Origin of the sequence: Micromonospora sp. WMMB482, from assembly GCF_019038635.1 — a bacterium.
Classification (GTDB): Bacteria; Actinomycetota; Actinomycetes; order Mycobacteriales; family Micromonosporaceae; genus Micromonospora; species Micromonospora marina.
The window spans coordinates 1-43,655 of sequence record NZ_JAHOPD010000003.1; the positions used below are offsets into that span (position 1 = coordinate 1).

Annotated in this window: 29 protein-coding genes and 4 pseudogenes; 23 read left to right on the plus strand and 10 right to left on the minus strand. The window is 69.6% G+C overall.

What is annotated here, in order from left to right:
• Nucleotides 1-658: 658 nt before the first annotated feature.
• Entirely contained in the window at nucleotides 659-826 is a 168-nt protein-coding gene (locus KSK32_RS00080) for an SCO4848 family membrane protein (protein ID WP_254186866.1), read from the minus strand.
• Nucleotides 827-947: 121 nt separating this feature from the next.
• Here KSK32_RS00080 and KSK32_RS00085 point away from each other — a divergent pair, with 121 nt between their 5' ends.
• The 4 genes and pseudogenes from KSK32_RS00085 to KSK32_RS00100 all read left to right on the plus strand — a co-directional run bounded on the left by KSK32_RS00085 (nucleotide 948) and on the right by KSK32_RS00100 (nucleotide 5,310).
• Nucleotides 948-1,391, plus strand: a complete 444-nt coding sequence (locus KSK32_RS00085; protein WP_216927906.1) for a PRC-barrel domain-containing protein — start codon at nucleotides 948-950, stop codon at nucleotides 1,389-1,391.
• A gap of 267 nt (nucleotides 1,392-1,658) precedes the next feature.
• A pseudogene (trpS, locus tag KSK32_RS00090) lies at nucleotides 1,659-2,723 on the plus strand (tryptophan--tRNA ligase).
• Nucleotides 2,724-2,995: 272 nt separating this feature from the next.
• A pseudogene (gene argS, locus KSK32_RS00095) lies at nucleotides 2,996-4,718 on the plus strand (arginine--tRNA ligase).
• 70 nt (nucleotides 4,719-4,788) lie between these two features.
• A complete protein-coding gene (locus tag KSK32_RS00100; RefSeq protein ID WP_216927907.1) occupies nucleotides 4,789-5,310 on the plus strand; it encodes an alpha/beta hydrolase in 522 nt (173 codons plus the stop codon).
• Nucleotides 5,311-5,734: 424 nt separating this feature from the next.
• Here KSK32_RS00100 and KSK32_RS00110 read toward each other — a convergent pair.
• A pseudogene (locus KSK32_RS00110) lies at nucleotides 5,735-7,275 on the minus strand (non-reducing end alpha-L-arabinofuranosidase family hydrolase).
• Nucleotides 7,276-7,758: 483 nt separating this feature from the next.
• On the opposite strand from KSK32_RS00110, the gene KSK32_RS00115 reads away from it, so the two are divergent.
• The 5 genes from KSK32_RS00115 (at nucleotide 7,759) to fxsT (ending at nucleotide 16,297) form a co-directional block, all read left to right on the plus strand.
• Nucleotides 7,759-7,932, plus strand: coding sequence for a hypothetical protein (locus KSK32_RS00115; protein ID WP_167361554.1), 174 nt, complete (start codon nucleotides 7,759-7,761; stop codon nucleotides 7,930-7,932).
• A 6-nt stretch (nucleotides 7,933-7,938) separates the two neighbouring features.
• On the plus strand, nucleotides 7,939-10,245 hold the full coding sequence (locus KSK32_RS00120) for an FxsB family cyclophane-forming radical SAM/SPASM peptide maturase (RefSeq protein ID WP_216927908.1): 2,307 nt from the start codon (nucleotides 7,939-7,941) through the stop codon (nucleotides 10,243-10,245).
• On the plus strand, nucleotides 10,242-11,081 hold the full coding sequence (locus KSK32_RS00125) for an AAC(3) family N-acetyltransferase (protein ID WP_216927928.1): 840 nt from the start codon (nucleotides 10,242-10,244) through the stop codon (nucleotides 11,079-11,081). Before KSK32_RS00120 ends, KSK32_RS00125 begins: the two co-directional genes overlap by 4 nt.
• A gap of 93 nt (nucleotides 11,082-11,174) precedes the next feature.
• On the plus strand, nucleotides 11,175-12,365 hold the full coding sequence (locus tag KSK32_RS00130) for a TIR-like protein FxsC (RefSeq protein WP_216927909.1): 1,191 nt from the start codon (nucleotides 11,175-11,177) through the stop codon (nucleotides 12,363-12,365).
• Entirely contained in the window at nucleotides 12,362-16,297 is a 3,936-nt protein-coding gene (fxsT, locus tag KSK32_RS00135; protein ID WP_216927910.1) for an FxSxx-COOH system tetratricopeptide repeat protein, read from the plus strand. Before KSK32_RS00130 ends, fxsT begins: the two co-directional genes overlap by 4 nt.
• Here fxsT and KSK32_RS00140 read toward each other — a convergent pair.
• Both KSK32_RS00140 and KSK32_RS00145 read right to left on the minus strand, forming a co-directional pair.
• Complete coding sequence (locus KSK32_RS00140; protein WP_216927911.1) at nucleotides 16,275-17,195, minus strand: alpha/beta fold hydrolase; 921 nt, start codon at nucleotides 17,193-17,195, stop codon at nucleotides 16,275-16,277. The genes fxsT and KSK32_RS00140 overlap by 23 nt on opposite strands.
• A 41-nt stretch (nucleotides 17,196-17,236) precedes the next feature.
• Nucleotides 17,237-20,731: an NACHT domain-containing NTPase gene (locus KSK32_RS00145; protein ID WP_216927912.1), complete on the minus strand. Its 3,495-nt coding sequence runs from the start codon at nucleotides 20,729-20,731 to the stop codon at nucleotides 17,237-17,239.
• Between the two features lie 166 nt (nucleotides 20,732-20,897).
• Between KSK32_RS00145 and KSK32_RS00150 the strand changes: the two genes are divergently transcribed.
• The 6 genes from KSK32_RS00150 (at nucleotide 20,898) to KSK32_RS00175 (ending at nucleotide 25,262) form a co-directional block, all read left to right on the plus strand.
• A complete protein-coding gene (locus KSK32_RS00150; RefSeq protein WP_216927913.1) occupies nucleotides 20,898-21,506 on the plus strand; it encodes a class I SAM-dependent methyltransferase in 609 nt (202 codons plus the stop codon).
• Nucleotides 21,507-21,578: 72 nt separating this feature from the next.
• Complete coding sequence (locus KSK32_RS00155; protein ID WP_216927914.1) at nucleotides 21,579-22,109, plus strand: hypothetical protein; 531 nt, start codon at nucleotides 21,579-21,581, stop codon at nucleotides 22,107-22,109.
• A gap of 48 nt (nucleotides 22,110-22,157) precedes the next feature.
• Nucleotides 22,158-22,499, plus strand: a complete 342-nt coding sequence (locus KSK32_RS00160) for a DUF1330 domain-containing protein (protein WP_216927915.1) — start codon at nucleotides 22,158-22,160, stop codon at nucleotides 22,497-22,499.
• Between the two features lie 47 nt (nucleotides 22,500-22,546).
• Nucleotides 22,547-23,539, plus strand: a complete 993-nt coding sequence (locus tag KSK32_RS00165) for a P1 family peptidase (RefSeq protein WP_216927929.1) — start codon at nucleotides 22,547-22,549, stop codon at nucleotides 23,537-23,539.
• An 80-nt stretch (nucleotides 23,540-23,619) separates the two neighbouring features.
• Nucleotides 23,620-24,363, plus strand: a complete 744-nt coding sequence (locus KSK32_RS00170) for an EcsC family protein (protein WP_216927916.1) — start codon at nucleotides 23,620-23,622, stop codon at nucleotides 24,361-24,363.
• Between the two features lie 188 nt (nucleotides 24,364-24,551).
• Nucleotides 24,552-25,262 (plus strand): excalibur calcium-binding domain-containing protein, encoded by a 711-nt coding sequence (locus KSK32_RS00175; RefSeq protein ID WP_289256092.1) that lies wholly within the window; start codon nucleotides 24,552-24,554, stop codon nucleotides 25,260-25,262.
• A gap of 40 nt (nucleotides 25,263-25,302) precedes the next feature.
• Here KSK32_RS00175 and KSK32_RS00180 read toward each other — a convergent pair whose 3' ends face one another.
• Nucleotides 25,303-25,680: a helix-turn-helix domain-containing protein gene (locus tag KSK32_RS00180; RefSeq protein ID WP_216927917.1), complete on the minus strand. Its 378-nt coding sequence runs from the start codon at nucleotides 25,678-25,680 to the stop codon at nucleotides 25,303-25,305.
• A gap of 78 nt (nucleotides 25,681-25,758) precedes the next feature.
• Between KSK32_RS00180 and KSK32_RS00185 the strand changes: the two genes are divergently transcribed.
• Entirely contained in the window at nucleotides 25,759-26,169 is a 411-nt protein-coding gene (locus tag KSK32_RS00185) for a RidA family protein (RefSeq protein ID WP_216927918.1), read from the plus strand.
• Between the two features lie 88 nt (nucleotides 26,170-26,257).
• On the opposite strand, the gene KSK32_RS00190 is transcribed toward KSK32_RS00185, so the two are convergent.
• Nucleotides 26,258-26,698, minus strand: coding sequence for an aldo/keto reductase (locus tag KSK32_RS00190; protein ID WP_289256096.1), 441 nt, complete (start codon nucleotides 26,696-26,698; stop codon nucleotides 26,258-26,260).
• 379 nt (nucleotides 26,699-27,077) lie between these two features.
• Here KSK32_RS00190 and KSK32_RS00195 point away from each other — a divergent pair, with 379 nt between their 5' ends.
• On the plus strand, nucleotides 27,078-28,343 hold the full coding sequence (locus tag KSK32_RS00195; protein WP_216927931.1) for an IS701 family transposase: 1,266 nt from the start codon (nucleotides 27,078-27,080) through the stop codon (nucleotides 28,341-28,343).
• 303 nt (nucleotides 28,344-28,646) lie between these two features.
• Here the strand turns inward: KSK32_RS00195 and KSK32_RS00200 are convergent, their stop codons facing one another.
• Nucleotides 28,647-31,124: a Nuclease sbcCD subunit C gene (locus tag KSK32_RS00200; protein WP_216927920.1), complete on the minus strand. Its 2,478-nt coding sequence runs from the start codon at nucleotides 31,122-31,124 to the stop codon at nucleotides 28,647-28,649.
• Nucleotides 31,125-31,281: 157 nt separating this feature from the next.
• On the opposite strand from KSK32_RS00200, the gene KSK32_RS00205 reads away from it, so the two are divergent.
• Entirely contained in the window at nucleotides 31,282-31,557 is a 276-nt protein-coding gene (locus KSK32_RS00205; protein WP_216927921.1) for a transposase, read from the plus strand.
• Nucleotides 31,554-32,282: an IS3 family transposase gene (locus tag KSK32_RS00210; RefSeq protein WP_216927922.1), complete on the plus strand. Its 729-nt coding sequence runs from the start codon at nucleotides 31,554-31,556 to the stop codon at nucleotides 32,280-32,282. The genes KSK32_RS00205 and KSK32_RS00210 overlap by 4 nt, the downstream gene beginning before the upstream one ends.
• Here KSK32_RS00210 and KSK32_RS00215 read toward each other — a convergent pair.
• On the minus strand, nucleotides 32,179-33,579 hold the full coding sequence (locus KSK32_RS00215; RefSeq protein WP_216927923.1) for an IS30 family transposase: 1,401 nt from the start codon (nucleotides 33,577-33,579) through the stop codon (nucleotides 32,179-32,181). The genes KSK32_RS00210 and KSK32_RS00215 overlap by 104 nt on opposite strands.
• Nucleotides 33,580-33,599: 20 nt before the next feature.
• On the opposite strand from KSK32_RS00215, the gene KSK32_RS00220 reads away from it, so the two are divergent.
• The 3 genes and pseudogenes from KSK32_RS00220 to KSK32_RS34790 all read left to right on the plus strand — a co-directional run.
• A complete protein-coding gene (locus tag KSK32_RS00220; RefSeq protein WP_216927924.1) occupies nucleotides 33,600-33,920 on the plus strand; it encodes an integrase core domain-containing protein in 321 nt (106 codons plus the stop codon).
• On the plus strand, nucleotides 33,904-34,206 hold the full coding sequence (locus tag KSK32_RS00225; RefSeq protein ID WP_254186869.1) for a transposase: 303 nt from the start codon (nucleotides 33,904-33,906) through the stop codon (nucleotides 34,204-34,206). The genes KSK32_RS00220 and KSK32_RS00225 overlap by 17 nt, the downstream gene beginning before the upstream one ends.
• Nucleotides 34,207-34,219: 13 nt before the next feature.
• Nucleotides 34,220-34,377, plus strand: a pseudogene (locus KSK32_RS34790) (ISAs1 family transposase); the annotation flags it as partial.
• A gap of 127 nt (nucleotides 34,378-34,504) precedes the next feature.
• Here the strand turns inward: KSK32_RS34790 and KSK32_RS00230 are convergent.
• Together KSK32_RS00230 and KSK32_RS34125 are read right to left on the minus strand one after the other, a co-directional pair.
• Complete coding sequence (locus tag KSK32_RS00230) at nucleotides 34,505-34,966, minus strand: hypothetical protein (protein ID WP_216927925.1); 462 nt, start codon at nucleotides 34,964-34,966, stop codon at nucleotides 34,505-34,507.
• Nucleotides 34,938-41,405, minus strand: a complete 6,468-nt coding sequence (locus tag KSK32_RS34125; protein ID WP_216927926.1) for an RHS repeat-associated core domain-containing protein — start codon at nucleotides 41,403-41,405, stop codon at nucleotides 34,938-34,940. The genes KSK32_RS00230 and KSK32_RS34125 overlap by 29 nt, the downstream gene beginning before the upstream one ends.
• Nucleotides 41,406-41,672: 267 nt before the next feature.
• On the opposite strand from KSK32_RS34125, the gene KSK32_RS00240 reads away from it, so the two are divergent.
• Nucleotides 41,673-43,655: DNRLRE domain-containing protein (locus KSK32_RS00240; protein WP_216927927.1), on the plus strand; the 1,983-nt coding region annotated here is incomplete at its 3' end.

A 43,655-nucleotide genomic window follows, 5' to 3' on the forward strand; every position in this document is an offset into this window, starting at 1 on the left:
CCACAGTCCGGGGTATAAAACAATTGGCACTGGCTTTACAAGCACCCTGTTGAGTTCTCAAAGACAACCACACACCAACCGCAAGCCCCACAACCGTGGAACCCGACCGGGGCATCTCGTTCACTCACCCGCCGCTCTCGCGCCGGGCACTTTTACTACGTTACCTCACCGTCTCTGCTGTGTCAAACCGTGTGTCCCGGTCTGTCATGCTTCGTACGGGTTGGCGCGCTGAGCACGCGCAGCAGTCACCCGTTGCGCTTGATCATCGGATTTGGCAGACCGGCCGCTGCGGTTTCCCGCTAGCTCGCCCGGTGCCCTGCCGGTCGACAACCTTACCCGGTCGGTTCCGCTCCGCCAAATCCGCCCTGCGGCGTTTCGGCGGGCCTCGCCCGGACCGCGTCCTTCCCAAGGCCAAAGCCTTGGTCGGACCCGGCGCCAGCCCTGTTCGGCGCTCCCGGGCTTTCGTCCCGTTTGCCCCGTTCCGCGCTGGCAGAGAGAAAGTACGCGTCCCCAGGTTTGATCGTCAAATCGACGGGTAGCGGTGCGCGTCACACCCGCGGAGAGGGCCGGGCGGGTCAGGGGGTGGGGCGGCGGGAAGCGCGGTAGGCCCTGATGCCCAGGACTCCCACGGTGGTGCCGATCGCCAGGGACGCGGCGATCAGCAGTGCGTGCACCCACAGGAAGCCGGTCGGGCTGCCTCGCCCACCGCGCCGGCCGACCAGGCGCGCTCGTCGTTCCAGATGGCGACCGCGAACCTCGGCCAGATCGCCCACGTCCAGACGCCGACGGCGACCAGGAACAGCGACCAACCACGAGACAGGACCATGGTCGGCCAGTATGCCAGCGCACCGTCCGCCCAGGTCAGGACCGCGGTCCGCGCGGCACGCGTTTCCGTTCCCGCCCGCGGGGCACTGTCCTGTCGAGCCGACTCGACGGAGGTGCCACCGATGCAGCCGTTCAACCCGTGGACCTGGCGGGATCCGTCCGCCCTGGCCGGTGGGTACGACCAGACCCGGCCCGCAGACGTGCCGCAGCAGCGGACCGACGACGCGGACGACGGGCCCGGACGCCCCGGCCCGGGTACGCCGCTCGACCTCACCGGCTACCGGGTGGAGGCGACGGACGGGCGGATCGGCTCCATCGACGAAGCGAACGAGGACGCGGACGCGCGGTACCTGGTGGTGGACACCGGTCCGTGGATCTTCGGCAAGAAGGTGCTGCTGCCGGCCGGCACGGTGGCGCAGGTCGACCACCTGGACCGCGTCGTGCACGTGGACCGCACCCGGGAGCAGGTGAAGGAGTCGCCGGCGTTCGACCCGGACCACTTCGCGCACCCCGAGTACCGGGAGCGGGTCGGCAGCTACTACACGGAGAGCTATCGACAGCAGTGAGCACGGCAGGAGGCAGCGGCGCGGTTCGGTGAGCGGTTACCGTGTGAGTCATGGTCCGGCCGCGCAGCTGCCTCCCGGAGGCCCGTAGCGGTCTAACGGGCCACGCTGTCGACGGCCGGGAGCAGATCCTCGACGTACTCCGTGCCGGCGGACTCCGTTTCCGCGCCGGCGGGCGATGGCGGCGCTCGTTCTGACGAGCCCGCACCACCGACCTGGGCGACCCGGGTCGCGTTTCCCCGCCAGCGAAGGCACGAAAGGCGTACGACCATGTCCTCTGCACGCATGCTCACCGGCGACCGCCCGACCGGGCGGCTGCACCTCGGCCACTACGTGGGCAGCATCGCCAACCGGGTGCGGCTGCACCAGCGCTACGAGAGCTTCTTCATCATCGCCGACCTGCACATGCTCACCACGCGTAACAGCCGCGCGGACATCGAGCAGGTGGCGCACAACGCCCGCGAGATGGTCACCGACATCCTCGCCGCCGGGGTGGAGCCGGAACGGGCGACGTTCTATCTCCAGTCCGCGATCCCGAGGTCGGTGACCTGAACACGCTGTTCCAGAACCTCATCACGGTGCCCCGGCTGGAACGGGTGCCGTCGCTGAAGGAGATGACCCGGGACGCCGGCAAGGACGAGATGCCGTACGGCCTGCTCGGCTATCCGGTCCTCCAAGCCGCCGACATCCTCTGCGTGAAGGGGCAGGTCGTGCCGGTCGGGAAGGACAACGCGGCGCACGTCGAGGTCACCCGGGAGATCGCCCGGCGGTTCAACCACCTCTACGGCGAGGTCTTCCCGGTGCCCGAGATGCTCATGTCGGCCACACCCACGCTGGTCGGCACCGACGGGGCCGGGAAGATGAGCAAGAGCAAGGGGAACGCGATCGCGCTCTCCGACGACGCGGCGACGGTGCGCCGCAAGGTGATGGGGATGTACACCGACCCGAACCGGGTCCGCGCCGACGTCCCCGGCACCGTGGAGGGGAACCCGGTCTTCGAGTTCCACGACGCCTTCAACCCGGACCGGGCGCAGGTGGCGGAGTTCAAGGCCCGCTACCGGCCGGCCAGGCGGGCCGGTCGGCGACCTGGAGGTCAAGGAGACACTGGCGACGGCGCTCAACCGGTTCCTGGACCCGATCCGGGAGCGCCGGGCCCGCTTCGAGGCGCAGCCCGGACTGGTCGACGAACTGATCGTCACCGGCACCGAGCGGACCCGCGAGCAGGTGCGCCGCACGCTCGTCGAGGTCCGCCGGGCGATGGGCCTGAGCAGCGCGTACACCCAGGTGCGACGCCGGGCCGAGCGCTACCGCAAGGCCGTCGCCACCTCGGCCTGACCACAGCCGGTCCGGGGTACGCGCTTGCGCCGACCCCGGACCGGCCGGTTACGCGCTGGCGGCATGGCCAGCTCGCACGCGTACCCGATGACGTCCTCCGACGTCCGGCTCGGCGCGCTGCGACGCCGGCGGTCCCGCGACCGCCTGCGCTGAGCCTTCCCCTCCTGCGACCGGCGGATCGAGCCGCCGGTCGTCATCGATCGCCCTCGCTCCGCCGTCGCGTTCCCGTCAGGTGATCCGCGCGGCGGATCCACAGCGAGATCGGCGTACTCATGGATCTTGAAAAGTTGCTCAGCGACCGGCTGGCGCCGGCGTTCGCGGCGGTGGCCGGCGTGCCGGTGGACCCGGCCGTGCGGCGTTCGCAGCACGCGGACTTCCAGTCCGACGCGGCACTGGGGCTGGCCCGGCGGCTCGGCCGCCCGCCGCGGGAGATCGCCGCGGAGGTACGGGAGCGCGCGGCGCTGGCCGACCTCTGCGCGGCGGTCGAGGTGTCCGGGCCTGGTTTCCTGAACCTCACGGTGGCCGGGCACGCGCTCGGCGGGCTGGTGTCCGCGATGGCCGCCGACCCGCGGCTCGGCGTGCCGGTGGCGGCCGAGCCGGAGACGGTGGTGGTCGACTACTCGGGGCCGAACGTGGCGAAGGAGATGCACGTCGGGCACCTGCGGTCGACGGTGATCGGGGACGCGGCGGCGCGGACGCTGGAGTGGCTGGGGCACCGGGTGCTGCGCGCGAATCACCTCGGCGACTGGGGCACACCGTTCGGCATGCTGATCGAGCACCTGCTCGACCTGGGCGAGGCCGGGCGGCCCAGGAGCTGTCGATGGGTGACCTGGACGGGTTCTACAAGGCGGCGCGGTCGAAGTTCGACGACGACGAGGCGTTCCGGGAGCGGGCGCGGCGCGGCAGCGGGTGGTGGCGTTGCAGGGCGGCGACCCGGCGACGCTGCGGCTGTGGCGGCTGCTGGTGACACAGTCGGAGAGCTACTTCCTGACCGTGTACGACCTGCTCGACGTGACGCTGACCGGCGACGACTTCCGGGGCGAGAGCAGCTACCACGACCAGCTCGCGCCGACGGTCGGGGAACTGGACCGGCTCGGGCTGCTGCGGCGCAGCGACGGCGCGGACTGCGTGTTCCCGCCCGGTTCGGTGGGTCGCGACGGGGAGCCGCTGCCGCTGATCGTGCGCAAGTCCGACGGCGGGTACGGCTACCCGGCCACGGATCTGGCCGCGCTGCGGCACCGGACCGGCGCGCTCGGCGCGACCCGGCTGCTCTACGTGGTCGGGCTGCCGCAGCGGCGGCACTTCGAGATGGTGTTCGCGGTCGCCGCGCAGGCCGGCTGGCTGGCCGCACCGGTGCGGGCCGAGCACGTCGGGTTCGGCTCGATCCTCGGCCCGGACGGGCGGATGCTGCGCAGCCGGGCCGGCGGGTCGGTGAAGCTGGTCGAGTTGCTCACCGAGGCGGTGGGGCGGGCCACCGCGCTGGCCCGGGAGCGCAACCCGGAGCTGGGCGAGGCGGAGGCCGCCGAGGTGGGACGCGCGGTCGGCGTCGGCGCGATCAAGTACGCCGACCTGTCCGGCGACCGGCACAAGGACTACGTGCTGGACTGGGAGCGGATGCTGTCGCTGGACGGGAACACCGCGCCGTACCTCCAGTACGCGTACTCCCGGGTCCGGTCGATCTTCCGGCGGGCCGGCGCGGCGGCGCGGCCGGACGCGGAGGTCTCGCTCGCCGAGCCGGCCGAGCGGGCGCTCGCCATGGAGCTGGCCGGCTTCGCCGCGGTGGTCGAGGAGGTGGCGGGCGGCCTGGAGTTCCACCGGCTGACCGCCTACCTGCACCGGCTCGCGGTCGCGTTCAGTGCGTTCTACGAGCGCTGCCCGGTGCTGCGGGCGGAGGGGCCGGTCCGGGAGAGCCGGCTCGTGCTGTGCGAGCTGACCGGGCGGGTCCTGCGGCAGGGCCTGGACCTGCTCGGCATCCGTACCCCCGAGCGGCTGTGAGGCCGAGGGGTCACCGGAAGCCCGTGCGGCGGCTAGCGTGACGCATCGATCGAACGAGAGGGAGGCGACCATGGCGGATCGGCGCGCGGTACTCGCTCCGGGACGTGGCTACGACACCCGGGGCCCGCTCTTCGTCTACATCGGTGAGGCGTTGCGCCGGCTCGGCTTCGACGTGCACGAGGTCACCTGGCGGTCGATCGGGGATCTGCGCCTCGACAGCGCGCCGGAGTGGGTCGCCGAGCAGCTGGACCCGGTCCTCGACGCCGGGGTGGATCTGCTCGTGGGCAAGTCGCTCGGCAGTTTCGCCGCGCCGCTGGCAGCCGACCGGGGCATCCCGGCGGTCTGGCTGACGCCGCTGCTGACCGACCCCGCGGTACGGGAGCCGCTGGGCCGGGCCACCGCGCCGTTCCTGCTGGCCGGCGGCACCGCCGACCGGGTCTGGGACGGTGCGGTGGCGCGCCGGCTGACCCCGTACGTGGTGGAGGTCGTCGACGCCGACCACTCGATGATGGTGCCCGGCCCGCTGGCGGCCTCGGCCGAGGCGCTCGGCCGGGTCTGCACGGCGGTGGAGGAGTTCGCCGCCGGCCGCTGACGGTCAGCGGCGACTCCGCCGGGTCCACACCACCGCCACCACTGCCGCGATGAGCGGCAGCAGGCAGCAGAGCGCCAGGACGGACAGGTGCCACGGCTTGATCGCTCCCATGGCGGGAATGATAGACGGCTCTCGCTAGGTTGACGGCCGGTGGCCCTGCCGTCCAGCCACAGCGTGTCGCTGTCGTCGCGGTGGGAGCCCGTGGAGCCGACGTGCTTGGCGCTGATCTCCGGCCCGTTCTTGATCACGTGGACGAGGGCCATCGCGTGTCCCCGGCCGAGGCCGTACTCGTCCCGGTCGGGGCGTCCCGATCAACGACGGACCGCGCCACCATCGTTGCCTCCAGGGCAACGATCGGGCGAGACGCCGGAGAGCCCGGCCCGCGTGGTCGCGGGCCGGGCTCTCCGGATCTCGGGGTACGCGCTCAGCGCTGGAGGGTGAGGAGTCCGGGGCGGTAGGGCAGGAGGCCGTAGTCGCCGCCGGAGTTGGGGGAGCGGCCCTGGTAGAGCAGTTGGAGGTTGCAGGGGTCGACGGTGAAGGTCTGGTCGGCGGTGGTGCGGATCAGTTCGCCGTGGCTGATGTCGTTGGTCCAGGTCGCGCCGCTGTTGGCCTTGCCGGCGAACGGGTTGGACTCGGTGGCCGCCTGCGGGGTCCACGTACCGCCCAGGCTGGTGGCGGTGAAGGACCGGAAGTAGCGGCCCTGGGAGCCGATCGCCTCGACGATCATCAGGTAGCGGGTCTGGCCCTGCAGTTTGTAGACCTGCACGGCCTCGAACAGGTTGTTCGTCGAATCGCTCATGATCGTGGTGTAGTTCGACCCGAAGCTGCCCGGGAAGTTCCCGATCGGCATGCTGGAGCGGTAGATCTTGCCGTTGTCACCGGCGAAGAACAGGTACATGTTCTGGTCGTCGGCGATCAGCGTCTGGTCGATCGGACCGGTACCGGAACCGGAGATGCTGCCGGTGAACAACGGCTGCGCCGACGACCACCCGTTCGGGTTCGTCGGGTTCGTCGAGGTGCGGTACGAGAACGCGGTCGGTCCCCACTGGTAGGCCAGCACCCAGATGCTACGCGGCGCGAAGTAGAACAACGTCGGCGCCACCGTGCCCGAGGACATCGCGTTCTGCGACGCGGAGGCCATCTGCGACCAGTTCGAGAACAGGCCGAAGTTCATCGACCCCCACGACGACCCGTAGTCGTGCGTCGTCGCGTACACCAGATGCTGCCCGTTGTACGGCACCACGGTGAAGTCCTTCAACGACACCCACCCGACCGCGGCTGTGCCAACACACCCGTCGACGACCACCGGTACGACGACGGCAGATTGCACGTACCACCCGGCGGCGGCGTGGTCGGAGGCGGTGTGGTGGGGTTGCCGCCGCCACCGTCGACGCGCACGAGCTGCCACTGCTGGTTGGCGCCGTTCCAGTCGTCGTATTGGACGATGCTTCCGCCGTCGGCGGTCGAGGCGCCCTGCACCTCCACCACCTTGTTGCTGTGGCGGCTGATCAGCCGGACGTAGCCGCTGTCGGAGTCGGCCAGCCGGAACTGCTGGTTGGTCCCGTTGAGGTCGGACCACTGCACGATGCTGCCGCCGTTGGCGGTCGACCAGTTGTAGACGTCGAGCACCTTGCCGGACAGCCGGGACTTCAGCCGGTAGTAGCCGCCGCCGGAGTCGACGAACTGCCACTGCTGCTGGTTGCCGTTGTTGCGCGACCACTGCACGATCCGCGCGCCGTCGTTGGTGGCCAGGTTGTAGACGTCGAGGGCCTTGCCGCTGTTGCGGTTGACCAGGACGTACCAGGCGTTCGTGTCGACGCTCGCGGCGGCTGCGGGCGCGGACACGACCGCCACGGCGCCGGCGCCGACCAGTACCGCTGCCGCCCCCGTGGCGACGACCCGCGGCAGCCATCCGCGCCGTCGTGGCGGCGACACAGTCGATGGGGACCTGCCGAAAGCAAACATGTTCCTCCCTCAGATCAGACATGTTGTGAGCGCTAACAGTTAGTCGAAGCGCACTGATCCCACACCCGGCCTGCCACGCGACCATCCGCGCCCGCCCGGTGAGCCGCCGAAAGCACCGCCCTACGCCATCGACTGTGAGCGATAACACGCCGTTCGTCAAGTCGTAACAGTCGATGGATGGCAGGCGCCTCAAGCGGCAGGACCGTGAGAGGAGGTGCAGGAGATCGCCCCTCGGCTGACCAGGGGATCGGGGTGGACGATTTCTGGCAAAGTCTGAACTTTCGATTCGTGGTCTAGATGGGCAAAAAGGCGCATAATTGATCCCTTACGGTCGCTCCCCGGGCGACGACGACGCCGGCCGGCGAACCGTCCAAAAGGCACCCTCTCCCCACCGGTGGGTCGATGGCGCTGGATCCCTGAAGCCACTAGGTTGGCCGTCGCCGCTGTGCTCGGCCGGCGCATTCACGAACCTAAGGAACACTCATGACAACCGCACCCGTGCGCCAGGATGAGCCCCCGGTCTCGCTGGGCAGGGTCCGCGCGGAGCCGCTCGACCGGCTGTCCGCCGCGGACATCTCCCCCATCGTGCGCCGGGTGATGGCGGCTCACCTCGATCAGACCCGCATCCCGGCGGCGAAGTTCTCGTCGTTCATCTGATCCGCGATGCCTCCGGGGCCCGCCCGCGCGGCGCTCACCGAGTTCGTCCTCAAGGTGCACGCCAGGTGTGACCTGGCGTGCGACCACTGCTACGTCTACGAACACGCCGACCAGAGCTGGCGCCGCCGCCCGGTGCGGATGACGCCGGAGGTGCTCCGGGCCGCGGCCGGGCGGATCGCCGAACACGCCGCGGCCCACGACCTGCCGGACGTCACTGTCATCCTGCACGGCGGGGAACCGCTGCTGCTCGGCGCCGAGCGACTGGGCGACGTGCTCGCGGGCCTCCGGCGGGTCATCGCCCCGGTCACCCGGCTCCGGCTCGGCATGCAGACCAACGGCGTCCTGCTCACCGAGCGGCTCTGCGACCTGCTCGCCGACCACGACGTCGCGGTCGGCGTGTCGCTCGACGGCGACCGGGCCGCCAACGACCGGCACCGGCGCTTCCGGTCCGGCGCCGGCAGCTACGACCAGGTGCTGCGCGCGCTCGCCATGCTGCGCCGCCCGGCGTACCGGCGGATCTACTCCGGCCTGCTGTGCACCGTGGACGTGCGCAACGACCCGATCGCGGTGTACGAGTCCCTGCTCGCCCAGGAGCCCCCGCGGATCGACTTCCTGCTCCCGCACGCCACCTGGGACGACCCGCCGTGGCGACCGGCCGGCGGCGACACCGCGTACGCGGGCTGGCTGCGCGCCGTCTACGACCGCTGGCGGGCCGACGGACGGCCGGTCTCCGTGCGCCTCTTCGACTCGCTGCTGTCCACCGCTACGGGCGGACCCAGCGGCACCGAGTGGCTCGGTCTCGACCCGGTCGACCTGGCGGTGATCGAGACCGACGGCGAGTGGGAGCAGGCAGACTCGCTCAAGACCGCGTACGACGGCGCGCCGGCCACCGGCATGACCGTCTTCTCGCACGCGGCCGACGACGTGGCGGCCAGCCCGCTCCTGGCCCGCCGCCGCTCCGGCCGGGCCGGGCTCAGCGACGAGTGCCGGCGGTGCCCGGTGGTCGACCAGTGCGGCGGCGGACTCTTCGCCCATCGGTACGGCGCCGGGCACTTCGACCATCCGAGTGTCTACTGCGCCGATCTGAAAGAGCTGGTCGTGCACGTGAACGAGAACCCACCGGCACCCGTCCGGCTCGACGCCGGCCTGCCCGACGACTTCATCGACCGCCTCGCGGCCCTGACCGGCGACCGGGTCGCCATCGGCCGGCTCGTGGAGGCACAGATCGCCATCGTCCGCGCGCTTCTCGCCGAGGTGGCCGACCGGCTGCCGGCGGGTGGGGCCGGAGCCGACGGCTGGGCGGCGCTGACCGCCCTCGACCGCGGTGCGCCGGAGTCCGTCGCCCGGATCGCGGCCCATCCGTACGTGCGGGCCTGGGCTGTCGACTGCCTCGCCGGCACCGGCACCGGCGCCCGGCAGGGACCGGACTACCTCAGCGCGCTCGCCGTCGCCGCCGCGCTCGACACCGGCACCCCGGTACGCCTCGACGTGCCGGTGCGGTCCGGCCGCCTGCACCTGCCGACGGTGGGCACCGTCCTGCTGCCCGAGGTGGGCGACGGCACCGCACGGGTCGAGACCGGCCCGGGTTCGCTGCGGGTGACCGCCGGGGAGGTGACAGCGGTGATCCGGCCCGGAACCCCCGGCGATGCGCCGAGGTGGTGGCCGGCCCGCGTACTCGCCGCGCCGGACGTGAGCGTCCTGCTGGAGGACGGTGACCCGCACCGCGACTGCCACCGGCTGCCCGCCGGTGACCGGCTCGACGACGCCGGGGCCGCGCGCTGGGCCGAGACGTTCGCGGCGGCGTGGCAGGTGATCCGGGACGAGGTGCCGGGCCACGCCGAGGAACTGCGTACCGGTTTGCGGGCCGTGGTCCCGTTGCGGCGCAGCGGCGCGGGTGTCAGCGAGGCGTCGACCGCGCGGCAGGCGTTCGGCGGTGTCGCGGCCACGGAGACCGACGCCGGGTCACTCGCGGTGCTGCTCGTGCACGAGTTCCAGCACAGCAAGATGAACGCGCTGCTGGACGTCTGCGACCTGGTCGACGGCACCCGGCCGATCGACATCACAGTCGGCTGGCGGCCCGACCCGCGGCCCGCGGAGGCCGTCCTGCACGGCATCTACGCGCACGCGGCGGTGGCCGGCATCTGGCGGATCCGGGCCGACCGTCAGGTCGACGGCGCGCAGGCGGTCTACCGGCGGTACCGCGACTGGACGGCCGAGGCGATCGGCGCGCTGCAACGGGCGGACGCGCTCACCCCGGCCGGCTCGCGGCTGGTCCGGCAGGTCGCCCGCTCGATGTCCGGGTGGCCGTCGTGACCGCCGCGCCGACCGCGTACCGGGCCGGCACGCTCGCCGCCGACCTGCGCGCGCTCGGGCTCGGCCCCGGTGACGTGGTGCTCGTGCACTGTTCCCTGCGCACCCTCGGACCGGTCGACGGCGGCGCGGGCGCCCTGGCCAGGGCGCTGCGTACGGCCGTGGGTCCGGCCGGCACCGTCGTGGTCCCGGCGCAGACCCCCGACAACTCGGTGAGCAGCGCCGCGTACCGCGCCGCGACCGCCGGGCTGACCGACGAGGAACGTCTGGCGTACGAGGACCGGATGCCCGGCTTCGACCCGGCCGTCACACCGTCGTTCGGGGTCGGCGCGTTCGCCGAGCACGTACGCCGGCTGCCCGGTGCGGTCCGCAGCCGGCACCCGCAGACGTCGTTCAGCGCGTGGGGGCCGCGGGCGCAGGAGCTGATGCGCATCCACGACCTGGACTCCCATCTGGGAGAACGGTCCCCGCTGGCCGCCCTGGAGGCAGCCGGGGCGTGGACGCTGCTGCTCGGTGTCGGCTATGCGACATGCACCGCGCTGCACCTCGCCGAGTACCGGTTGCGCCGGCCGGCGCCGCGTCGCCCGTACCGCTGCTATGTGCTGCGCGACGGCCGCCGGGAACGGCTCGACTTCGAGGCTCCGCACCTGGATGCGGCCCCTTTTCCGGTGATCGGCGCGGAACTCGACGGGGCGGCGTTCACCCGGCACGGAACGGTCGGCGACGCGCCGGCCCGGCTGCTGCCGATATCCGACGCGGTACGCACCGCCGTCGCCTGGATGGACGCCCACATCGGACGGTGCGGGCCTGGTAACCCGAGCGCAACCTCTCTACCCTGATCGATAGGCGCCGTATCGTGTCGACCGGGGAGCAGCGCGTGATCATTGACGGTTGGAGGTCAGGCGCACTTCCCGTGGAACGGTCGTGCCGTCGTGACCTCTGAGCGGCCCGCGCTGCCGGGCCCGCCCTATTTCTTCCTCAGCTACGTCCCCCCACCGACGCACAACGACCGCACCCCGGGCGACCACTGGGTCCGCCGCTTCTACCACGATCTCAACCTGGCGATCGACGGCCGGCCCGGCGACCGGTTACGCCGGCAGGGTTTCGCCGACTTCATGGTGCGGCCGCCGGACGACCGGACGGAACGAAAACGCACAGCGCTCGCCGAGGCCGAGGTGTTCGTGCCGTTGTACTCACCGGACTACCTCAACCGCGACGACTCCCGCCGGGAACGGGAGTGGTTCCGGCAACGGCTGATCCGGGCCGGCCGCCCGCCCGACGGCGACAACATCCTGCCGGTCCTGTGGATCCCGTCGCCCGCCGCCGTGCACGCGCCGGACCAGGCCCGGGCCGTGGCGATGGCCGCCGACGTGGACGCGTACGCCGCGAACGGCATGAGCGCGCTCTGCCGGCTCCAGAAGTTCCAGCACGCCTACAAGGAGGTGCTGGGCCGACTCGCCCAGCACATCGTCGAGACCGCCGAGCAGACGCCGCTGCAACCGGCCGAGCCGCCGACCGGCCCGACCGACCTGCCGTCGTCCCCGACGAGCGAGGTGCCGTTCCGGGCGGTGGTGATCGCGCCCGAGGAACCGGCCGACCCGGGCCGGCTCAACGGGCGGTCCGACACGCACGCCGGACGGTGGCGCCCGTTCCGCGACCGGCCGCCGGTCGTCGACGACGTGACCGACGCGGTGCAGCGGCTGCGGATGCCGATCGACGTCCGCGACTTCGTGCCGGACGCCGGGCTGTTCCGGGGCTGCCCGGGCGTACTCATGATCGATCCTCGGGTGGTCGAGACGCCGGACGGTGCGGAGGCCGTCCGCGCGGCCGTCGCCTCGCTGCACCGCTGGGTGGGCGTCGTGGTGATCATCGAGGACTCGGCGCCCGGCCGCCGCTCCCACGCGGCGGTGCTGCTCGACCGGGCCATCGAGATCTTCCCGCCCGCGGCACGCCCGCTGGCGATCACCACGTACGACGACTGGCGGGCCGGGATCCACGGCCTGGTCGACCGGATGCGCCGCCGCTACCTGGAGGCGAGACCGGCCTACCCGCCGCCGGGACGGCCGATCAGCAAACCCAGGCTCTGGGAGAACCCGCCGCCCGACGAGGGAGTGGACACATGACCCGACGCGAGGGACAGGTCGTCACCTTCTACTCCTACAAGGGCGGCACCGGCCGGACGATGGCGCTGGCGAACGTCGCCTGGATCCTCGCCGCCAACGGCAAGCGCGTGCTCGCCGTCGACTGGGACCTGGAGTCCCCCGGCCTGTCGCGCTTCTTCGCGCCGTTCATCGACCGGGACGCGCTGGAGAGCACCGGCGGGGTGATCGACCTGATCCGGGAGTACGAGTGGGCGACCACCACCAAGCAGGACAAGGGCGACGACCGCTGGCACGAGCAGTACGCCCGCGTGCACAAGTACTCGTTCTCGCTGAACTGGTCCAACTTCCCCGGCGACGGGACGCTCGACTTCCTCGGCGCGGGCCAGCAGAACAACGACTACGCCGGCGCGCTCGCCGGGATGAACTGGGACGAGTTCTACGAGCGGCAGGGCGGCGGCTACTTCTTCGACGCGCTGCGCGCCGACATGAAGCGCAACTACGACTACGTGCTGATCGACAGCCGGACCGGGTTCTCCGACGTCGCCGACATCTGCACCATCCAGCTGCCGGACGTGCTGGTCACCTGCTTCACCCTCAGCGAGCAGGGCATCACCGGCGCGGCGAAGGTGGCGCGGCTGGTCGAGCACCGCTACGGGTCGCGGCGGATCCGGGTGCTGCCCGTGCCGATGCGGATCGACCCGGCGGAGAAGGTCAAGGCGGACACCGGGCGGGCGGTGGCGCGCCAGCGCTTCAGCGGCCTGCCGAGCGGGATGAGCGAGGCCGACCGGGACCGGTACTGGGCCCGGATGCAGGTGCCCTACCAGGCGTTCTACGCGTACGAGGAACTACTCGCCACGTTCGCCGACCAGCCCGGCGTCAACGGCTCGCTGCTGTCCGCGTACGAGGTGCTGGCCCGGGAGATCACCCGGGGCGAGGTGGAGTCGCTGCCGCCGATGAGCAGCGCGGTACGCGAACGGGTCAACGCCCGGTTCACCCGTACCTCCAACTCGGTGGAGAACGAGATCCTGCTCCGGCACGCCCCGTACGACCGGGTGTGGGCGGAGTGGATCGGGCACCTGCTGGTCTCGGCCGACGTCCGGGTCACCGATCCGTGGTTCGCCGAGGACGAGACGCCCCGGACGGCCCGGGAGCTGATCATCGTGTCGGAGTCCAACGCCGGCGAGGAGGCGGTGCTCGCCGCGCCGGACCGCTCGCCCGACCAGGTGCCGCTCGTCGTGTATGTCGCGGACGTGCGGCGCCTGGCGAACGTGCCCGCCGCGCACACCGTCTCGGTGGCCGGCCTGGAGGCCCGGACCGCCGCCGCGCGGATCCTGCGCCTGGTCGGCCGCGAGGGGGTGCCGGCCGACCTGGAACTGCCGACCGGTCCCCGGTTCCCCGGCCGCGACAACACGGTGTTCGAGGTGCCGGGCCGGAACAAGCGCTTCACCGGGCGGGAGGCGGACCTGCGCGAGTTGCGGACGCTGCTGCGCAGCAGCCCGAAGGTGGTGCTCTCCGGCACCGGGCCGGTGGCGTTGCAGGGCATGGGCGGCATCGGCAAGAGCCAGCTCGCGCTGGAGTACGCCCACCGCTACCGCGCCGCGTACGACATGGTGTGGTGGATCGACGCCGACCAGGTGCCGTTCATCGAGTCGGCCATCGGTGACCTCGCGCCCTACCTGGGCGTGCCGTCGTCGGAGTCGAACCGGGAGAACGCCCGGCTGGTGCTCCAGGCGCTGCGCCGCACCGACCTCCGCTGGCTGCTGATCATGGACAACGCGGACGAGGTCGAGGGCGTCCTGCCGTACGTGCCGGACGGCAAGGGCCACGTCCTGATCACGTCCCGGAACCTCCAGTGGGTGGAGCGGGCCACCACCGTCCAGGTCGACGTGTTCAAGCGCGCGGAGAGCATCCAGCACCTCACCGAGCGGGTGCCGACCATGCGCGTCGACCAGGCCGACCGGATCGCCGCCCTGCTCGGTGACCTGCCGATCGCTGTCACCGCCGCCGCGGCCTGGCTGGCCGACACCGGCCACTCGGTCGACAGCTACCTCACCGAGATCGCCAGGTTCGGGCCGGGCGCGGTGATGGAGCCGAACAGCAACGTCTCCGTCGAGGCCACCTGGGAGCTGTCACTCAACCACCTGCGGACCCGCAACCCGGCCGCCTACCGGGTGCTGCAACTCTGCTCGGTGTTCGCGCCGGAGATCTCCGCCGACCTCGTCTACAGCGACGAGTTCGCCGAGGCGCTGGTGCCGTTCCACCCGCAGGCGAAGGAGCGGCTGGTCCGGCAGCAACTGGTGCAGCAGGCGAACCGGCTCGCCCTGGTCCGGGTCGACCTGCGGGCCGAGAACCCGTCCGGCGGTGAGCGGGGCCGGGGCGGCCTGGTGCTCATGCACCGCCTGCTCCAGCACGCCGTCCGGTCCCGGATGACGGAGGCGGAACTCGACGAGGCCCGCCAGCAGGTCCACCTGGTGCTCGCCGCCGCCCGGCCGGAAGGCGAGGTCGACGACCCCGACGGCTGGCCAAGGTTCCGGGTCATCTGGCCGCACCTGGAGGCGTCCAAGGCGCCGCTGAGCCGCAAGGTGGAGGTGCGGGCCCTGATGATCGACCGGGTGCGCTACCTCCAGTTGCGCGGCGACCTGGAGACCGGCCGGCGGCTCGGGCAGGAGGTCGCGCAGACCTGGGAGCAGATGCTCGCGGAGGAGACCGACCCACGGGCGCGCGACGACCTGCGCCGGCAGTTGCTGCACCTCCAGTTCAACCTCGCCAACATCCTCGCCTTCCTCGGGCAGTTCACCGAGTCCCGGGCGCTGGACGAGGAGGTGCTGACGGCCCAGCGGGACCTGCTCGGCGAGGACCACCCGCACACGCTGATGACCGCCGGCGGGCTCGCCCGCGACCTGCGCGGCATGGGCATGTACAACGAGGCGCTGCGTCTGGACGAGATCACGTTCAACGCGTGGAAGCGGAACTTCACCGAGGAGCACCCGCGTACCCTCGCCGCGCTCAACAACCTCGCCAGCACCCAGCGCCTGATGGGCGACTTCCGGGAGGCCCGCAAGAACGACGAGATGGTGCTGGCCGGGCGCCGCGCGATCCTCGGGGAGAACCACCCGGACACGCTCGCCTCCTCCGCGTACGTCGGCATCGACATGCGCGACGCGGGCGACTTCGAGCAGTCGGTCACCCGCCTGCGCAGCGTCCACCGGGATCTGCTGCACACGGCCGGGGCCGAACACCTGATCACCCTGCGGACGCAGACGAACCTGGCGGTGTCGCTGCGCGCGGCCGGGCACGCGGTCGAGGCGGGCAAGCTCCTCGAAGCCGCGTACGAGCTGCTGAACGAGCGGTTCGGGCCGGACAACCCGGAGACGCTCACCTGCCGGCTGAGCCTGTCGATCAACCTGCTCACCGTCGACCTGTTCCAGCGCGCCAGCCGGGAACTCACCGAGGTACACCGCATCTACCAGCGCAACCTCGGCCCGGCGCACCCGCTGACCCTGGTCTGCATGGTCAACCTCGCCATGGTGGCCCGCCGCGCCGGGGACTTCGCCGAGGCGCGGCAGCTCGCCGGCCGGTCCGCCGACGCGCTCGCCGGAGTGCTCGGCAGCGGGCACCCGTACCCGCTCTCCGGCTGGATGAACCAGGGCATCTGCATCGCCGAACAGCCCGACCCGCCGGAGGGCCGGGAGGCCGCGGACCTGGAGGCGCTGAGCCTGCTGGGGCGCGCCCACGACGGGCTGGTCCGGATCCTCGGCCGCGACCACACGAACACGCTGCGCTGCCGGGCGAACCTGGTGGTGATGCAGGAGCGGGTGGAGAACGGCCGGCGGGCGGAGGTGGAGGCGGTCACCCGCGAGCTGACCTACCGGCTGGGTGAGAACCACCCGGCGGTCGAGGCCGTCCGGGAGAGCCGGTTGCAGCGGCGCATCATCGACCCGCATCCGATCTGACCGCGGCCCGCTCCACCGGGTCGGCCAGCCACGCGAGGATCTCCGGCAGCACCTCCACCGCGCCGAAGTGCGCGCTGCGCGGCTGCACGTGCAGTTGCGCGCCGGGGATCTTCTCGGCCAGCCAGCGGGTGTGGCTGGCCGGGGCGAAGTTGTCGTCGGCGCCGTGCCACAGCCGGACCGGCATCCGGATGTCCGCGAGCGTGATCCCCCAGTCGGCGCGCAACGCCAGCACGTCGTCGATCCAGCCGTGCGGCCCCTGGCGCAGCGCCTCGGCGTAGGCGTCGGTCAGCTGACGGCGGATCGGCACACCGGCCACCACCCGGCGGTCGGCCGCGGTCATCTGCTCGACCAGCACCGCCAGCAGCGAGCCCGGGTCGTCCATGGTCCGCTCGGCCCGCAGCCGCAACTGCTCGGCGAGCATCGGCACGTCGTGCTCGGCGGCGCCGTAGTCCCGGACGTTGGCGTCGGTCATGCCACCGAACCAGTCCAGCCCGGCCGCGCCGGCCGGGGCGAGACCGACCAGCACGGCGGTCCGCCGTACCCGCTCCGGCAGCAGCGCGGCGCAGGCCAGGGCGTGCGGGCCGCCGCCGGAGCGCCCCACCACCGAGAACCCGTCCAGGCCCAGGTCGTCGGCGATGGCCGCGACGTCCGCCGCAGCGTCCGCGACCCGGCGGCCGGGCAGCCGGCTGGAACCGCCGTAACCCGGCCGGTCGTACGAGATCAGCCGTACGCCGAGCCGGTGCAGCACGATGGACCGTGGTCGTGGACCGTTGCGGCTGCCGGGTGTGCCGTGCATCAGGAACACGGGCCAACCGCGTTCCTGCCCGGCGATGTCGACCGCCAGGTTCCTCCTTCCCGTCCGGACGATGTGCTCTCGGTGCCGGGGCGAGTGTGCCAATCGGGGCCTCCGAACGGGTGGTGGCGGTACGGGTGGCGTGGTCAGACCGCCTCGGCAGCCGGGATCGGGCCGGTGTGATCGGACGTGCCGGCCTGGTCGGTCTGGTCGGCGGACGGGTCGGACGCGGCGAGGACGCGCAGCGTGTCGAGGGCTGATGCCAGCGAGACCTCGGCCGGCGCCCGGTCGTGGGCCCGCAGGTAGTCCAGGAGCAGGCGACACAGGCTCGCCTCGTCGAGGAACTCGTCCGGCAGCCGGTGCGCGAGCAGGGCGTGCATCGTCCTCGGCGGGATCTTCGGCCAGGCCAGGTCGGCGTACTCGCTCAGCGCCATCAGCAGCCACAGCGCGGTGCGGTTGTCGACCCGCGCGGCGGCGAACTGCTCGGCCATCTCGGCCGACACCACGCCGTCCTCCAGCGGCAGCTCCGCGAGCCGGTCCTCGATGTCGGCGAGCACCCGGCGGACCCGGGGCACGTACCGCTGCGGCAGCCGGTGCAGCCCGTGCCGCAGGATGAGCGCGTGCAGCACCGCGTGGTCGTCGGTCGTACCGAGCGAGTCGACCAGCTCCGGGAACTCGTCGATCAGGTACGGGCACGAGATGATCAGCTCGGGCGGCGCGGTGGGCGAGTCGGGCAGCCGGCTCAGCGCCACCCGGGTCAGCCCGCACACCACCTCGCGGGGCAACTGCGCGCCGTCCTCGGCGAGGCATTCCAGCAGGACCGTGGCGCTCGTGCTGGACACCGCCTCCGGTGACTCGACGGCGCGCGCCCACAGCCGCCGGTAGCTGCGCTCGTCGTACAGGATGAGCTGGTGCAGGGACGGCACCGGCCAGCGGCGGGTGGCGAGCGAGACCAGGTCGGCGTGGAAGCGGCCGGCCTCGAAGCTGTCCGGCTGCTGGCCGCGCCACGTCCGCGCGCCCGCCTGCAACTGGCCGTAGGTGGTGATGTCGCCGAGCAGCCGCGCCTCCTCGGCGGCCACGTTCACCTTCTCGCCCCGCCCTTCGCGCCGCCGCTCGGCGACGATCCGGCCGTCGGCGTCCCGGTCGAGCCAGCTGATCATCGCGAGCTGGCCCTTCTCGTCCAGCCCCGCCCGCCACAGCCGGACCGTGGACACCCAGGTCGCCTCGTCCATCAGGTCGGTGTGGCGTACGCCGTCCGGAGACACCAGCGCGGCGAGCGCGACCAGGTTGGCGGTGTACGCGGCGAGCAGCCGCACCGGGTCGTACGGCGCGGGCCGGTAGCCGTCCACACCGGCCAGGTCGGTCCGCTGCCGGGCCTCGGCCAGCAGGCCGGCGATGGTCTCCACGATCCCACCCCGCTCCTCCGGGTGGCGGGAGCTGAGCTCGCGGGCGAAACCGATTACCGCCTCCCGCTTCACCAGCGGCTGGTGGGAGAGCAGCGCCCGGAACTGGCCGGTGTCCAGCTGATAGCCGAAGCCGGCCGGGCTGCGGGTGTGCCGGCGCAGCTCGGCCAGGCTCCGCAGCGCCCCGATGACGTACTCGGCGATCAGGAAGTCGCCGATCGTGGTGTGCAGGAACTCGTACGTGCGCCGGGCGTCCTCGCCCTGCACGTCGTCCGGGCCGTACACCACGAAGAACGCGGCCGTGACCAGCTGTTCCGGGCCGAGCACGTCGCCGAGTTCGAACCGGGAGCCGTCTCCGGGCCCGGCGCCGAAGCAGTCGAGGTCGAGGCGGAGCGCGGCCCGGTTCACCAGTTCCCGGTTGCGGTTGAACATGGCGAACGCGGTGATCGCCAGGTCGCGCCGGAGCTGGTGCTCGCGTGCCTCCCGCTCGTGGGGCGGAAGCGCGATCGGCGTCTTCTCGCTCACCTGCCGCCTGATGAACGCGGTGAGCAGGCCGGTGAACAGGTCGGACCGGGAGATGGCGGCGCCGGGACGGCGGTCGGCCCAGTGCTCGTTGTAGTAGATCGCCAGCAGCGTGAGCAGCAGCGGCTGGCGGGCCAGCTCGCCGTGTGACAGCAGTTCCCCTGCGGACAGCCGGCGGTAGCCGGGCCGGTCCGCGTTCGCCGCGTTCACGGCGGCCAGCCAGGCCGTCACCTGGGCGTCGGTCAGATCCTCCAGCCGGACCAGCACGGCGCCCTGGGGCACGCTGGCGCGGTCCATCACCAGGATCCGGGACGTGATGATCGGGATGACCGAGTAGCCCAGGTCCCACTGGGTCTCCTGGAACTCGGCCACCCGGTCGATGTACTGCGAGTGGGCCGTGCCGGTGACCTGGACGAGTTCGTCGAACCCGTCGAAGATCACCACGACCGTGGTGTGCTGGGTGGCCCGGCGCAGGTCCGCCCAGCGGATACGCTCGTCCATCACCTGCTCGATCGCGGCCTCGATCTGCTCCGTCGGCGACGTGTCCCCGGACATCCGGCGCAGCGGCACCACGATCGCGGTGAACCGGTCCGCCGGCAGCCGGGCCGCGATCACCCGGGTCAGCAGCGTCTTGCCGGCGCCCGGCTGACCGAGGAGGAGCAGCGGACGGTGCAGGCTCGCCGGGTCGGTCAGGTATTCGGAGAGGAACCCGACGAGGTCACCCCGGCGCGGCTGGTCCTCCCACCAGCGCTCCCGCTCCGGGGACGTGTGCTTGCCGTACTCGACGGCCCGGAAGTCGGGGCTGATGAACCCGCTGTCCACGTTCGGCAGGCGCAGGTGGAAGTCGACGTCCTTGATCCGCAGCAGCGGCTGCCGGAACACCGCGCCCAGCGAGCCGGTGAGCCGGTCGAGTGATTCGCGGAGCAGGTCGGAACGGTCCGCGGCCACCGGGCCGGACAACTCGGCGAGGTTGCGGTAGAGCTGCGCCAGCGCATCCAGCCGGGCCGAGACCTCGGTGGTCAGCGTCCGGTTGTCGATCAGGTTGTGCTCGATCGCCTGCCGGATCATCCGGAACCCGAACTCGGGGAGGTCCGCGGCGAGCCGGTCGAAGCGGTCCTCGTAGTGCCACATGGCCCGGCCCACCACGCGGGAGCGCATCGAGGTGAGGTCCAGCCCGCGTCGCACCGACGGCCAGGCGGCGAGGCCCTCGCAGAACGCGATGGTGGCGTCGTAGAGCTTGACGTAGGCGGCCTCGACGTCCCGCCGGGTGTCGTCCATGCCGTGCACGGAGGAGGGCAGCGGGAAGTAGCCGCCGTCGATCTCCTGCGGAAGCGTGTGGTGGCGACGCTCGGCCGGCACCATGCCGACCTTTTCCTCGTCGGTCAGTTCCAGCCGGTCGAAACCCGGCCCGACCTCGTCGCGGAAACCGTCGAAGAACGCGGAGAGGGCCAGCACGGTATGGCTGGCCTCCAGCAGCTCGTAATACGATTTTCCGCCGGTTGCCCGGATGCGCCCGGCCTGGTTTCCGGTGGCGTCCCGGACGAGCTGCATGAGCGCGTTCTTCGGGCCGAGCAGCGCGAGCGCCGTGCCGTGGGAGAGGGCGCCGGCGCCCAGGATCCCCGCGCTGACGACCTTGTCGGTCTCGGTGATGCGCGCGCTGCCCGGGGCCAGCAGTCGTAACGCATCTCGATAGCTGAGGCTCGAACGGCGCGGCATGCCGCCCCTTCCGCTGCTGGCGATCGGGATTCTTCAAGGATAGAAACTTCAGTGACGGAAAGCTATCGATTCCTCACCGGTCGGCGGCTTTGCGACGACTTTTCCATTCATTCATCTCATTCATCCGGTAAATGCGGCCAAGGCGCCCGAGCCCTATAGTCGACGGGTGGACCACACACGGGTACGGCAGGCGTACGGGGCGGTCGCGACGCTCTACATCGAACTGTTCGGCACCACCGGGCACGTGCACGCGGACGACCTCGCCCTCATCGGCCGCCACCTGACCGTCCGGACCGGCCCGGTGCTCGACCTGGGATGCGGGCCCGGTCACCTCACCGGCCACCTCCGCTCGCTGGGCGTCGACGCCACCGGGATCGACATGGTTCCCGAGTTCGTCGCGCACGCGCGGGCGACGCATCCGGACGGCCGTTACCGGCTCGGGTCAGTGGACGACCTCGACGTCCCGGACCACTCCGTCGCCGGCATCCTCGCCTGGTACTCGCTGATCCACCTCCCGCCACCGGGCCTCGACGGCGTCCTGGCGGAGTTCCGCCGCGCGATCGTGCCGGGTGGACCGCTCGTGGCCGGCATCTTCGTCGGCGATGAGGTGGGCGCCTTCGACCACAAGGTCGCCACCGCGTACCGCTGGCCGGTGGACGAGTTCTCCACGCGGCTGCGGCAGGCAGGGTTCGCCGAGGTCGAGCGCCTGACGCGCCTCGACGACGACGCCCACCGGCCGCACGCCGCCGTCGCGGCCGTCGCATCCGGGGCCTGAGCGCCCGACGTTGTCACCGGGCCGCAACCGAACGCGGATCGCGGGGTGACACGGCGCTGTCACCGTCGGAGCATGACCGCTCTCCGGGGTACGAGGACACGCCGGGCCGTCGCGGCACCGGCCGCCGCCCTGGTCGTGCTGGCCGGGCTGACCTCCTGTACGCCGGAGGTGAAGGGCGTCACCGGCCTCACAGTGGACGCTCACGGCCGGCCGCACGCGGCGCTCGCCTGGTGCGCGGACCGGCCGCCCGACCTCGTGGTGCTCACCTCCGTGGCGGAGTCCGCCTCGCCTGGTGCGCCCACGCCGGAGCGGCCGTACTGGCCGAGACGGAAGTACGACGTGCCGCGCGACGCGACCACGCCCGCCCTCGTACCCCTTGAGGGTTTCCCGCCCGGGCCGGTGGTCGAAGCGCAGGCGGCCTTCCGGGTCTCCGGCGCCACCCACGACAACAGCTTCCGCACCGAGGGCGTGGACTTCCGGATCGCCGAACTGGCCGAGCTGCGGCCGGATTCGGTCCTGGTCACCGACTTCGACGACAGCGGGGAGGTGCTGCGGACGGTCCCGCTCGACGAGTTCACGAAAATGGGCGAGAAAGCGTGCTGACCGCTGTGTCAGGATCGGCGTTCGGAGCCCGACGGCCGAAAGGACACCATGCCCGCGTACGTCATCGCCCACCTCCAGGACGCCGCACCGCACCGGGACATCGCCGAGTACGTCGAGCGACTTCCGGCCACCTTCACCCCGTACGGCGGCCGCTTCCTCGTGCACGCCACGCCGCACGAGGTGAAGGAGGGCGCCTGGCCCGGCGCCGTCGTGATGCTCGGTTTCCCGGGCATCGCCGAGGCGCGGGCCTGGTGGGACTCACCCGCCTACCAGGAGATCGCGCCGCTGCGCTCGCGGCACATCGAGGGCGACATCATCCTGGTCGAGGGCGTCCCGGAGGACTACTCCCCGGCCGGCATGGCGCAGGCGATCCGGGCGGCGGCCTCCTGAACCGGCCCGGACGGCGTGCCCGCGACCTGGGGATCGTCGTCGGATCGCTGCCCACCGGGCCGCACAACGCCATCACCGACGTCCCCGGCGTCCTGGTCGGCCACACCACCATCGACGACGGCGCCGACCTGCACACCGGCGTCACCGCGATCGTGCCGGAACAGCTCGGCGCCGGGCGGTGGACGCTGCCCGCCGCGGTGTACGCCGGCAACGGCCACGGCAAGCTCGTCGGCTCGACCCAGGTGGACGAGCTCGGCGTACTGGAGTCTCCGGTCGTGCTGACCGCCACGCTGTCGGTGTTCCGGGCGGCGGACGCGCTGCTCGGGCATCTGATGGAGCGCCGGCCGGACGGGCTGTCGTTCAACCCGCTGGTCGGTGAGACGAACGACGGGCACCTGTCGGACATCCGGCGGCGTCCGATCGCCGAGGCACACGTCCTGGCCGCTGTCGCGGGGGCGACCGGCGGTCTGCCCGCCGAGGGCTGTGTCGGGGCCGGCGCCGGCACCACCGCCCTCGGCTACAAGGCGGGCATCGGCACCTCGTCCCGCACGGTCCGAACCACCGACCATACGCGGACGGTCGGCGCGCTGGTGCAGTCCAACTTCGGTGGCGTCCTCACCGCGCTCGGCGTGCCGCTACCGGTCGACGAGCTGGTCCCGGCCGCCGACCGGACCGAACCGCCGGGCAACTCGTGCATGATCGTGGTGGCGACCGACGTACCCCTGGACGCGCGCCAGCTCCGGCGGCTCGCCCGCCGGGCGGTGTTCGCGATGGCGCGGGTCGGTGCGTCCTTCAGCAACACCAGCGGGGACTACGCGATCGCGTTCACCACGTCGGACCAGCCACCGATCCCGGACGCCGCGATCGATCCGGTGTTCGCCGGCGTGCTGGACGCGGTGGAGGAGGCGCTGCTCAACTCGCTGTTCACCGCCGTCACCACGACCGGCGTGGGCGGTCGTACCAGTCACGCGGTTCCCCACCGGGCGGCGGTCGAGCGCCTGGCGGCGGCGGGACGGCTGACGGCCCGGCCGTACGCCTGATCCACTGTCGACGGACGGCGGTGACCGACGGACGACAGTCGTGTTGACAGCGATGATCGATACGGCTGGAGTGATTCGCCATGGACGACACCGCCGAATCGCGGCTCGACAGCGAGCAGCCCGCCCCCGGGGACCACGACGACGAGAAGACGAGCCGTACCGCGTTGGCGCTGGTCAACACCGTCAACAAGGTGGTGCGCAACGGCATCGGGCCGGTGACCGGCTCGGCGGCCTGGGCCGAGTCCCGGCTGCGGGCCGTGCAGGGCGACAGGTACGACAGCTCCCTGCTCGGCAGGCGCGGCGGCACCCCCGCCGAGGACGTCGACAAGGTGATCGGACGGCTCATCAAGGAGTCGGTGATGGCCGCCGGGTCGGCCGGGTTCGTCACCGGCCTGGGCGGCTTCCTCACCCTGCCGATCACGCTGCCGGCGAACGTCGCGGGGGCACTCGTCATCAACGTCCGCCTGGCGGGAGCCATCGCCTACCTGCGTGGCTACGACCTCGACGACCCGCACACGCAGGCGATGATCCCGCTCGTCGCGGTGGGCTCGAACATCCAGTCGACGCTCAGCGCGCTCGGAGCCCAGATCGGTGTCAAGCTGACCGAGCAGGCGATCAGGAAGACGTCCATCGACCTGATCCGCAAGATCAACCAGAAGCTCGGGTTCATGCTGCTCGCCAAGTACGGCACGAAGCGGGCGGTGATCACGCTCGCGAAGGCCGTACCGTTCGTCGGCGGGATCGTCGGCGGAGGCATCGACGCGACGCTGACCGGCGCGGTCGGCCGGTCCGCCAACAAGCTGTTCACCCCGCTCACTTCCTGATCGGCGGGCGTCCCGCTCCCGGCCCTTCGTCGTCGGCCGTTCGGCGCGGGGCCGGGTCCGATCATCCGCGGCATCGATGCCGGTATTCCGGCAGCCGCCCGCCACTTCGTCGCTTGTCGCGCCGGTAAGGGCCGGTCTGTCGGCTCAACGACACTCCGGTGCGGGCACGTCGCTCCACACTGCCCGCTGTGACCGAACTCCCTCCCCCGAACCAGTGGCACGGACAGGTTCCGCCGCCCCACCAGCCCGGCATGCCGTTCGCGCCGCCGCCGCGACCGTCGTGGTGGAGCCGCCAGCCCGCGGCGATCAAGGTGCTCCTCGTCAGCGGCGTCGCGGTCCTCACCTGCTGCGGCGGGCTGCTCGGCATCGGCGTCGCCGCCGGCCCCACCACCGAACCGGACACGGCACCGGCCGTCGCCCAGGAAGTGCCGACCGTGGCGGCGCCCGCCACCACGGCCCCCGCGCCCGAGGTCAGCACCGCGTCGCCGGAGCCGTCGCCGTCACCGACCACGGCCGCGCCGACCACCGCGAAGCCCGCGTCGAAGCCGAGCCCGCGCAGGACCACGAAACCCGCCGTCTACTTCAAGAACTGCGATGCCGTACGCGCAGCCGGCAAGGCGCCGCTGCTGCGCGGCCAGCCGGGGTACCGGACCGGGCTGGACCGCGACCTCGACGGCGAGGCCTGCGAGCCGGGCGGCGGCAACGGCGACTCCGGCGGCGGAAGCACCGGAGGCGGCAGCACGGGTGGTGGCGGCAGTTCCGGCGGCGGTGGCAACGACCCGCGCTTCGGCACCTGCAAGGAGGCGAACGCCAACGGGTACGGCCCGTACCGGCAGGGCAAGGATCCCGAGTACTACTGGTACATCGACCGGGACAACGACGGCACGGTCTGCGAGTGACACCCGGCGCCGGGGCGGACCGTGCGGTGCGCCCCGGTAGTCACTCCAGCTCGGCGTCGAACGCCCGTCGGGCGTGCTCGATCTGCGCCATGTGGGCGTCGGTCCATTCGAGCAGCACGTCGATCGGCGCACGCAGCGTCTTGCCCAGCGGGGTGATCCGATACTCGACCGCGACCGGGCGCGTCGCCACCACGTGCCGTTCGATGATGCCGTTGCGTTCGAGTCGTCGCAGGGTCGCCGTGAGCGACTTCTGCGTCACCGCCGGGATCGCTCGGCGTAGTTCGTTGAAGCGGCACGGGCGCTCGCACAGCTCGTTGAGGACGCTCAGCGACCACTTGTCCAGCACCTGGTCGAGCAGCTCGCGGTGCGGTGCGTCGACACGCAGCTCGCCGTCTTGAGGGGTGGCGGTATCGCCCATGGAACCAGGTCTCCTTGAAGTGTCCTTCGTCAACTAGGTATCAATGGTAAACCTAAGTTGTCCTGCGGAGGAGAAACCATGCCTGTCACCCGCTTCAGCCCAGACGGTCTTCAGCCGAACACGCCCTACCACCACGTGGCCGTCGCCACCGGATCGCGCCACATCCACGTCAGCGGCCAGGTCGCACGACTGGACGACGGCTCCCCCGTCGCGCCCGGGGATCTGGCCGGGCAGGTCGCGCAGGTGCTGCGCAACACCGGCCGCGCCCTCACCGGCGCGGACGCCTCGTTCGAGGACGTGGTCCGGCTGACGTTCTACGTCACGGATTGGGCGCCCGAGAAGATCGGGCCGTTCATGGCCGGGATCGAGTCGGTCGTCCAGGAACTCGGCCTGCCGTGGCCGCTTCCGCCGGCGTCGCTGATCGGGGTCGACCGCCTCTTCGAGCCCGACGTGCTGGTGGAACTGGAGGCGACCGCGATCGCGCACTGATCGCGCCTTCCCGATCCAGATGGATTGCGGCGGTGGATGTTCCTCGTCCGCTTGCGGGCGGCGCTGTCCGTGACGGCCGGCGGGGTGATCAAGGATCGAGATCGAGGGTCGCCCCGGGTGAGCCCGGTGACTTCAGGCCGTGGGTCGGGACGGCAGTCCCGTGGATCGTCGTGGCGGTCGCGTCGTGTTCGTCGTCGGCCTGCTCCGGCCTGGTGGCCCCCATGACGACTGAGGCGACTCCGGGCCTACTCAGCACCCAGGCGATGGCGAGCTGCGCGAGGGACAGCCCGGACGCCTCGGCGACCGGACGCAACTCCTCGACGGCGAGGAGCACCTTCTCGCCCAGAACCCGGTTGATGAACCGGGGAGCTCGACCGCCCGACGCCGCCCGCGAACCCTCGGGCCAGGCCTGACCGGGCCGGTACTTTCCGGTGAGCACACCCTGAGCCAGCGGCTGAAAAGCGAGTTGGCCGACACCCTGGCGCGTGCAGAGCGGAAGGACCTCCGGCTCGATGACCCGCCAGAGCACCAACGTCCCACCAGACGGAACCGACGACCAGTGAACCGGGAAAGAAGAAGGCCGTGACCCCCGTTCCTGCAGGTCACGGCCTTGATCATTTGTGCGCCCGAAGGGACTCGAACCCCTAACCTTCTGATCCGTAGACCGATGCTCGTCTATGGAATTGATCGGGCCGCTCAACCGTCCGCCCCAGACCCGTCCGGTCCGCGCGAGTCCCCATAGGTACTAGTACGGCAGCCGCCGTTTGAGATTCTGCTGGTGACCTGGGGTGGACGCGGGGCGGCCACCGCGTGATCGTCTGTACGTTGTGGACATAACTTCAGATCTTGCGGTGGCCGCGTGCCACAGCCTAGCTGTTGCACGGTGGGAGCGGGTGCTGGCCGAGGTGCTGGGCTGCTTCGCGGGCCGGTTCGGGCGGGTGGAACCGCGCCGGGCGGCCGGACAGTTCGTGACCGGGCTGCTGGCTGACCTTGAGGTCAAGACGTGTTGGCAGTTGGCCGAGCAGGCCGGGCACGCCGGGCCGGATGCGATGCAGCGGTTGTTGTACCGGGCGGTGTGGGACGCCGACGCCGTCCGCGACGACCTGCGGCAGATGATCGCCGGCCGGTTCGGCGGTCCGGACGCGGTCCTGGCCGTCGACGAGACCGGCGATCTGAAGAAGGGCATCCACACGGTCGGGGTGCAGCGCCAGTACACCGGCACGGCAGGGCGGATCGAGAACAGTCAGGTCGGGGTGTTCCTGGGCTACGCCGGCGCCGACGGGCACACCCTGATCGACCGGCGGGTGTATCTGCCAGCGTCGTGGACCGACGACCGCGACCGGTGTGCTGCTGCCGGGGTGCCCGAGGACATCGAGTTCGCCACCAAGTCGGAGTTGGCCGCCGACATGATCACCGCAGCCCTTGACGCCGGGGTGCCGGCCGGGTGGGTGGCTGCGGACGAGGCTTACGGCAACAGCGCCGCCTTCCGCGCTGGCCTGCGCGAACACGAGATCGGTTACGTCCTTGCGGTGTCCCGCAGCCACCTGGTGCCGATCGACGGCAGCAAGACCCGCATCCGCGCCGACCGGATCGCCGCTGACCTGCCCGCCTCGGCGTGGCAGCGCCGCTCAGCCGGCGCCGGATCCAAGGGGCCGCGTTTCTACGACTGGGCCTGGCTCGATGACGTGTGCACCGACGCTGACCCCGACGACGGCGGCCGGCACAGCCTGCTGATCCGCCGCAACATCACCACCGGTGAGCTGGCCTTCTACCGCTGCTGGACCCCGAGACCGGCCACCCTCGTCCAGCTCGTGCGGGTCGCCGGAATCCGCTGGAGCATCGAGGAGAGCTTCCAGGCCGCCAAGAGCCAGGTCGGCCTGGACCAGCACCAGGTCCGCCGCTGGGACTCCTGGCACCGATTCACCACCCTCGCCCTGGCCGCCCTCGCCGTGCTGACAATCAGCGCCGCTGACGCCACCCACGACGAGCCCACCGACACGGGACTGATCACGCTGACCGTCAACGAGGTCCGCCGCCTGATCAACGCCTGCCTCATCCGCCCGATCACCGACCTCGCCCATCGTTTGCACTGGTCAGGCTGGCGACGACGGCATCAAGCCCGAGCCCGACGAGCCCACTACACACGCCGGCTCAACCTCGAACTTCAACCATGATCCCAAACGGCGGCTGCCGTACTAGGAGGTCCAGGCTCTGCATCAGGGCTCGTCGATCGCGGCTCGTCGCCAGACGAGGCCCGGAATCCGAGTGAGTCCCGGCACGTCCGTGCCAGTTCCCCGACGTCCGAGCAGCCACCGAGCAGCCACGGGGCAACCAACGGAGAACCAGCCTATGTCCAGAACCGCCGGCTCCACTCGCTGCGCTCATGGTGCCAGCACGGGCTTCGCGCCCATGGTCTAACGGGATGCCAACTATTCGAGCACGGTCTTCGGGGTCGCCTCGACCAGCTCTTTCGCTAGCTACGACATCGACGATGCCAGCTTGACCGTCCGGCGCTTGAAGGGCACGGGGCCACCTTCCAGGTGGTACAACGCCAGGACGTTGAGGTCGTGGCGTTCGAGGGACCCGGTCGCCTCGACGACGCCGTTCGTGGCGTCCGAGGTGAGGGTGATGATCATTTCGGCGTCGGCGGAGACGACGAGGCCAGGGCTGCGGGTGGCAAAGATGTACTGCCGGCTGCCTCGCAGGTCGCGAAGCTTCGCCACGAGGTACTCCTCGATCCACGGTGCGTGGAGTGCGTCCTCGGGCTGGTCGATGATCAGGGGTTCGTTGCCGTCGGCGAGGGCCATGATCAGGATCGCGGTGCACTTCTGGCCGTGGGCGAGCCGCTCTATCGGCACGTAGCCGTCGTTGCTGTGCTTGCGGAACTCGACGGAGAGGCCGTCGTGCAGGTCGAGGGTCTGCATCTGCAAGAAGTCCTCGATCGTGCCTTTCTCCGTCACGTGCTCGAACAGGGTCTCAATGTGCTTGCGCTCGACACCGGTGGCGGCACACACGCCGTCGACGTCCCCGGCGAGGAATGAGCGGACCAGCTTGACCGGCGTGGACTCCTGGCAGATCTGCTGAAGGATCGGGCTGCGCAGCCGGGAGCCTTTGGCGATGGCCGACAGGTCGGCCAGGTAGGCCGAGTCGTCGTTCTCAGGGAGCATCTTGATTCGGACGATGCCCCCCATCAGCTTGTTGAGCGCCTTGATCCGCTCCTCGCGTCGCCGCCGTCGTGCCTTGCGTGCGTCCAGCAGTTCGGAGATCAGCTCCTCCCGATACGCCTTGGCCGTGGTCAGGCTGGGCAGCAACTCCTCGTTCAGCTGGGTCTGCTGCGTGTTGAGCTTGGCCTTCTCCGTCTGGAGTTCGATCAGGCGGGTCCGCAGCGCGCTGAGCCCTTTGTTGTCGACGTCGATGCGGCTTACGGCCTCGGCGAGCTGGTGGTCGAACTGCTTATACCGATCGAGCCATTCCTGCCTGATGGCGGCGAGTTCCTTGTTGACGACCAGCAGGGCCTCGGACAGCTGTGCGTTGGCCGCGTCGATCGCCTCGTTCAACTGGGTGTACGCCGCCTGTGCTCGCTCGTAGAGATCTTGGTTGCCGGCGACGGCGGCCGAGCCCCGGAACTTGTCCCCGCCGGCTGTCCGGGCGGCGACCTTCAGCTCGGGTATGCCGACCAAGGTGTCGAAAAGTGCCTTCTCCGAGCTCCAGCTCGCCTGCATCTTGACGGTCTCGCCGTCGAACAGGTCGGACAGCTCCGCCAGCCGCTTCTCGACGTCCGGGAGAGTCTGCAGCTTCTGCTTGGCCTGCGCGATCTTCGATTCGAGCCCGCTGATGAGACGCCCGTTGTCGTTGAGCCGGGCCACCGCGTCCGTCTCGCGGATCTCAAACTCGGTCAGGTCGAGGGCGGAGTCGATGAGCGCCATCCGGCCGACCGGCGTCCGCGCGTACTCGATTACCTCGCTCTGCGAGAATCCGGTGATCGCGATTCGCCCGGACAGCCCGGTCAGCTGCTCGGTGTCACCGACGAACTCCGATTGTGTGGATCCGTCCTCGAAGTAGGCGCGACGGACGATGCACCGTGCCTGGCCGCGGGTGAGCACGACCTCGACGGTCGAGCCCGAGGTGAGGGCGTACTTGAGCCGGGACTCGACCTCCTTGCGCACCTGCGGGAAGTCGTCGGCGTCAGTCTGCTGGTCGAGCGCGATCCGTACCAACTCGATGAGCAGCGACTTGCCCGCGCCGGTTCCGCCGAGCAGGCAGTTCAGGTCGCCGGAGAACTCAAACTGCTGCCCATCGAGGAACCCGCCGGTCACTGTCACGGACTCGATCACCGTGTGCTCGGGCATCGCAGGTTCAACGAGGCGGATCCGCAGTGACGGGTCCGCCAATGCATGCCGCAACCCGCGCAGGTCGGGCCTCGATGCCTTGATCCAGGTCCGGCGGTTACCGATGCCGTGGAGGACATGGGCGCTGGCGCCGGACGCGGTGGTGTCGGAGCTGCGGACCACTGCCAGGTCGCGCTTGCCGTCCAGCCGTGTCCTGATCTTTTCGGCCTCCGCGATGTCGACGATCTCAATGGCGGCGATGGCCGGGTCCAGCATGGTCTGGTTGACGTGGTCAGCGACGGGAATCCGAAGCAGGCCCTTCTCGCGGTCGGCGTGCGCCGCGATCACCAGGCCGCCCCTGGCGGCAACGATCTTGGCGGTCTCGGCGAAGCCGGTGCGTAAGGCTTTGTGGAGATCTCCGTGATCGGCGCGGAGGATTCCCAGTTCGACGAGGACGTCCTCAATGAACTGGGCCGGGGTCCCCTCGTCCCAGATAGCGAGGAGATGCCCCTCGGCCGTGCTGAGTTCCACGCCCGGCAGCACCACAAGCGGCGTGCCCCGGGCAGCCTCAGCCATCGCATCACACCAGCCGGCGGTGTTGTGATCGGTGATGGCGACCGCGTGCAACCCCGCCGCGATCGCCGCGTCAACGACCTGACGAGCTTCGCTGGCCCCGTAAGTACTGAACCGCCCCGGATCTTGTAGAGACTTCCCCGCTTGGGAAGGATCGAGAGATGGCAGGAACGAAGCCGTATCCGCAGGAGTTGCGGGAGCGGGCGGGCGGATGGTCGCGGAGGTGCGGCCGAACTACGAGTCGGACTGGGCGGCGATCACGGCGGTGGCGGCCCGGTTGGGGATCGGCACGGCCGAGACGTTGCGGAAGTGGGTCCGGCAGGCGCAGGTCGATGACGGCCGGCGGCCGGGGGTGACGTCGGAGGAGTCGGCGGAGCTGAAGCGGCTGCGGCGGGAGAACGCCGAGTTGCGGCGGGCGAATGAGATCTTGAAGGCCGCGTCGGCTTTCTTCGCGGCCGAGCTCGACCGGCCTACGACACGCTCGTGAGTTTCGTCGACGAGCATCGGGACCGCTTTGGTGGAGTCGAGCCGATCTGCCGCGTGCTGCGCCGGCACGGGTTGCAGATCACCCCGAGCGGTTACTGGGCGGCAAAGAAGCGTACGCCGTCGAAGCGTCAGGTGCGCGATGCGCAGCTGACCGAACTCGTGCGGGAGATCCATGCGGGGAACTACGGCGTCTACGGAGCTCGCAAGGTCTGGCATGAGCTGCGCCGCCAAGGGCATCCGACGGCCCGGTGCACGGTCGAGCGGTTGATGCGCGACGCCGGCCTGACCGGCGTAGTGCGGGGCAAGAAGATCCGCAACACGGTCGCCGATCCCGGGCATCAGCGGGCCGCTGACCTGCTCAACCGGGACTTCACCGCCGCCCGCCCGAACAGGTGCTGGGTCGCGGACTTCACCCACGTCACGGCCTGGTCCGGCGTCGTCTACGTCGCCTTCGTCGTCGACGTCTACTCCAGGGCGATCGTGGGGTGGTCCGCGGCGACGAACAAACGCACCCCGCTGGTCCTCGCCGCCCTGGACATGGGGCTGTGGCGCCGCGACCGCACCGGCCAGCCCGTCGGGGCAGGCCTGGTCCATCACAGCGACGCGGGCAGTCAGGGCGGATTCAACCGGTCCTCGCAACACCAGCTTGTTGGAGCGATTGTAGGTGTTGATCGAGGGCTTCGGCTGGTGTCTTCCAGTCGAGGGTTTTCCGGGGTCGGCTGTTGAGGGCGTGGGCGACGGCGTTGATCTCGTCGGCGCTCCATCGGGACAGGTCGGTGCCTTTCGGGAAGTACTGCCGCAGCAGGCCGTTGGTGTTCTCGTTGGTGCCGCGTTGCCAGGGGCTGTGGGGGTCGGCGAAGAACACCGGCACGCCGGTCTCGACCGTGAAGCGTGCGTGCGCGGACAGCTCTTTGCCGCGGTCCCAGGTCAGTGACCGGCGCAGTTGTTCGGGTAGTTGGGTGATCGTCTCGGCGAGGGCTTTGCTCATCGTGATAGCCCCGTATCCGGCGAGGGCGGGGCCGTTCTTCGTCCGCGGGATCACGCCCCAGCCGGCCTCACGAGGCAGGTGGACCAGCAGCGTGAACCTCGTGGTCCGCTCGACCAGTGTCCCGATCGCGGAGCGCTGCAACCCGATGATCAGATCTCCTTCCCAGTGCCCAGGGACAGCCCGGTCCGCGACTTCGGCGGGCCGTTCACTGATCAGGGTGCCGCTGGTGACGTGGGCCCACGCGCGTTGCTTCGCGCGGGCTCGGGGAACACGAAGCGCCCGGCCGGTCCGCAAGCAGGTGACGAGTTCTCGCTTGAGGGCGCCCCGGCTCTGGACATAGAGCGCCTGGTAGATCGCCTCGTGGCTGATGCGCATGGACTCATCCTCCGGGAACTCGGCCCTGAGCCTGCGGGAGATCTGCTCCGGGCTCCACCCGGTTGTCCATGCCCGATCGGCCCGGTGGGGCTTGTTGCGGCCCTTCCACTGCGGGCCCTGCGGGCCGGTGACCGGTCGACCGTCCGGGGTCCGGATCGCGCCGGCAAGCCGTTGCTGGACGTACTCTCGCAGCTGGTCATTGGCCAGCAGCTTCGCGGTCTTCGGCCGGCGGGCTCGGCGTTCCGCATGCCACTGCGCGGTCGTGGCCTTGTAGTCCAACCGGTAGGTCCGGGTCGAGGCGTTGCGCCGTAACTCCCGCGAGATCGTCGACGGGTCCCGCCCGAGCTGGCGTGCGATCGCACGCACGCCCAAGCCCTGCGCTCGCGCCAGGGCGATGTCCTCTCGTTCGCTGAACGACAGATAGCGGCCCGACACCGTCGGCGGCAACGCAGGATTCACGCCGCCAGCGTGCCGGAACCACCGGAAGGCCACCGGAGACGACACACCCGCCACCGCGGCCGCGTCCTCGGTCATCACACCGGAACGGATCGCAGCCCAGAACTTGACCCGGTCCTGACGCCACGCCACTGTCGGCCGTCCCGGCGAAGGTATCTGCCCCCGATACTCCCGAACCCGTTTCTGCCCCGGCCCATAAGCCATCGCTTCACCTCTCCGACGAGGTGTTGCGAGGACCGGTTGAATCCGCCCAATACACGTCTTTCCGGTTCACCGCCCACCTGCTCGACGCCGGTATCGACGCCTCCATCGGCAGCGTCAACGCGCTGATGGAGTCCACCATCGGCCTCTACAAGACCGAGCTGATCAAACCCCGCCGCCCGTGGCGCAGCCTCGCCCAGGTCGAACTAGCCACCGCCGAGTGGGTCGACTGGTACAACAACCAGCGCCTGCACTCCGCAACCGGCCACCTCCCACCCACCGAATACGAATCGATGTTCTACGCTCAACCCCAGCCCCGTGAGGTGGTTGGAGCCAACAGCTGAGGTCTCCACAGAACCCGGGGCGGTTCAGTTACACCTCTTCTACACCCGGTGCGCCGCCACTGACCTGCCCGAACTGCACCGCCTCGCCACCACGACCGAGACCTGGTGGCCGCAGATCCTCGCGTTCCTAACCACCGGCATCACCAACGCCGGCTCCGAAGGAACCAACCGCGTGATCAAGACCGTCGCCCGCGACGCCTACGGCTTCCGCAACCCCGCCAACCAACGCCTCCGCACCCGCACCGCCACCATCCGACGCCACCGCGGACTCCTCAATCCCGCTTAACCTAGAAGAGCCGCACTGGATCCGCGACGTCACCTTCGGCGAGGACGCCAGCCAGATCCGCACCCACAACACCCCGCCGTCATGGCCGCCCTGCACGACATCGTCTGCGGCACCATCCGCCTCGCAGGCTGGGCGAACACCGCCAGCGCCCGCCGCCCACACCAACCCCGCTACAACCCTGGCCCTACACGGCATCCCATAACCAACCGGACCTTCGAGGACTACTCCGAGGCCCTGCTGTCAATCCCGGATCCCACAGATCGGAAACGCTTCGCGCGGGTTCCGTTCCTCAACAAAGTCAGCATTCTGATTCTCTCCGGAACGTCTCACGCTCGCCACTATCCGGGTCATCCACGTAATGCCACAGAGAAATATCCCCCCGCCAATTACGTTTAGTCTTCAATTCTAGCGTGGCTTTGGCATCCTTCATCGGCATAGCGACCTGCGCATTGGCTGTCAGGCTGCGCTCAAGACGCAGATTCCCGCTGCCGGACACCTTCTCCATGCTCCCATCGGAATTCCAACCGAATATAGCATCGGTAACCTCAAAAGCACCGGTGCTCTGGATCTGAATCTCGCCACCCTGCGACGACACGAACTTGCCGCATAACGCCCCGTGACTTACCGGCGGCCACAAGGTTCGCCCGAACGTGCCGCAGCACGCGATCAGCACAACGGAGAGCCCAACCATCACCAGCAGGCGACTTCTCTTCATCAGGCCTCTTTCCAAATCAGCAGCCTCCGTTGCCTGAGATGACATTGCGGCAGATTACAGGAGGCGGTGGGCCGGTGCGGAAATTGCTAGCTGGGATCTGCTCATGCAGGACGATTGTCTGCTTTTGAGTTGGCAACGCTTCATCGAGCATCTTAGCACCCACGCCGCGACCGTACTTGTCATACCCATCTGCGTAGCCGATTACCGGCGGCCTCGTGAGCGAGGCCGCGCTCATTCGGTTCGTAATGGTTATTTCTAGCTTGGCGTCACCAAGGCTACCGATATTGCTCGCCTTCCAACTAATCTCGTAGGAGCCAACGATAGCGACTTCCAGGTTGGAAGGGGTCGATCCATGGATAAGGTACTCCAAGATGATTCCCAATTCGCCGATCGAATGGTTCATCCTGCTCCAGTCACCAAGGCTTTTCTTGACGACACCCCTAGTTTCTCCCAAGTACACCCTTTGAGCAATTCCCCCCAAAGCGTCTTGATAGAAAACATCCCGCCTTAGCTGCTCCGCGAAATAGTCGCCGTCGGTAAACGTATAGTTTCCGCCACGACCTGACCCGAAGGCGAGCAGCAGGTCTTCTCCAGTAGTCGATTTCTTGTTATTTTTCCTGGTCGACGACGCGCCAGTCTCGTTACCCCAGTCGATGTTTCTCTTTGTGCCGCATCCCCGGGGGCACCCGCCCGCGCCTCGACCATCGCCTGATTTCAGCGGACGAGGATCATAGCCGCGGCAGTCAAATTGGAGGCAGTCACTTGGGATCTTGCCACTCGGGTCACTGAGCGTGGCTGGATTGCCATTGGCGTACGCGTAGCCATTCCACTGCTTAGGATCCGCCAGATCCTGTAAAGGGTCGACAGAAATGAATCGACCGGTAGCGGAATCATATTCGCGCGCACCGAGCCGAGTAAGGCCAGTTTTGTTGTTCAGCGGCTTATTTAGGAAGCCGTGATTGTCGGGGTAGCTGGCATTCGCCCCGCGGCTCTCACCGTATGGGGTGTACTGGCGCCAAGTTGGAGCCTGGGCCGTGTTGTTTAGGTATAACGTGGGGGTGCCCTGAATATCCATGAGTGCGAAGGTGTAGCTGGTGCCGGAACCGGTTCGGACGCCGGCGCCCCCAGCCAGGGGGTAGTAGCGGACACCAGTGACACCTTGGGTGGTCGTGTTGAGGCTGTGTTGCTGGCCACTTGGCAGATACAGCGTGACGACCCCTGGGTCCTTCTGCATTAGGAGGTTGCCAGCAGCATCGTAGAGAGTGGAGCTGTCTCCAGCGGTACTGGCGATCGAAATCAGTTGTCCAGCGCTGTTCCAGCTGAGGGTCTGGTTTCCATTGCGAGAGTTGCGGGTGGTCATATTACCGGCGGTGTCGTAGCGATAACTGGTAGAGGCGGTCGTCGCCCCAGTGGTATTGGTAGAGGTGAGGGTGTGGGCTTGGCCCGCGCTGTTGCCGTCGTAGATGTAGTCGGTAGTGGTATCCGTAGAACCAGTCAGGCTGTGTTGGGTCTGTCCCTTACGGTTACCAAGGGAGTCGAAGGTCCAGCTGGTCCAGTAGGCGCTGTTGCCGCCGATGGTGTTGCCGACCATGCCGTGGTTAGTGGCGGTGGGGTTGGTGGTGCAGTTGTCGGTGGCTGTCCAGGCGGCGGTGAGGCGTCGGAGCTGGTCGTAGGTGTAGCACTGGGTTTCGGCTGCGGTCCCGTTGAGGCGGGTGCTGGTGTGGCGGGTGACGTTGCCGGTGAGATCGTAGTCGTAGTTCTGCTGGTCGACGTTGCCTGGGGTGGTGGGTGTGCGGGTGACGAGTTGTTGCTTGAGTCGGCCGGTGTGCTCGTCATAGGTGTTGGTGATGGCCGCTTGGTTGGGGGCGGAGCCAAGGGTTTGGCTGTTGATGCGGCCGTAGGCGTCTTGAGTAACGGCGCTGAGGTAGCCGTTGAGGCCACCGAAGTGATCTACCTGGTCAAAGGCGTCGTAGCCATAGAGGACGGTTTCGCCTGGCAGGCCACCCTTATTTGGGTAGATGGTCTTGAGCGGAAGTCCGTTGTTGGTGGTGTAGATGTAACTGAAGATGTAGGGGCCGGCGAGGCCACCTTCGGTCGGCGGGATGGTGACGGTTTCCCCGGTGGGCTTTCCAAATACGTTGAAGCCCTTGGCCTGGGTGGTGTAGGGCTGGCCATTCCAGAAGGCGGTGGCGGTGGTGAGCTGCCCCTTAGGGTTGGGCATGTTTGTGACGGCGTTGTTGGAGTTGTCGTAGAACAGGGCGGTGAGTTGGTTGCTCGCCGACTGGGCGGTTTTGGCGGCGGCGTAGCTTGCGGTTTTGCGGTTGAGCGCGTCGTAGGTGTACGACACGGTTTTGCTGCGTGAGTCGGTGGATTCGGTGAGGTTGCCGTTGCCGTCGTAGGTCATATCGGTTGTCTCGCCGGCGTCGGGGTCGTCCTTGCTGGTGATCTGGCCGAGCAGGTTGTACTGGGAGGTCCAGGGGTTGCCGGCGTTGTCGGTGAGGGTGGACTGGTTGCCGTGGCCGTCGTAGCCGTAGGTCGAGGTCAGGGCGGTCCCGCCGGTGGTGGTGAAGGTACCGGTGAAGGTGTCGGCGGGTGTGTTGAGCGTCGGTCGGCTGGTGTACTCGAGGAGTTGGCTCTTGCGGCCAAGGGGGTCGGTGACGGTGGTGGTGACGGTGCCGCCGAGGGGCGGGACCACGGTGGTGCGGTCGCCGTTGTAGACGGTGGTGGTGCTGGAGACGACGAGGTTGTCCTTGGCCTGCTTCACGATGACGGGCCGGCCCAGGCCGTCGTAGGTGGTGAAGGTTTGGCTGGGCACCGTGGAAGGAAGCTTCGGCGCGGTGACCGGATTGCCGACCGTCGGCGTGGTAGTGGGGTCCCACCATCCGTTGTAGGTCTCTTCCGTCCAGCCGCGGCTGTCGTAGAACGTGTCGGTGATCAGCCGCCCGCCCTGCGGGGTGACGGTTTGGGTTTGCCGCGGGCGTAGTTGCGCGTCGTATATGACGATCGACTTGAGGTAGCCGTTGAAGTCGTTGGCCCGCTCGGTGGTGGTGGCGGTGACTCCGGTCTTGGAGACGTCGTAGGTGAACTTGTAGTTCGCCGGTGCGGTGGTGGCTCGGGAGTTGAGCCAGACGGCGGTCACCCGGCCGAGGGCGTCGTACTTCTGGTTGGTGGCGACGGTGTTGACGTCGGTGGTGGTGACGGTCAGTCCTCGGCGTGGGTTGATCGTCGTGGTCTGGCTGTGGCCGAGCGGCTTGGCGATGGTGGTTGCGGTGGTGAGTCCGACGCTGTTCTCGGTGTAGGTGGTGGTGGTCTTGTTGCCGTTGCCGTCGTAGGTGTCCTTCGCCCGGCCGTGGCCGTCGTAGGTTGCCCGGGCGGTGGTCTGCCATGTGTAGGCGCCGCCGGTGTAGTCGGCTGCCTGCCGGGTCATGGTCACGTTGCCCTTGCTGGGCGGTGTGGTCTGCGGGAACGTGGTCGACCAGGACGTGTCGTCGTAGAAGGTGCGGGTGCGGGAGACGACCTTGGCCGGCCGGGGGACCGTCGTCGGGGCGGTGAGGGTGTTGAGGCTGCCGGGTTCGGAGGCGGGTGTGCCGGCGGTGTAGCCGGCGCAGGCCACGGAGACGGTTTCGGTGTCGCTGAGCAGGCCGACGAGGTTCTTGGTCGTGTTGACCGGCGCGTAGCTGTTTGTGGTGCACTGGTCGTATGCGGTGTTGGCGGGGACGGTGTGGCTGTAGGTGGCCTTGACCAGGCCGAAGGTGGGTGAGGAGACGGTTGCGTCGTAGCTGGTGTCGGTCTGGTTCACCCGCCAGGTGGTCGATCCGCCCGAGGTGACGGTCTGCCTGGTCTGCTCGAGTACGGGAGCGACCCAGTTCGCGGTCAGGTCCGGCAGCCCGGTCCGTTCGCGGGTGGCTGAGGACGCGGATACCCAGTAGGCGGTGATGGTGGAGTTGTCGACCGCGCCGCCTTCACCGATGTACTGGCTGTCCTCCAAGGGTCGGCCGGCGAGTTGGTCGATGTCCTCGTGGGTGCCGCCGGTGGAGTCGGTGAGGGTGACGACCGGGCCACCGTTGTTGCGGGACATGCCGCGGTGGTAGACCGTGGTGGACTTCGTGCGCCGGTCGTTGACCCCGTCGCCGGTGAAGGTCTGGACGGTGCCGTATCCGCGGAACTGCCCGTAGGTGCGGTGCTTCGCCTTGACCAGTTCGTTGTCGTCGTAGTGCCACGCCAGATCGCCGGGGTAGGCGTAGCTGGTGAACGTGCCGCCGGATCCGCCGGTCGGGTCGGTGGCGCTGACGCGGGTGACGGCGTACTTGTTGAACCAGTCGAGGATCGGTGCGGCGAGACCGTCCGGGGTCCACCGGACCGGGTAGCAGGATGTCGTGTTCGTCGCCGGGTTCAGGGTGACCGGCGTGGTGCAGGGTTTGGTCCGCTCGTAGGAGACGGTGATGACCGAGCCGGTCTCGGTGGTGATGCTCTCAAGGCGGTGCCGGTTGAACACCGGGAACCCGTCGGTGAGCGCGACACGGTTCTGCAGGCGGATACTGCCGAAGGACACCGACGGCAGGGATTTTGATTCCGTCGACCCGCCCGCGGCGAGGTCGTATCCGGTGCGGGTGATCGAGTCCAGCCACAGGGTCGGTGAGGTGCCGTCCTCGGTTTTCGGCATGGTGTGGGTGAGGGCGTAGGAGTCGACGGGTACGTGCTGGGCGCTGCCGGTGTCGTACTGCTTGGTGGTGATCGAGGCGAGGCGGACGGTGGAGAAGAACGACGGGCTCCGGGAGGAGCAGGTGACGCCGGATGCGCAGATCAGGTCGAAGGGCACGTCGGGCCAGTTCGCCTTGGTCGCGGCGCTTAGGGGCTTACAGGTGCCTGATAGGCACCGGTCGTCGATGTTGAACACGATCTGGTTCGGGACGGTGCCGTAGACGTTGCCGGCGGTGAAGCCGTAGTCGATGCGCTCGAGGTAGCTGTCCCGGACGTAGGAGTCCATGGTCGCGCCCTGGTTGCGGCCGTAGAAGTTGGTGGCCTGCTTGTAGTAGTAAGCCATGGCGTTGCCGTGGACGTCAGTGACGTAGTCCAGGTTCCACCGGCGTGCCATGGTGCACACCGACGAGGTGAACCCGGCGGACTTGTAGCACGGCCCGGACGGGTGCGGCGAGTAGACCGGCACGGTGTCGACCGACTTCGTGGTGGGCTTGCCCGACGTCCAGCCCGGGAGTTGGTTACGGCCGAACTCGTAGACGGTGCCGTCGCGGGTGGTCAGGCGCCAGTAGTCGGTGTCGTGGGTGCCGGATCCGTTGTTGGAGTTCATGACGCGGGTGATGACCTCACCGTTGTCGGACATCGGCTTCCACACCCGCTTGCCCGCGTCCCACACCAGGGTTGAGGTGGATCCGTTCAGCGACATGTTGAGGATCGGGCCGTCGTAGCAGAGGTCATTGGTCTTCTTCGGGGAGGCGGTGCCTTCCGGGTCGTCAGCGCAGGAGATGAACGACTGCTCGACGTAGGACTGGGGCGTGGACCAGCCGTCACCCACCCATGAGGCTTGGGCCTGGGTGGAGGCGGTCTGCCCGTCGACGCTGCTGGAGTTGTACGACAGGGCCACATCCGGCACCAGGCCAGTGGCTGCCGGGGGCACCGTGACCGGATAGCTGTAGGTGAACGCGCCGGAGCTACCGCCGCCGCTCCACGACCCGGACGGCTTCAGGTCGCTGGCCGCATACGTGCCCGCACCGTTTGCGGTGGTGCCCGCGGCCGCGGCCACCGCCAACACCATCGGCGCCGCCGCGCCCGCCGTGCGATCACTGGAGGATGCACCGGTCAGGGTGACCTCCGCCGACACTGTGCGCGCCTGCGTATCGTTGGTCGACTCCAGCGGCGTGGCGGCCCGGCAAGAGGCCATCTCAGGTGTGGTCAGCGCACAGGCCGGCAGCCGCACCAGCCTCAGTCGGGAGCCGTAGTTGCCCCCGTATGCCTCGGCGAAGCCGGCGTAATCCACGCCGACACGCGTGTTCCCTGATCCCTGCCCCTGCGGATACACGGCCAGCAGCACGCCGGCGACACCCGCCCGCTGCGCCGCTGTCTGGTCCAGCACCCGAACGTCCGCCTTCGGCGGCCCCGCGTACCGACCTCGCGCGGTCGTCGGGCGCACCCACACCGGAGCACTCCCAGCGCGCGCTGCCGTCGAGGTGACCCGGCTCGACGCCGATAGCGTCACCGAAGCGGCGGAGGCAGCAGGCCACCGCGTCGCGGTGGGCGTGTAGCTGCTCTTGGCGGCATTTCGTGGGGTGGTGAAGTGCGACGGGATCGGCTTGACGCCCTTGACGGCGCGTCCCGGGAACGGCTTCGGCGGCGCGGTCGGCTGCTGCGCGGCGGCGTAGGCGGGCACCCACGACCCGGCGATGACGCAGGTCATCGTGACGCAGGCAGCAAGAACTCCGCGCAGTCGTCTGCGTGCCTGCCCGTGCTGAAGACCCGGCACAGTCATCGCCACCTCACTCGGTCAAGGGGAATCGCCGGACATCCATGGCTGAGACGTCCGCACGGACTCTCGCACGCAAGGTCAACTTCCCGGCAACCCCCGAGATCACGGTAAGGTAACGATCAGGCTCTCCCGGTTCGACCAAAGGGACATCACCCATCGACAACGCCGCAATTTGCCTCGATCAACTGGTTCCCCCGCCGCCACGAGGACGCCTAAGGTCGGCCTCCGACAAGCACAGGATCCCGACGGGGAACAAAGGCGGTTGACTGAATGCTCACGACTCCTGGCCGCACCGCGCGCGCACGCGCGATATCGGTGCTGGCCGCAGCAGGCCTGCTCATGACGGCGGCGGTCACACCGGCGGTGGCGGATGAGCCCCCCTTTCCGGCTCCACCGCAGCCGGCGACGTCGGGGCGGTTGACGGTCGACCAAGCCGTGGCGCAGGCGCGTACATCGGGCAAGCCGGTCGAGGCCACAGGTGCGGCCTCCTCGACGGACATCGTGACCGCGAACCCGGACGGCACGGTCACCGTCAGCCGCTCGGCTCTGCCGCAGCGCAAGCGGGTCGGCGAGACGTGGCAACCGCTGGACGCGACGCTGGTGCGCAACAGCGACGGCACCTGGTCCTCGGCCGTCGGCTACGGCCAGGTGCGCCTGTCCGGGGGCGGCAGCGGCCCGCTGGCCACGATCGGCGACTCGGGCTTGTCGATGTCGCTAACGGCTCCGATGCCGTTGCCCGAACCGACGGTGTCCGGCCCGACCGCCACCTACGCGAACGTGCTGCCCGATGTGGATCTGCAGGTCACCGCCGACGCCCGAGGCGCGTTCTCCGAGGTCTTCGTCGTTCACACACCCGAAGCAGCCGCCAACCCGGCGTTGGCCAACCTGTCCATGGGCACGAAGACCACCGGCATCACCCTGTCCACGGACAACGCCGGCAACATCACCGGCACCGACCGCAACCGGCAGGTCGTGCTGACCGCTCCGGCACCGCTGATGTGGGACTCCACCACCGCGGCCCCGTCCGCGACCAGCAAGGCGGCCGCAGCCGGACAACGCGGTGGCAGCCATGCCACCTCGACCAGCGCCGGACCCGCACCGACGGCGCGGACCGCGCGGATCCGCACCGCCCTCACCCGCGGCAAGATCCGCCTGACCCCGGACAAGACACTGCTCACCGGACCGAAAACGGTATACCCGGTGTTCATCGATCCCACGTTCACCTGGTCGTCGTCCGGCTCGGACAATGACGGCTGGACCACGGTGGCCAAGCAGTACCCGAGCACGAACTACTGGAAGAAGACACCCGACCCGTACGGACGCATGCAGGTCGGCAACGCCGGGTCGATCCTGTCCCGCACGTTCATCAACTTCCCGATCTCCACCTCGGTGCTGGCCGGGGCCACCATCAACACCGCCACACTCAAGATCACCGAAACGTACGCCTACTCGTGCAACGCCCGCAGGGTCGACCTCTACGCCCCCGCCACGACACTGACGGCGTCGAACGCCACCTGGAACTACTGGAGCGGGCAGAGCCTCGGCTCCGTCGTCAGTCACCAGACCGTCGCCTACGGCTACAACTCCTCCTGCCCCGCCAACGGCGTCTCCTTCGACGTCAAGAGCACCATCCAGGCCAACGTGTCGGCAGGCAAGAAGCTCCAGACGTTCGCGCTACGCGCCAACGACGAAACCGACACCTTCGGCTGGAAAGAGTTCCTCGAGACCAGCCCCACCCTGGCCATCACCTACAACCACAAGCCGAACAAGCCCTCAGGCCTGACCACCTCCCCCGCCACCTCCTGCACCACCCTCGTCACCATCGGCGACGGCAACGTGACGCTGTACGCGCCGGTGTCCGACCGCAACGGCGGGGTCCTCGGCGTCCGGTTCGAGCTGTGGAAGACCAGCGCACCCGGGACCATCCTCGTCACCTCCGACCCCAATCTGCTCACGTACGGCTCCGGTCCACCGCCGTACGCAAGGTCAGCGTCGACACGCTGCGCGCCTCGGCGGGCGGAGCCATCACCCAGTTCTCCTGGCGCGCCCAAGCCACCGACTTCAACCAGACCAGCGAATGGTCGAGCACCTGCAGCTTCAAGTTCGACCCCACCCGCACCGGCGCCCCGGACCTGCCCACCCCGCCGAGGGCAGCACCCAGATCGGCAAGTCCTTTCCCATCACATCTCGCCGCCGACCACCGGAACGACGCCGAGTGGTTTACCTGTACCAGCTCAACGCCGGCCACCCAGC

Coding starts and splice junctions, on each gene's coding strand:
- KSK32_RS00085 (WP_216927906.1), top strand. CDS start 948: ATGCAGCCGTTCAACCCGTGGACCTGGCGGGATCCGTCCGCCCTGGCC.
- KSK32_RS00170 (WP_216927916.1), top strand. CDS start 23,620: ATGGACGACACCGCCGAATCGCGGCTCGACAGCGAGCAGCCCGCCCCC.
- fxsT (WP_216927910.1), top strand. CDS start 12,362: ATGACCCGACGCGAGGGACAGGTCGTCACCTTCTACTCCTACAAGGGC.
- KSK32_RS00215 (WP_216927923.1), bottom strand. CDS start 33,579: ATGGCTTATGGGCCGGGGCAGAAACGGGTTCGGGAGTATCGGGGGCAG.
- KSK32_RS00180 (WP_216927917.1), bottom strand. CDS start 25,680: ATGGGCGATACCGCCACCCCTCAAGACGGCGAGCTGCGTGTCGACGCA.
- KSK32_RS00115 (WP_167361554.1), top strand. CDS start 7,759: ATGACAACCGCACCCGTGCGCCAGGATGAGCCCCCGGTCTCGCTGGGC.
- KSK32_RS00120 (WP_216927908.1), top strand. CDS start 7,939: ATGCCTCCGGGGCCCGCCCGCGCGGCGCTCACCGAGTTCGTCCTCAAG.
- KSK32_RS00145 (WP_216927912.1), bottom strand. CDS start 20,731: ATGCCGCGCCGTTCGAGCCTCAGCTATCGAGATGCGTTACGACTGCTG.
- KSK32_RS00080 (WP_254186866.1), bottom strand. CDS start 826: ATGGTCCTGTCTCGTGGTTGGTCGCTGTTCCTGGTCGCCGTCGGCGTC.
- KSK32_RS00230 (WP_216927925.1), bottom strand. CDS start 34,966: ATGTCATCTCAGGCAACGGAGGCTGCTGATTTGGAAAGAGGCCTGATG.
- KSK32_RS00160 (WP_216927915.1), top strand. CDS start 22,158: ATGCCCGCGTACGTCATCGCCCACCTCCAGGACGCCGCACCGCACCGG.
- KSK32_RS00100 (WP_216927907.1), top strand. CDS start 4,789: ATGGCGGATCGGCGCGCGGTACTCGCTCCGGGACGTGGCTACGACACC.
- KSK32_RS00155 (WP_216927914.1), top strand. CDS start 21,579: ATGACCGCTCTCCGGGGTACGAGGACACGCCGGGCCGTCGCGGCACCG.
- KSK32_RS00205 (WP_216927921.1), top strand. CDS start 31,282: ATGGTCGCGGAGGTGCGGCCGAACTACGAGTCGGACTGGGCGGCGATC.
- KSK32_RS00185 (WP_216927918.1), top strand. CDS start 25,759: ATGCCTGTCACCCGCTTCAGCCCAGACGGTCTTCAGCCGAACACGCCC.
- KSK32_RS34125 (WP_216927926.1), bottom strand. CDS start 41,405: ATGACTGTGCCGGGTCTTCAGCACGGGCAGGCACGCAGACGACTGCGC.